The sequence below is a fragment of the Tautonia sp. JC769 genome (genome assembly GCF_040717455.1).
Taxonomy (GTDB): Bacteria; Planctomycetota; Planctomycetia; order Isosphaerales; family Isosphaeraceae; genus Tautonia.
In genome coordinates this window covers 57,672-112,174 of sequence record NZ_JBFEFH010000017.1, presented here as the reverse complement: position 1 = coordinate 112,174, position 54,503 = coordinate 57,672, and the positions used below count along the sequence as shown (strand labels likewise).

Sequence of the window (54,503 nt, the reverse complement as noted above, 5' to 3'; positions counted from 1 at the left end):
GGACACCGGCGAAGGAGGGGCGGGGCGATGATCGGCGGCGAGCGGCGAGGTCCTGCCCCGGCCGCGACCGAGGGGGTCGGGATCTGCCCGGTGGGATTGCCCGACGCCCGGGGGAGGCGGCGCGGCGGGGCCTTGCGGTCGGCGAGATGCGGCGCTAGATTGGCCTGTTCGCGGGGGCCAGTCGCCACGAGACGGTCTTCGCCTCGGGCGATTGCGCTCATGTCTTCGTGACCGTTCGGAGCGACGGCGTGGGACGGGGGCCGGTCAGCTCGCGGCCCTGGGCCGAGTCGGCACGCCCCCCGATCCGGCAGGCCGAGAGGTCGCGCCGGACGGGCGCAACCCGCCCGGGTCCGGGTGCGGGCGATGGGGGCCGGGCTCGCATCGCGGCACCCGCCGGGCGACGGGCGGGCCGCTGGGAAGGGCGGGCGCCGCCGGGCCGTCCGTCTCCCGTCGCGACGACCGGAGTGCTCCGAACCGATTTGATCCGACGACCGACCGACCGACCGACCGAAGAAAGGGTGCCGAACATGGGTCGCAAGCTGCGCGTGGGGATGGTGGGGGGCGGTGGCCCGGCGAACTTCTTCGGGGGGCCGCACCGCCGAGGGATCCTGATCGACAACTCGGCCGAGCTGACGGCCGGCGCCCTGCGGTCGAACCCGGAGGAGGCGATCGCCTCGGCCAAGGAGCTGCACTTCGCCCGGGGCTACGGCGACTGGCAGACGATGATCGATGAAGAGTCGAAGCGAGACGACGGCATCGACTACGTGACGATCGTCACGCCGAACGATGCGCACTTCGGCCCGGCCGAGGCCGCGGCGAAGGCCGGCATGGGAGTCCTCTGCGAGAAGCCGCTGGTGATGAACCTCGACGAGGCGAGGCGGTTGCAGCAGGCGGTCAACGCCAGTGGCGTGCCCTTCGTGGTGGCCTACACGTACACGGCCTTCCCGATGGTGATGATGGCCCGGGCGATGGTCGCCGACGGCAAGGTGGGCGAGGTCCGGAAGGTGGAAGCCTGGTATCCGCAGGGGTGGCTGGCGAGCAATCGCGAGGCGACGGCCGACGCCGCCGGGCAGAAGCAGGCGTCGTGGCGGGTCGACCCGAAGAAGTCGGGGGCCTCGGGCTGCGGCGGCGACATCGGCACCCATGCGTATGAGTTCGTCCGATACGTGGCGGGCCTGACCGCCACGAAGGTGCAGGCGAGGCTCAAGACGTTCGTGCCCGGCCGGGCGCTCGACGACGACTTCACGGTGCTGGCCGAGCTGGACAACGGCGGGATCGCCACGATCACCGCCAGCCAGGTGACGATCGGGGCGCAGAACGACAACGGCTTCCGGATCGTCGGCACCGAGGGGACGCTCGAATGGTCGATCACCGATCACAATAACCTGAAGTACCTCCGGGGGGGCGAGCCGGTGCAGGTGTATCGGCTCGGGGGCATGTACACGTATTTCCCCTCGACGATCACGCCGTTCATCCGGGTCCCCGAGGGGCATCCCGAGGGCTTCCACGAGGCGATGGCCAACCTGCACCGCTGCCTGGAGTGGCAGATCCGGGCGAAGCTGGGCGAGGACGCCCCGGAACACATGCACCTGCCGGGCATCGCCGACGGCGTGGCGGGGATGGCCTTCATCGAGGCGGCGGTCAGGAGCGCCCAGCAAGAGGGGGCGTGGGTGGACGTCGAATCGGTGGGCTGATGGTCCGGTTCGACCCGGAGTCGGGCGGCCTGCCCGCGATGGACGTGGATGAGGGCGCGTCGGACGGGGATCGCCTGGTCTTCGTCCGACCGGCCCGGCGATCGTGCGGACTGACGCTCGGAGTCCTCGGTACGGCGCTGCTGATTGCGAGCGGTCTCACGGCCTTCGGTCGGGGGAGGTCGGAGGCGATGGCGGTGCTGGCCCTGGGCGGCTTCGGGGCGGTCGCGTTCCTTGGCCTGGGCGCGGTCATGGCGACGATCCGCGGTCGGTTGATCGTTGACAGGGGGCGGGGCGTTCTGATCGGATCGTGGTGGTTCCTGGGGATCGAGAACCCGACGAAGGTCGCCTTCGGCGAGCCGCTCCGGGTCGGCTGGTCGCGCGAGGTGCACACGACCACAGACGGGGGCGTGTCGCGAGAGCGGATCTCGTTCCCCGTCTGGCTGGGCTCGGACGTCGGTGGGACCGCGCGGCTCTGGCGGGTCTTCGATGCCGCCGAGGAGGAGGACGCCCGTCGCCTGACCCGTGTCCTGGGCGAATTCCTCGGGGTCGGTGCCCCGTCCGGACCGGGGGCGTGACGGCCTGAATCGACGGGTTGGTCGGCGCGGGATGCCGCGGGGCCGATCTCGGGACACGGTGTTCCAGGGATGTCCGATGAAAGAACCGCTCGTGCGCTTCAGCGTCGCCATCGGGGGCGACCTGCTGGAGAAATTCGATCGCTACCGGGAAGAGCACCGCTATCCGAACCGATCGGAGGCGGTGCGAGGCTTGATGCGAGCGGCCCTGATCCAGGACGTCGTGGCGCAGGACGATGCCGAGACGATGGGGGTCCTGACCCTCGTCTACGACCACCACAAGAGCGGGATCGCCGACCGCTTGAACGACCTGCAGCACCAGCACTTCGACCACGTCGTGACCACGACCCATGTCCATCTCGACCATCACCGATGCCTGGAGGTGATCCTGCTGCGGGGGACGGTCCGCCTGGTCCGGGACATGGCCGACGCCTTGATCGGGACGAAGGGGGTCGAGACGGGCCGCCTGGTGCTCGCCCCGGCCTCGGCGATTGTCGATCCGGAGCACGGGCACGGGCACGCGCATGAGCATGGCCATGAGCATGGAGCGGACGCCACGGGGGCGGGATGACCGGACGGGGAGCGTTCCCGCGCGTTCCGGCGGCCGGGAATCACGGTCGGGGCCGTTGCGGTTGACGTCGCCGTCGCAGGGTGGTTGTGGAACATCGTTTGAATTCCGCGACGAACGAGGCGGGGCCTAGGCGGGGGCCGGATGGTCGGCTATGGTGTCTGGGAATCGGGAAAGGCGGCGCGACGCCGCTTGAATGTGCCCCCGAGGCGGCGGCCGGAGGCCCCGTGCGAGCCGAGTGGGGCGGTGAAGTCGGGATCGAATCGACTCGGGCCGGGGGCCATCGAGCCGCGTCCGGGGTCCGAAGTTTCTGGAGCCAGTTCTCATGGGTGCCCCCATTTACTTGAAGGATGCGCCGAAGGTTGCCCTTATCGGCGGCGGGTTCATCGGGCCGGTCCACTGCGAGGCGCTCCGCCGGATCGGCGTCCCGGTGGCCGGGGTGCTGGAGATCAACCCCGAGCTGGGGAGGCGGACGGCCGACCGGCTAGGCATCCCGAAGGTCTTCACGGATCTGGATGAGCTGATGGCCGATCCGGAGATCGGGTCGGTGCACATCGCCTCGCCGAACTTCGTGCATTACGAGCAGGCGATGGCGGCGCTCGAGGCGGGCAAGCACGTGCTCTGCGAGAAGCCGCTCGCGCTGACCTCGGCCGAGACGGGGGAGCTGGCGAAGGCCGCCGCCGACCGGCCGAAGCAGGCCGCCGGGGTGAACTACAACGTGCGGTTCTACCCGCTCTGCCACGAGATCAAGGCCCGGATCGCCCGGGGCGACCTGGGTCAGATCCTCTCGATCACCGGGTCGTACTCGCAGGACTGGCTCCTGCAGCCGACCGACTACAACTGGCGGGTCGAGCCGGACGGCGCGACCAACCTGCGGGCGGTCTCGGACATCGGCACCCACTGGATGGACCTGGCCCAGTTCGTCAGCGGCCTGAAGATCGAGCGGGTCATGGCCGACCTGGCCATCTTCCACCCCGAGCGCCGCAAGCCGGTCGGGGGGTCGGAGACGTTCACCGGGTCGGCCGCGGCCGAGCGCGCCACCGAGCCGGTGACGATCCTCACCGAGGACTACGGGGCGGTGGTGATGCACTGGACCGGCGGGGTTCGGGGCGTCTATCACGTGACGCAGTGCCAGGCGGGCCGGAAGAATCGCCTGTCGCTGGAGATCTCGGGGACCGAGGGCTCGATCGTCTGGGACAGCGAGACGCCGAACCGGATGTGGATGGGGCGTCGGGGCCGCCCGAGCGAGCTGTTCGAGCGCGACCCGTCGATCATGGACGCCTCGGCCGAGGCCATCTCGCACTATCCCGGGGGCCACGCGGAAGGCTTCCCCGATGCCTTCAAGCAGCTCGCCCTGTCGTTCTACGGCTGGATCGCCGGCGGCTCGGCCGGCCCGGCCCCGTTCCCGACCTTCGCCGACGGTCATTACGAGGTGCAGCTCTGCGAGGCGATCGCCCGGAGCGCCAGGGCCGGGAGCTGGGAACCCGTGATCGCGTAAGAAGACGCCGCCGCACCGCCCCCGAAACCCTCGAAGGACAGGCTCTCCGACCGCTCGGGGCCTGTCCTTTCGTATTGGGTGCCGGCCGCGATCGGACGCCAGGGGCGGGCAGCGAGTCTCGATCCGGGACGGTCATGCATCTGGCGAGTTTAGCGAATTTAGGACATTTGACGAGCAGAGGGGTTGATATTCTCCCCATTTTACGGATATTAGGCATTCTTCCCAAAGCAAGCGATTCCTGAAATCCGATCGTCGGAGCCGGAAATCGGGAAACTCGCGACTGGTTCGATTGCATCGCTCGAAAGCGCGACCTATTGTTGGACGGACCCGCGGAGACCCCAGGGGGGCCCTGGGACGACCCGGGGGAGCCACCAGGTCCGATCCGTCCCTCGTGGTCGTTTCCGCTTCAAGGAGTCCGCGAATCAACCTGGGGTGGAGGATTCGTTCCTTCGCGAATTCGCCTTCCCGGATCTCCAGCCCTGGGACGCGTCAAGGACGCCGCGATTCCAACGCGACAGCACCATTGATTGCACACCTGGGATTGAACAGTCATGCCACGAACGGCTTCTCGCTCGCGATGCGCGCCGAGGGTTGAGGCGCTGGAAGCTCGAGCACTCCTCAGCACCCTGGATTGGTCGACCCCGGCGGCGGGTCCGCCGGTGGAATCGGCCTCGGCGGAAGCGTCTCGGTCCATGCTGGTGCGGGTCGTCGACGGGGTGAACCCGGCGGCGGTCCAGCGGGTCTACCGGTCGCTCGGTGCCCGGGTGGTGCAGACGTTCCCGGATGGCCCGTCGCTGGTCCGGTTGCCGACCCAGGTGGCGCGCGATGCCGCGGTCGGTCGGCTCAACGGCCGTCCGTGGGTCGTCTACGCCGAGCCCGACGAGCTGATACTCCGGCCATCGGTAGCCCGGGTGACGCCGAACGACCCGTCGTTCGGCCAATTGTGGGGGCTGAGCAACGGCTCGGGCTCCGGCATCCAGGCGCCGGAGGCCTGGGCGGCGGCCGGCGGGGGGAGCTCGGTGGTGGTGGCGGTGCTGGACACGGGCATCGACCTGAGTCACCCGGATCTGGCCGGCCGGTTGTGGGTCAATCCCGGCGAGCGGGCCGACGGGGTGGACAACGACGGCAACGGCCTGGTCGACGACATTCACGGCTGGAACTTCATCAGCAACACGGCGGACGTGGGGGACGACAACGGCCACGGGACGCACGTCTCGGGGACCATCGCCGCGAATTTCAACAACGGGATCGGCGTGGCCGGGGTCGCCTGGGACGCGAAGATCATGCCCCTGAAGGTGCTCGACGCGGACGGGAGCGGCCGGACCTCCGAGGCGATCAAGGCGATCTACTACGCCGCGGAGCAGGGCGCCCGGATCATCAATGCGAGCTGGGGAGGCCCCAGCTACACTCAGGCATTGAACGACGCGATTCGGAGCGTCGGCCAGGCCGACCCGGCGACGGGGCGGCTCGGCACGGTGTTCGTCACGGCGGCGGGCAATGAAAGCGTGAACAACGACGTCCGCCCGAGCTATCCGGCGAACATGAGGGCGTCGCATACCATCACCGTCGCGGCGACCGACCAGTCGGGGGGCCTGGCGTCGTTCTCGAACTTCGGCAGCCAGACGGTCGATGTGGCCGCCCCGGGGGATCGGATCTACAGCACGGTGCCGGGCGGCTACGCGCTGTATTCGGGCACCTCGATGGCGGCGCCGCATGTGAGCGGGACGGTGGCCCTGGCGGCCTCGATGTATCCGAACCTGACGGCCTCGCAGCTCGCCCAGCATGTGATCGCCTCGGCCCGTCCCGTGTCCGGCCTGGCAGGCAAGGTCGTCTCGGGGGGGCTGGTTGATGCGTACGCGGCGGTGACGACGCGGCCGGCAAGCCCGGCACCGACCCCGACGCCCACGCCGACACCGACCCCGACTCCAACCCCCACCCCGACACCCACCCCCACCCCGACCCCGGCGCCGACTCCCACGCCGTCACTGCCCGAATCGACGGTCATCGATCCGTTGCCGCTCTATCCGGTGCCGATCGCGGGGCCGGCGAGTGATGCGTTGGTGCGGGCGACCTTGATTTCGTCGGACGAGTTTTACCTGAATGCCGGGGCCACGCCGGAATCGTACCTGACGCGGCTGTATCAGCTCGTCCTCGGGCGGCAGCCGGAGGCGAACGGGCTGGAGCACTGGGCGGCTCGGCTTCGATCGGGTGTCTCGCGGATCGACGTGGCGCTGGGGATCACCTCGTCGTACGAGGCGAATCTCGTGCTGGTGGCGGGCTGGTATCGATCGGACCTGGGGAGGTCGGCGTCGATCACGTCCTTGATGTCCGACCCCGGCGTGGTGAGCTGGGCAAAGATGCTCAGCGGGGGGACCCGCCCCGACGTCGTCCGGGCGACCATCCTGAGTGCTCCCGAGTTCGTGAGTCGTCACGGAGGATCGCCCGAGGCGGTGATTACCGCGGTCTATCGGGCCTTGCTGGGCCGCGACCCCAACACGGCGACCCGCCAGGAAGCGGCCCTGGAGATGCAATCCGGGTCCTGGGACGTTCGGACCTTCGTGCAGTCGGTCCAGTCGATCGAGGAAGCCGCCCTGACCAAGGTGGCCGCCTGGTACCGCTCGGATCTGGGCAGGACCGCGTCGATCCCCGCCCTGAAGTCGGATTTCGGCGTGGTCCACTGGTCGCGATTGCTCGGCCGAGGTTGAGCAGAAAGGCCAGGGACGGCGTCTCCTCGATCGATTCATTTCATGTCTCTGGGAGGTTTCGGCGCGCATCTTGCCGTCAGAGAAGAGTACCGATTGCGGTCCGAGTCGCCCTCGAGGCCCGAGCGCCCGGAGGGCGAGGGCCGCGCCCCTCGCCGGTCCATTCAGCCGGATCTGTCCCTCAGAATCGGCCGATCGGGGCCGGCGAATCGGGACATCCCGTCCCGGTCTCTTTGATGAACCCCCAGGAGCATGATGATGCAACGACGAGACTTGCTCAGCACCGTCGGACTCGGAGCCGCCGCCGCCATGACGATGGGTCCCCGGTCGGCTCGGGCAGACGAACACGAAGGTCAGCAGCACGACCACGGCGATTCCGTCGCCATCATGGAGGTCTGCGCTCGGGCCTGTAACGACGCCGCCCGGCATTGCCTGGATCAACTCCGCAAGGGTGCCGAGAAGGCGGACTACCACGCGACCTCGGTCGATGTGACCACTGCCTGCCAGGAGTTCTGCCTGCTGTCGGCGCAGTTGATGGCCCGCCACAGCGAGCTGCAGACGATCGCCCACGAGGCGAACGCCAGGGCCTGCGACGCCTGCGCCGAGGTCTGTGAGCAGTCGGACGCCCAGGTCATGAAGGACTGCGCCGAGAAGTGCCGCGAGTGCGCCGAGCACTGCCGCAAGATGGCCCGCGAAGGACATCACCACGGATGATCCCCCGCCCGCCCAATGCGATCGCGCCGAGTCGCACGAATCGGCCGGCGATGGCTCTGCCCGAGAGCCGTCGCCGGCCGATTTTTTTTCGTGGCGTCGGGGCCTCGGATCGATCATGCTGGGCGACCACCCGGCGAAATCAACGCACGTGATCGGAGTCGATCGGAGGAGCCAGGGACGATGCAACGTCAGAGTCGGTCAGCGATTGTCATGGGGACCCTGGCCCTCAGCGGGCTATTGATGGGCGGCGTTGCGAGCCAGGCGGCGGAGGTCCGATCGGGGTGGTCGGCCGGCGTGGCGACGGCCGAGATCACCCCCGACGGCCCCGTCTGGCTCGCCGGATACGCGGCGCGGAAGGAGCCGTCGAACGGCGTGCTCGCGCCGATCTTCGCCAAGGCGCTGGCCTTGCGAGACGCCGAGGGGGAGACGGTCGTCATCGTCTCGCTCGACCTCGTGGGGGTGAAGCGCCCGCTGACCCACCGCGTGGCCAGCCTGGTTTCCGAGGCGTACGGCCTGCCGCCGGAGGCCTTGACCCTCGTCTCGTCGCACACGCACTGCGCCCCGCTGCCGAGCGACACCGACGGCCGGGCGCGGGCCTATGGCATCGATGACGAGGCGATGGAGCCGAACCGGGCCTGGACGAAGCGGCTGGAGGGGACGATCGTCGAGATCGTCGGCAAGGCCCTGGAATCGCTGCGGCCGGCCAGCGCGGGCTTCGGCGTGGGGTCGTGCGAGTTCGCCATGAACCCCCGCGAGCCGACCGAGACCGGCTTCAAGATCGGCTCCAACCCCGACGGCCCGGTCGATCATTCGGTGCCGGTCCTGGACGTGACGGGGGAGGACGGCGAGCCGATCGCCGTCGTCTTCGGTTATGCCTGCCACTGCACGACCCTCGGCGGCGACATGCTCCAGGTCTGCGGCGATTACGCAGGCTTCGCCCAGGAAGGGATCGAGGCCGACCGCCCCGGGGCGGTCGCCCTGTTCCTGACGGGGTGCGGGGCCGACTCCAATCCGGCTCCGCGAGGGACCGTCGAACTCGTCCGACAGCACGGCCGGCGCCTGGCCGATGCGGTGGGCGCGGTGCTGGATTCCGAACTGCGGCCCCTCTCGGGACCGATCGGGGCGGCGCTGGTCGAGCCGAAGCTCCGGTTCGCCGGGCCGACCGACCGCGCCTCGTATGAGGATCGCCTCGACGACGGCGGGCCCCGGGCCGCCCATGCGAGGCGGATGATCGAGGACCTCGACGCCGGGAAATCGATCGCGTCCGAGCATCCGTACCCGATCCACGCCTTCGCCCTGGGAGACCTGACGATGGTGACCCTCGGCGGCGAGGTGGTGGTCGATTACGCGATCCGCCTGCAGGAGGAGCTGGCCGAGGCGGATCGGCCGCTCTGGGTCGTCGGTTACGCGGACGATGTCTTCGGCTACATTCCCTCGCTACGCGTGCTGCGAGAGGGTGGCTATGAGGGGGGGGATGCGTTCTACTATTCGACGTTCCCGACCCCCTTCGCCGAGGACGTCGAGCCGCTCATCGTCGACGGCGTGCGCGAGGCGGTGGCAAGGGCTCGGGGCCGGTGATGGACGATCGAGCCGCCTCCCCGGATCGGACGACCCCGCGAGTGATCGAGAGTTTCTCATGAGACGAATCCTCCCCTGCTCCGCCCTGGCATGTCTGCTGACGATCTCCGCGACCGGTACGGCCGATGAGCCGTTCCCCCGGTTCGACATGCAGGAGATCGATCCGCATGCCGGCAACGTCGTCTATTCGCTGACCGTGGCCGACGTGAACGGTGACGGCAAGGGGGACGTGTGTGCCCTGACCGAGGACGCGATCGTTTGGTACGAGAACCCGACCTGGGAGCGGCACGACATCCTCAAGGGGGCCAGCCAGGCGGCCGCGGGGACGAGGAGGGACAACGTCTGCTTCGCGGCGCTCGACATCGACGGCGACGGGGATCTTGATTTCGCCCTCGGGGCCGACTGGAGGCCGACCGACACCGCGGAGGGCGGCACGCTCTACTGGGCGCGTCAGGATTCACTGGAGGACTGGACCCTCATCCCGATCGGCCAGGAGCCGACCGTCCACCGGATGCGATGGGCGAACGTGGACGGCGAGGGGAAGCCGGAACTGATCGTCGTGCCCCTCCAGGGGCGAGGGACCTCCGGCCCTGACTGGGGAGAAGGCAACGGCGTCCGCATCCTGGTGTACTCGATCCCCGAGGACCCGGCCAACGACCCGTGGCCGGTCGAGGTGGCCGACGAGTCGTTGCACACGACGCACGGCTTCGTCGGGCTCGACTGGGACGGAGACGGACGCGAAGAGCTGGTGGTGGCGGCCTGGGAAGGGGTCTTCCGGCTCGACCGCGAAGGGGAGGAATGGAGCAGGGTGAAGCTCGGGTCGGGGAATCAGGAGTCGGCCCCGCACAAAGGGGCGAGCGAGGTGAAGGCGGGCAGGCTGGCCGACGGTCGCGAGTTCATCGCGACGGTCGAGCCGTGGCACGGATTCCAGGCGGCCGTCTATGCGAAACCCGAACGCGACGGCGAGTTGTGGCGCCGGACCGTGATCGACGAGCCCTTGGCATGGGGGCACGCGGTCTGGACGATCGACCTGGACGGCGACGGCGACCAGGAGTTGATCATCGGCCACCGCGACCCGAACCCGGAAGGGGCGGCCAACCCGGCGGCCCCCGGGCTGTACGTGTATGATCCGGTGCCGGGATCGGAGCCGATCGAGTTCAATCGGCACGCGATCGACGTGGGTGGCGTGGCGGTCGAAGACGCGATCGCCGCCGATCTGGACGGCGACGGCCGACCCGAGCTGATCGCCGGGGGCCGGGCCACGCACAACGTCCGCATCTACTGGAATCGCCCGGCAGACGGCTCGGGGGACGATCGCTGAGATGATCGACCCGATCGAAGCCTTCGGGGCGCTCGACCTGCGCGTCGGCCGGGTCGTCCGGGCCGAGCCGAACCCGAAGGCCCGGACGCCGGCCTTTTGCCTCTGGATCGATTTCGGGCCGCTCGGCGAGCTGGCGACGAGCGCCCAGTTGACGGCCCGATACCGGCCCGGAACCCTGGTCGGCCGCCTCGTGGTCGCGGCGGTCAACCTGGGGTCGAAGCGGGTCGCCGGGTTTCGGTCCGACGTTTTGGTGCTCGGCGTCGCGGACGCCGAAGGGAAGACGGTGTTGCTCGGCGTCGATGACGACGTCCCGCCGGGCGGGAGGATCCACTGATGGCGACGGCGAAGGTCCAGGTCGGCACCGAACCGCCCGCGAAACGCATCGTCTCGCTCGACCAGTACCGCGGCTACACCGTGGCCGGGATGCTCGTGGTCAACTTCCTCGGGAGTTATGCCTGGATCGCGGACAACCTGCCCGTGGTCAAGCACCACAACACGTATTGCAGCTACGCCGACACGATCATGCCGCAGTTCTTCTTCGCGGTCGGCTACGCCTACCGGCTGACGCTCTTGAAGCGTCTCCGACGCGAGGGAAAGGGTGCGGCGTATGGGCATGTGTTCGCTCGCTGCCTGGGCCTGATGCTCATCGGCTTCCTGGTCTACACGCTCGATGGGAGCGTGAAGTCGTGGGAGGAGCTGAAGGAGCTGGGGTTCTCCGGCTTCTTCGCGACGGCGTTCCAGCGGAGCTGGTTCCAGACGTTGACCCATATCGCCCTCACGTCCATCTGGATCATGCCGGTGATCGCGGCCGGGACGGGGGTTCGGCTGGCATACGCGGCGGGATCGGCGGCCTTGCACCTCTGGCTCTCGCACCTGTTTTTCTTCGAGTGGGCGATGGAGCGGCCGGTGATCGACGGCGGGCAGCTCGGGTTTTTGAGCTGGACGGCGCCGATGATCATGGGGTCGATCGCGTACGACCTGATGGCGGCCCGGGGCCCTCGGGGGGCGCTTCGGCCGCTCGTCGCGTGGGGGATCGCCTTGATGGCGATCGGCTATGGCCTGTCGAGCCTGGGGGGTGTCGAGGGGACGGATGGCGAGCCGGCGATCGGCTGGGCGGCGCCGCCGTTCTTCCCGCCCGAGATCGAGACGAACCTGTGGACGATGAGCCAGCGGAGCGGGAGCGTCAGTTACCTGGTCTTCGCGGCCGGGTTCTCGATGGCGGTGTTCGCGCTGTTCGTGGTGCTGTGCGACCTGGGGACGATGAACGTGCCGCTGTTTCGGACGTTCGGTCGCAATGCGCTGGCGGTCTACATCCTGCACGGGATCGTGTTCGCCGCAGTCAAGCCGTATGTGCCGCGTGACGCGCCGGGGTGGTACGCGGCAGCGGGGTTCGGCGTCGCCTTTGCAATCACGTACGTGCTGGTCCGTCACCTGGAAAAGAACGAGATCTACCTGAAACTGTGAGGATCTCCATGCGAGCCGTCGTCATCGCCCGGGCCGGAGGCCCCGAAGCGCTGGAGGTCCGGGACGTGCCGCGCCCCGAGGTCCGGGGGGACCGGATCCTGGTCCGCGTCCGGGCCTCGGGATTGAACCGCGCCGACACGATGCAGAGCCGGGGGCTGTACCCCCCTCCCCCGGGCGAGCCGACGGAGATTCCCGGCCTGGAGTTCGCGGGGGAGGTCGAGGCCAAGGGGCCGGACGCGATCGGCCCGTTGAAGCCGGGGGACCGCGTGTTCGGGATCGTCGGGGGCGGCGGGCTTGCGGAGTACGTCTGCCTCCCCGAGCGGATGGCGGTGCCGATCCCGGCGGGGCTCGATTGGGCGGACGCCGCGGCCGTGCCCGAGGTCTTCCTGACGGCGTTCGATGCGCTCGATCAGCAGGCGGGATTATGCTCGGGCGAAGCCGTCTTGATTCATGCGGTCGGGGGTGGGGTCGGGTCGGCCGCGGTCCAGCTGGCCCATGCGATGGGCTGCCCGACGTTCGGAACGGCCCGGACCGCGAGCAAGCTGGAGCGGGCGAAGGAGTATGGGCTTGATGTGGGGATCGACACGTCGAGCAAGGATTTCGCGGAGGTGATTCGCGATCGGACGGGAGGTCAGGGTGTTCCCGTCATCATTGATCATATCGGCGCGGCGTATCTCGGGAAGAACCTGGATGCGTTGGCGCGACGAGGGCGCTTGGTGGTGGTGGGCCTCCTCGGGGGGAGGAAGGCGGAGGTTGACTTGCTCGCGCTGCTGAACAAGCGGGCCCGGATCGTGGGGACGACGCTGCGGGCGCGGCCCATCGAGGAGAAGATCGCCGCCACGAGGCGGTTTGCCGATCGGGTGGTCCCCTGGCTCGATCGGGGCCTGGTCCGGCCGATCGTGGACGCCGTCTTCCCGGTCGATCGGATTCGGGAGGCCGCCGATCGCATGGAGTCGAACCAGGGTTTCGGGAAAATCGTGATCACGATGGACTAAGGTTGGAGCAGCAAGACATCACCTTTCCTCCCAAAGGCGACGACCGATGAAGGATGCGACATACTGGATTGATCGGCTCGGCCTGCAACCGCACCCGGAGGGGGGGTATTTCCGGGAGACGTATCGAGCCCAGGACACCATCGAGGCCGGGGCGGTCGGGGGGCGGTTCGCGGGGCCGCGATCGACGTCCACGTCCATCTACTTCCTGCTCACCGCGGAATCGTTTTCATCGCTGCACCGCATGAAGTCGGACGAGGTCTGGAATTTCCACGCGGGGTCGTCGTTGACGGTGCATGTGATCGACCCCGGGGGGGCGTATCAATCGCACCGGGTCGGGCTCGACCTGGAGGCCGGGCAGGAGCCGCAGGCGGTGGTGTCTGCGGGTGCCTGGTTCGGGGCCTCGGTGGACGAACCGGGGGGATATGCCCTGGTCGGCTGCACCGTGGCGCCGGGGTTCGACTTCGCCGATTTCGAACTGGCCGATCGGGAAATGCTGGCGCGCGAGTTCCCCCAGCACGAAAAATTGATCCGCCGACTCACGCGCTGAACGGCCTTGGCCGAGGAACGGGGGGCCGGCGGGTGAGGCTGATCAGTGGGCCTGGGCGAGGGAGTCGGCCTTCGGCTGGTCGTCGGTGAGGAGCAGGCCGTCCTGGATCTCGAGGACGATGTCGTCGGGCCGGATGAACCGGCGGTCGTGGGTGACGACGACGAGGGTGGTGTCCTGCTCGGCCTGGAGACGGCGGAGGATGCGGTAGATCTCGTCGCCGGTCTTGGAGTCGAGCTCGCCCGTCGGCTCGTCGGCGAGGACGAGGACGGGGTTCTTGATGAGGGCCCGGGCGATCGCCACTCGCTGCTGCTCGCCGCCGGAGAGCTGCCGGGGACGATGGTGCATGCGGTCGCCGAGGCCGACATCGGCGAGCAAGGCCTCGGCCCGGGAGCGTTGTTCGGCCGTGATGCCGCGGGGGAGGAAGGGGATGAGGACGTTTTCCAGGGCCGTGAGGTTATTGATCAGGTTGAACGACTGGAAGATGAAGCCGATATGGTCGCGGCGGTAGAGGTTCAACTCGGGTTCGGACATCGCCGTCAGGTCGGCCCCTTCGATCTGGATCGCCCCGGAGCCGGGGCGATCGAGTGCGCCGAGCAGGTAGAGCAAGGTGCTCTTGCCCGAGCCCGACGGCCCGACGATGAAGGCGCAGGAGCCTCGCGGGATGTGGCAGGTCACGCCTCGGAGGGCGTCGACGCGTTGATCGCCGCGGCGGTAGGTTTTCGTGACGTCGATCACGTCGATCATCGCGGGGGCCTCGGTCGGAGCAAAAAGCGGGAGGCGGGATCGCGGCGCAAGGGGCGAGAGAGGGGCGAACTGCCGGGCCGGCGGCTCGGGAAAGCCGTCCGGCCGAGGGGCCGACGGATCAATGCCCGCCCAGTCGAATGGCATCCATGGGGACGAGCCGGGAGGCCCTCCAGGCGGGATAGAGGCCGCCGAGGACCCCCATGACCACCGAGAGGCCCAGGCCGAAGGCGATCAGGCCGGGGCCGATGATCAGTTGCAAACCGCCGCCGATGAACTGGTTGCCGATGGCGACGAGGCCGAGCGTCAGTCCGCAACCGATCAGGCCGGCCCAGAGGCCGAGGTAGGCACTCTCGGCAGTGACGAGCAGGAGCACGTCGCCCCGGGACCAGCCGTTGGTGCGGAGGACGCCGAACTCGGCGAAGCGCTCGGTGGTGCTCATGAGCATGGTGTTGACGATGCCGACGACACCCACGAGCAGCGCGAGGCTGACGATCATGAGCAGGAAGGTATCGAGGTCGCCGAGCAATCGGGTGAAATTCTGGGAGAATTCATCCATGTTGCGGGCATCGATATTGGGGATCTCGGCCTCGATGGCCTCGGAGACCTCATCCATCCGACGGGGGTCGTCGGCCTCCACATAGATGCAGGAGATCTTGGATTCGGGCTCCTTGAGGATGCGTCGGGCGACGTTGATGTCGGTGATGATGACCACGTCGAGGAACATCGAGCCGGTGTCGTAGATGCCGATGATCTCGAAGGCTTCGGCCTCGTCTCCGGAGCCGATGGTCAGCGTCTGGCCGACCTGCTTGGGGGTGCCGTCGGGGTTGGACAGGTCCCTGGCGATCTTGCGGCTGATGACGACGCGGTTCTCGTCGATGTCCCCGCGATTGAGGAAGCGGCCGCCGCCTTCCTCGGGCGGGAGCATGGCCTTGGCGAAGACGGCCGTGTTGAGCCCCTCGTGGCTGGGGATGTCCTGGCCGGAGAGGACGATGGCGTCGAACATGCCTTGCATGCGCTGTTCGCGAGACTCGCCGCGGATGCGCCCGACCAGTTCGCTGGCGGCGGCCTTGGCGATGAGGCTCGAGCCTTCCACCGAGGGGGGGATGCCCCAGACCTCGGGCGCGACGCTGCGGACGTGGGGGAGCTGCGCGATCCGCTCGACGTAGTCCGCTTCGAGGCTGCTGAAGACCGGGCTGGGGGAGTTCTCCCGCAGGACGATGACCCCCTGGATCTGCTTGAGGGTGTCGTCCACCAGATTTTTCAAGCCCCCGGAGACGCTGTAGAGTCCCAGGACGCCGACGATGGGGATCGAGAGCCCGATGAGGGCCAGGATCGTCCGCAGGGGGCGGGTGAGCAGGTTTTTCCAGGCGAATCGCCACATGGTGGGGACCGGTCGCTCTGCAGGATGCGAGTCACAAGGGGGACCGACCGTTTGAAGCGTCTCGTCAGACGATTCGGCCCATGGATTTGAAGTATTTTATGCGCGGGGCGAGATCGGCCAAGGGCGACCTGTCGGGCCGGCCCGGAAGATCGCCCGGAACACCCGCGAGGAGGACGGGAGGCGATCGTCCGGTCTGGCCCGCCGAGGAGGGCGATGGTCGCACTCACTCGGCCGGTTTGGGATCCTCGGCCTGTTGGTCCGAGGGGGGGGGAGCCGGCGTACCCTGGTCGGGGGATGGGGTCGACTCGCCTTGAGGGGCCGAGGGGTTGGGCTGGGCCTCTCCCCCCTGCTGCTCGGAAGGTTCGTCTTCGACCCGGGCCTTCCAGAGCTGGGCGAGCTGGCCGAACGATCGGAGGGGTACAGATCCCTTGATCGCATCCTGCGAGAGCGGCTCGGGAGGGGGGGCAGGCTTGCGTGGGGTGGTCGGGCGAGGGGGAGGCGGCGATCCTCCTTGATCCGACCGACCGCCACCGGGGCCACCCCGACCGCCACCGGGGCCACCGCGACCGAAGCGGCCGGCCCCGCCACCGGGGCCACCGCGACCGCCGGGGCCGCCTCGCCCGCGCTGACCTTGCTGGGCTCGCATCGGAGGGCCAGGCACGCGGCCGGAGCCGGGACGGCGTTCGCCGGCGTCCGAGGAGGGGCCGGCACCCTCGGGACCAGGCCCCTGGGCGTCCTGAGAGCGGCCGGGGCCTCGGCCTCGGCCTCGGCCGCGAGGGGGACGCCCTTCACCCTCGGCGCCGTCGCCGTGGCCGCGGCCCTTCGGGCGTTCGGTGCCGGGGGGCACCATCGTGAGCGAGACCTTCTTGCGATCCTGGTCGACGCTGAGGACCCAGACGGTGACCACGTCCCCGACGCTGACCACGTCGTGCGGGCTCTTGACGTAGCGGTTGGCGAGCTGGCTGATGTGGACGAGGCCGGAGTCCTTGAGGCCGATGTCGACGAAGGCGCCGAAGTCCACGACATTCAGGACGGTGCCGCGAAGCTCCATGCCGGGCTGGAGGTCTTCGAGCTTCAGGAAGCCCTTCTTGAAGACGGGCTTGGGCAGGTCTTCGCGGGGGTCGCGGCCGGGTCGGGCGAGGGCTTCGAGGATATCGAGGAGGGTCGGCTCGCCGAGTTCGAGCTCCTGGGCGATGGCGGCGAATTCCTCGGGCTTGTCCTTCAGTTCGAGCAACCGAGCCTGGAGGGCGGCGAGCCGTTCCTTGTCGAGCAGGGCAGACAGCTCGAAGCCGAGGCGGGCCAGGAGCTTCTCGGCCGCCGGATAGCTTTCGGGGTGGACCCAGGTCCGGTCGAGCGGATGTTCCCCTTCGAGGATTTTGAGGAAGCCGGCGGCCTGGGTGAAGGTGGCATCGCCGATGCCCTCGACCTGCAAGATCTGGTCGCGTCGAGCGAACGGGCCGTGCTGGCTCCGAAACTCGACGAGCCGGCGAGCGGTCAGCGAATTGAGCCCCGAGACGTGCCGGAGCAAGGGGATGCTGGCCGAATTGAGATCGACGCCGACGTAATTCACGCAGCTCTCGATGACCGATTCGAGCGATTCCTTGAGCTGCTTCGTGCCGACGTCGTGCTGGTAGAGGCCGACGCCGATGTTCTGGGGCTCGATCTTGACCAGCTCGGACAGGGGGTCCTGGAGCCGCCGGCCGATGGAGACGGTGCCCCGGGTGGTGGCGTCGTAGTTCGGGAACTCTTCCTTCCCGACGGGGCTGGCCGAGTACACGCTGGCCCCGGCCTCGTTCACGATGACGTACGAGAGGCGGGCGAGGATCGGGTCGGCCGCGTGGGGCATCGGCGGCGGCGGCGGCCCCTTCGGCTTGGGACGCTGGTCGCGGTCGCGCTGCTTCTTGCCGGAAGCCTGCTGTCCCTTGGGCTTGCCGGTGCTGCCGACGGGGGGCTTCGTCAGGTCGACCACGGCCGAGGCCGCGGCCCCCTCGGCCCCCTGCCCTTCGGCCGCCTCGGCGGAGGGGATGGCCGAAGGATCAGGCGCCTCGGGCGACAATGGTGCCGCCTCGATCTCGCCCGCGCCGAGTTCGGCCTGGGCGATCTCGGCCTCGGGTTGCGGGGCGTGATCGAGGGCCGGTCGATCGGCGTCGGACGCCTCGGCGACCGGGGCGGCGACCGGTTCAGTGCTGGAGGTCACTTGGGCGGGGGCGCCGGCGGGGGCCTCGGTCATCGCCCCGACGTCAGCGGAGCCCTGACCATCGAGGACCGGGGCAGATGCCCCAGGACCTGCAGTCGGTGCCTCGGTGCCGGAGAAGTTCGAGAACGACTGCGAAGACTCCGGCCCTTCCGGCGGGGGGACGCGATCGTTGGTTGCCTGGTCGGGCTGCTCGGCCTCATGCTCGACCGAGGAGTGCTCCCCTCCCGATTCCGGTTGAGCGGGGGGGGCGCCGGGGTCCGGCTCGGCAGGGAGGTCGGGCTTCGGCCCGGCGGGAGGGGGATCCTGCGGGTCGGGCTCGGGCCGGGGCTCGTCGTCGGTCGGGGCACCGCCGCGGATGGGTGGGACGGCTTCGGCGGCGGAGTCGCCGGACTGCGACTCGGCGTTGCCATTGGCGTTCGAGCCATCGGTCGGCGTGGCGTCCGCATTCTCGGAATTCGTGCCGGCGGGCCCGACAGGCGAAGCCTCGGAGACCGCGGGGTGCGGGAGTTCGGGAGCCGGCCCGGGGGCGGTGGGATCAGGACTCTCGGGCACGTCGCCGGCGATGGGGGCGGCGGGGCGTTCCTCGGAGGGGAGCTCTGACGCGGCGGCCGGTTCGGGCGACGCCCCGGCGGGAGCCGGAGGGGCCTCGGCATCGGGGCTAGGGGTCGGGCGGGCGGCGTCGGCGTCGGCCGCCGCTTGCTCGACGAGGCCCGAGCCGAAGGTCTCCGGGGCTTGAAGCGGGGGGAGGTCCTGCACGTCGGGCGGCGGGGGGATGTACTCCTCGCCTCGCAGGGCCATCTCGTGGAATCGGGTCCCCTCTTCGAGGACCTCGACGATGAGTTCCTCGGTCTCTCGGCTGGCGGTGCCGTTGCCGATGGCGATGACCTCGACCTCGTGGCGGGCGACGAGATCCTTGAGGTAACGCTTGCCTTCGGCCCGGCGGTGCGCGGGCATGAGGAAGATGACGCCGTGCTCCTTGACCGTGCCCAGCGGGTCGAGCACGACGACCTTGCATCCGGTACGGAAGCCGGGGTCGAGGGCCAGGACCGTCTGCTTGGGGATCGGCGGCTGGAGCAAAAGGCTGCGCAGGTTGCGGGCGAAGACCTCGACGGCGTGCTGCTCGGCCCGCTCGGTCAGCTCGCGGCGGACTTCCCGCTCCAGGCTCGGCATGAGCAGGCGATCGAGCGCGTCGATCGCGGCGTTGGTGAACGCGTCGGACTGGGGGTGGTCCTCGAGCGGGAGCTGGGCGCGGATGGTCCGCTCCAGATCCTCGCGGGGGACCTCGATCTTGACCTTGAGCGGGCCTTCCTTGTCACCGCGATTGATGGCCAGGACGCGGTGAGGGGGGACCTGGCCGACCGGCTCGGAATATTCGAAGTAATCGGCGTACTTGGTGCCCTGCCCGTCGGGCAGGTTGTCGGCCTTGCGGGTGACGACCCGGCCGAGACGCCAGACGACGCGGCGGACGGCGTCGCGGACGTTGGCCAGCTCGCTAATGGATTCGGCCAGGATGTGCCCGACCCCTTCGATGACCTGCTCGACCGAATCGACCCCCTTGGAGGGGTCGACGTAGGCCTCGGCGGCGGATCGGAGGTCGGTCAGGGTCTCGTCGCGGTTCCAGATGCGCAACGCCAAGGGTTCCAGCCCCTTCTCCCGGGCGTCGCCGGCCTTCGTGCGCTTCTTGGGCTTGAAGGGGAGGTAGAGGTCTTCGAGGCGCTGCGGGGTGTCGGCGCGCTTGATGGCCTCGGCCAGTTCCTCGGTGAGGCGCCCCTGGGCCTCGATCGAGCGCAGCACCGTCTGCTTGCGTTCGGCCAATTCCCGGAGTCGCGCGACCCGACGCTGGATCTCGCGAATGGCCGTCTCCTCCAGGTTCCCGGTTTTCTCCTTGCGGTACCGGGTGATGAAGGGGACGGTGTTGCCCTCGTCGAGCAACTGAACGACGCTTTCGACCTGAAGTCGTCGGATTTGCAGATCTTGTGCAATCCGGCCCAGATCGACGGGAATCGGGGTGTCCATGGGAGCGACCACCTGGCAAGCACGCGGGGACGGCGGAGACCCTCGGGCGCGGGGCCGATCGACAGGGTCGGCGCGCCCGGGTCGAACGTGAACATGCGGCGCGCAACCTGGCCTGTGCGCGGCGATGGAGGCTGCACCTTAGAGGAAGAGACTGTCGAATGTCAAGCGACCGCAACGGGTTCCCGCACATTTAGCGCTTCAGCGGATCGTGGCCCCAGTTCATGAGCGAATGGCGCCAGCGGGTCTCCGTCACGTCGCCGTCGGGTCGTTGACTCAGATGCCGTTTGATGTAGCCGACCACTTTTCGCATGTGAGCGAGGTCGTCCTCATCATATTCGCCCGACTTTTTGCGGAGCAAGTCGACGATCTTCCGGCCCGACTCGTGGCCGACGGATTCGGACGCACCGGACCGACGGCGGCCGGCGGATCGGGAGGGGTCGGTCTGGAGCCACCGTTCGAGCTGCCGGGCGGTCAGGTTGACGTGCTTCTTGAAATTCCGGAGCGTTTCGGCTCGACGCGAGTCGCGTTTCTGCTCGGCTCGGGTGGCGGTCGAATTCGCCATGGTGGTCACACTCCCGGATCGCGTGGTGGGCGGCGAGACGCTGAGGGGCGCTTGAGCGGCGTTGCGGGGGGCACGCCCGCCGTCCCCCCCGGTGCGCCCGGGGGTCACGGCGGGCGAGGCGCGGACATGGGGATCGGGTCAGCCCGCCTGGGTCGTCCCGCCGTAGAGCGAGAGGACCTCGCCGGTGATGTAACTGCTGTCGGGGTTCGAGGCGAAGTAGACGTAAGCGGGGGCCATTTCCTCGGGCTGGCCGGGGCGCCCCATCGGCACGTTGCCGCCGTACTCGGCCATCTCGTCGGCGTCGCGGGCCGAGGCGTTCAAGGGAGTCCAGACCGGCCCGGGTGCCACGCAATTCACGCGGATGTTGCGGTCGACGAGCATCTGGGCCAGCGCCTTGGTGAAGGCGTGGATGGCGGACTTGCTGGCCGAGTAATCGAGGATTGCCTTCGAACCCTCCATGCCGGCGACCGACCCGGTGTTGATGATCGCCGCGCCTGGTTTCAAGTGTTCGAGGGCGGCCCGGGCCATGTAGAAGTACGAGTAGACGTTGGTCCGGAAGACCTTGTCGAGGTCGTCGTCGGTGATGTCGGCGATCGACGCCCGCTTGGGCATGTAGGCGGCATTGTTGACGAGGATGTCGAGCTTGCCGAATTCGCGGACGGTCTGCTCCACGGCGTCCTTGCACGTGGAGGAGTCTTTCAGGTCGCCGGGGATGCAGAGGCATCGACGGCCGACTTCTTCGACATGCTGGCGGACGTGGTCGGCGTCTCGTTGTTCCTCCGGCAGGTAGACGATCGCCACGTCGGCCCCTTCGCGAGCGAAGAGGATGGCCACGGCGGCCCCGATGCCGGAATCGCCGCCGGTGATCAGGGCCACCTGATCGGTCAGCTTCCCGGCGGGCTTGTACGCCTCGGCCGAATGTCTGGGGCGCGGGCTCATCTCGGCATCCAGGCCGGGAGCGTCCTGCGTTTGGGGCTTGAAGGGCGGGGTCGGCTCGTTCAGCGGGGTCTTGGATGCCATCAGACGGTCGCTCCCTGGGTGGTACTGCTCTGTCGGTCGTAACGGGTGGAAATGATGGAAATTGATCGGCTCGCCCCCGGAGACGGCCTCAGCATTGAGATCGCGTGAGACGGCCCGACGGAGTTTCGATCGCTCAATCGGGGTCCGATCGGGAAAGCCCCGTTCCCGCGATCGCTCCCCGTGCCGGATTGCGGCTGCCCCGAGCGGCGCTCGATGACGACGCATCCTCGGCCTGACTTCGACTGATCGATTCGCCCGGGGACGAGCGCCATCGGGTGCGGCGAAATGCCGGGACCCGTCGCGTGCTGCTCGCACCCGGACCGGTGGCGACCGGAATCGGCCGGAACCGATCGCCCCGTCGAGGTTACTTGACGCCACCCAGGCGGCCGGCCGTGTGATGGCCTCGGCCCGCGGTGACGAGGCGGTCGTCACGAGTCCGGGTCTCGCCGTCGGCGCCCTTCTCATCGCGACGTTGCTGCTCGGCCAGCTCGGCGGCCGAAGGCTGATGCTCGCCCTGGGCCTCGGGGGTCCCGTGTTGCTGGCCCTCCTGGGAGAGCTTCGAGGGATCGAAATCCCCCTTGGCCTTGCGCAAGGCTTCGGGAGTCATGTCGGTGTTCGGGGTCGGGGTCGGCTCGCCTGCCATGGTTGATGTCCTCCTGGACGCTCCAGACCGACGACGCAAGCGTCGGGTGTTGCGGTCGGGTGATCCGACCGCGTTCCGAGGGGTCAGGGCAGTGCAAGCCGCGTTCCGGAATCCGAAGGGGGTGGGCGTCCTTCGTGAGAGGAGCGTAGCGGGCCAGTCGGGCACATCCATGCGAAACGGGCGTGGGGCACGCTCTCCGTTGATCCGGAGAACGCGCCCCACGCCCGCACGAGACAAGGCAGGGTGCTCAGGTCAAGACCGTCGGCCCGGGATCGTCAGCCGCCGATGTGCTTGTTCGCGAAGTCGGGGACCCACCAGGGGAACCATCCCGGCCCGGGGACCATCGGGTCGAGGTCGTAGACCGGCACGTAGCAGCCGCCCGAGTAATAGACGTCGACCGGCTTGAACGGTTTGATGAAATTGCCGAAGACCCGTTCCACGTGGTTGAACGGCTCGCAGGTCGCGTCGACCGTCTGGTCGCCAGGCACCCCCCGGAAGTACGGGGTGCGGCAGGACGTGCACCCGGCGGGCAAGACCCGGCCATAGAGGCCGCCGTCTTTCCAGGAGTTGGGGCCGCGGCCCCAGAAGGCCGGGTTGCGGGGCATCCACTTCGAGTTGAAGAAGGTGTCACGCTTCCGGTCGACCGGGAGATTCGGCTCGATGGGGACGATGCGGGTGAACAGGCCGCTCCGTTCCCGGACATCGGGGACGGCCGGGCCGTCCGCCTGAGCATGTGCCAGGGACGTCAGCAAACTGAACGCCGCCAGGACCGCCAGCGGTATCGTGGCGTACGATTTCATCTGTGTTCGCCTCCGTGCGAAGGGTTCGCCCGCGATCGTCCTTGGATTCCGGCCGACGGCAAGGCCGCCCGGCCCGATCAGGGGCCGGGCGGTTCTTGATCCGTTCAATCCCGGAAGGCGGGCTTAGTAGTCAAGCGCCCGGTTCAGGTAAGGCGGGAACGCGAAGAAGTCTCGCGGAGATCGGGTCACGTTGATGTAAGGCACGTATCCCGGGGTCAGGGGGACCGGCCCTCCCGCTCCGACAAAATATCGAACCTTGTTGCTCGGATGCATCCCGTTCAGGTGACCGAGGGCACCGTGGCCGAGGCCCTTCAGGCCGCCCAGCTTGTCGTGCAAGCCACCATGACCGAGACCGTGGCCGCCATGACCGTGGCCGTCACCAAGTCCGTGACCGCCATGACCCAGCCCGAAGCCGTCGCCGTGACCGAGGCCGCCGCCGTGGCCGAGGCCGAGGCCACCACCATGGCCGAGGCCGTTCCCGGCCCCATGACCGAGGCCGAGGCCGCCGAGCAACCCGCCACCGTGCTTGCCGGCCCCGTGGCCGCCGGCCAGCGACGGGTCAAACTGGGGAGAGCTGAGGGGGGCGTGGTGGTCGTGCCCTCCATGCCCCCCCTTCCCGAGACCCAGACCCTTGCCGAGTCCGAGGCCAGAACCGAGGCCACCGTGTCCCAGCCCTGAACCGAGGCCGTGGCCTCCGTTGCCGTGACCGTGACCCACGCCGTGACCAAGGCCGGAACCGTGCCCCATCCCGTGATCATGGCCGCCGTGGCCGAGCCCATGACCCGAGCCGTTCAGATGACCACCGGCGCCGTGAAGGGCACCCTTGAGCTGGCCGGCCGCCCCGTGTAGGTGGCCGGCGGCACCGGCGAGTCCCGCGCCGTGATCCTTGGCATAGTGGCCGTAAGGAATCGCCGGGGCGTAGTAGAGGTCGCCGGTCTGAAGATTACGGGCGTAGGTCACACGGGGAATCGTGTGGACCCAGGGGGCGATGTCCGAAATGAACCCACCCGCCGAGGCATTGCCGGCCAGGGCGCCAAACAGCGCGACAGCCAGTCCCAGTCCTCGCCGATGTCCGATACGCATGGTCAATCCCTTGTGAACATGGCCAGTCTCCCTCCTGGAGTGGTTCGGAACCGAGCGAGGCGAGCAAGTCCGCGCCGTCCTGTGCGGGGCCGTCGCCATCCTCCGACGAAGCCGCTCGAAACCAGGGCAACGATGCAAGCCGATTGGCCCTCCCCCCGCGATTCCTACGGATCGGGAGAGGCCGAGAGCATCGGCGCCGAGTCGAGCGTCTTACCCATTTGAATCGGCCCGAGTGACTCCCCCGCTGGAATCGAACCGTGCGATCGACCCGAGAGGCCGTTCCGCTCGCAACGCCTGGGCAAACTGAGAGCATCGGGCGACGTTTCCGGCGCGGACACCCGAGCAACTCGACGGCGGAACCGTCAACGCACGATGCCCCTGGCACCGGGGGATCGCCGCGTGGCGAGCCCACTGGGCCAGGGGCATTTCGGAGCGTCTGTACCGGTCGGGTCCGCAGCCGAACGCTCAGCGAGGGGCGACGGCCCAGCCCGGCATCTCGTGCATGGAAGGGGCGTAGGCCCCCTGCCTCGCCGAGGCCCGCATGGCGCGAAGGGTCTTGCGCTTCTCGACCCAGTTCATCAAGGTGCTGGTGCCCAGCATGGTCTCCAACGGCCCGGACCGCCGGGGCGCCACGCGACCCGACATCTGGTTCTGATGCCATGCCTCGATCGCGGGATTGGGCGGGATGACCGGAACGCCCGAGAAGCCGTTGTTCATGCTCGCCCCGTTCGGCATGATCGCAGGAGGAGGCGGCGCGGCATGGGGCTTGGGCGTGACATAGCTGGTACGCATCTCGCCGATCGGCATCGGCTCGCCCGAAGCGACTGCGCCGTAAGGGGCCGGTATCGCGTGCTGCCCGGGACCGAGATTGGCGTAGCCGGTGTCGGCGTCGTGCCCGTAGTCGTAGGCGAGATTCGGCGAGGCGTGGCCCCAGGACGGATCGGAGGCGGGGGCGGGAGCATGGCCCTGCGGTTGGGTGTGCATCGGTTGGCCACGCCGATCGACATGGTGACCGGTGGGAATGGAGACGCGATCTCCGCCCCGGAGGCGGCCGAGGATTCCCGAGCGTTCCTCGACGACCGGGCTCGCGTGGCGAGCAGCCATGCAGGCCTCGCAATCGGGCGCGGCATGGGAGTGCGACTGGGCTCGGGCCGTCGCGGGAGCGACCAGGGCCAGGCCGATCAGGGCCGGGGCATAGTGGGCAAGGCGGAGCATCGGGTTGATTCCTCCGGGACAGGTCCTCTTCCCTCGCGGTGCCGGTGGATCGGGAGCCGGGATCCGGCTCCTCCCGGGGCGGGGTATCCTCCTGACACCCCTCGGTCGGCTCGACTCCGATGGCCGGGTCGCCATCGAACAGGCCAGACAACCGCCGCGACTCAACGTTTCAGATCGGCCGCGAAGGCTCGACACCTTGCGTAAAATCGGCACGATCGGGCCGTTCGAGGCAATCCGGCGAGCGAGACCGTCCGTCGCACTCCCCTCGGCCCGAAAGTCTGGAGCATCCGCGATGAAGCTTTACCTTGCCGGCCCGCTCTTCACCCAGGCTGAGCGGTCCTGGAATGCAGCCCTGGCGACAGCATTGACCGAGGCCGGGCACACCGTCTTCCTGCCGCAAACCGCGATCGAACAGCTCGAGACGCTGGAGGCCGAGGCCGTGTTTCGGCTCGATGTCGAGGGGGTCCGGTCGGCCGACGTTGTGGTCGCCGTGCTCGACGGTGCCGACCCGGACAGCGGGACGAGTTTCGAGTGCGGCCTGGCGTTCGCGATTGGCATCCCGATCGTCGCGGTCCGGTCCGACTTCCGGGCCGGAGGCGACGCCCTCCCCGGTCAGCGCGTGCCCACGATTAACCTGATGCTCTCGCAGGCGGTTTCGGCCGAGGTGCTGCTGGCATCGCCCACGACCTCGCTGGAGGACGTCTCGCGAGAAGTCCTCCGGTCGATCGCGAGCCTTCGGGATCGCATCGGGTGACGTCTGAACTTCTTCAGAGGTCAACCCTTGACGGAGGAGAATCGACTCTCAACACTAGGGTCATCTGAGGGGCGTCCCACCTTTTTCCACCCGATCGTCATGTCATTGACCCACGCCGAGCCCGGAGATCGAATCCCGATCCGATCGGCGTGGGCCGTCCTGGTGGTGATCGTCCTGTGCCTGCTCGGTGGTCCCTGGACCAGGGTGTCGAGCGCATCGGCTCCCTCCGCGAGCCCGACGCCGAGACACGCGTGCTGCTGCGGCCCGACCTGCGGCTCGGCATCGTGCTGCTGCACGCCGATGTCACGGCCTGGAAACCCCTCGGCGGCGCATTCGGGCGTTGCTTCCGCCGAATCGCAATCACGATCGCTCGTCCATGGTCAGTTGCTGCCCGTCGATTCCTCGCCGTGCTTTCGTCCGGTGCCCTGCGGTGACGACCAGGAAGCCACTCCTTCGCTCGCGTCTCCCAGGGAGCGTCCTGCGCATCTGGCGGTGCTCGATCGTCGAGCCGTGAAGAAGTCGCGGCCTGCCCTGCCCTGGTTCATCGATCGCTTCACGTCTGCATTGCCCGGCGACCTGCCGGACGAACCTCCCGAGTCCTCCCGGATCGGCGTGCGTTCCTGAGCGGGATTGCCTTGATGTCTTGATGTCGCCCCTGCTGCTCGTCACGAGCCTTCAACCCCGGGACCCATGTCCCTCGAAGGTGTGTGGCAGCCGGCTAGGTACGACCATCATGACATGATGGAGGTCCCCCGGGGTTTGCGCGACGCCAGGAGCCTGGGATGCCCCGTCGCTCGGAGGACGTGCCTCTCGAAGGCTGTCGTCGGATCGCGTTTCCCGTCTTCCCATGGAACCAGCGTGCCCGATCGTGCAACGGGCACGCGTGGAGGGGTTCGGGATCGGTCCGAAGGCGATCGAATGGTCCGTCCTCTGGGCGATTGCCGACACCGCCGCCTCGTGATCGGAACCACTCGGGGACCGCAGAGCCGGGGCCCGAGGCTCACGACACGGCCCGGTTGACGAGCCGGATCCTGCCCCCGCGCCCGGGGTCGACCGCCGATGACATTGCTCGCCCCGCGAGGTGAGCCGGGTCGGACCTCGTCCGTCGGTCGATCCCGATCGGGGAGATCGATCGCCGTACGCGCCGGGCCATCATCTTCAAAACTTTTCGATTCGTGGATCAATTTCCCATACAAGGTTCGTTTCTTGAGATTCAGGAAGGACATTGCGTAATGATTCGCGCCCATCGTCGCCCGGGATTCACCCTCATCGAGCTGCTGGTCGTCATTGCGATCATCGGCGTCCTGATCGCCCTGCTCCTGCCGGCCGTGCAGTCGGCCCGAGAGGCGGCAAGGCGGGCGCAATGCGTGAACAATCTGAAACAAATCGGGATCGCGATGCACAATTATCACGCCACGGTGAATGCGTTTCCCGTGGGGTATCTGTACCCGGCACCCGGTTCCCATGACCCGCAAATCCCGGCGCTGCATTACCGATGGTCGGCGCTGGCGCAACTCTCGCCGTACCTGGAACAGTCGCAGGTGTTCAACGCATTGAACATGGATTGGCCGATTGCCACGGGCGCGTCGGGCAGTTATGGAGTTTCGGGCTCGTTCACGTTTTTTCCGGCCAATCAGACGGTCCGACAAACGGTCGACGCCTTGTTCCTCTGTCCGAGCGATTCGGGGACGCGAGTCGACCCGGTGTCCGGCCCCACGAATTACGTCTTCTCCTCGGGCGACGGCCTGAACGGGGGCCGGACGGCGCCGGGCGACGTGATCAACGCCAACGGGGCATTCTCGACCGTGGTGGTCAGCCTTTCCGCGATTCGAGACGGATCGAGCCAGACGGCGGCGGTGTCCGAGCAATTGCTGGGGCCCGGTGGCCCCCCCTTCGACACGACCTCGCCGTCGCCGATCCCCGATGAACCTGGCCGGTTGTTCGCCCGGTCCGCCAGCCTCCCCTTGACCGAGGCCTCGTGTGCCGCGGCCGGCCGCGGCTGGCGGTTCGACAAGGGGGCGGGCTGGTGGGACGGGGACTTCCGCAACACCATGTATAACCATTTCCTCACTCCCAATTCCCGACAATTCGATTGTCTCGGGCCGTTCGTGCCCCACAATCCCGCCTGGAAAGCCGCCCGGAGCAATCACCCTGGTGGCGTGAACGTCCTCTTCTGCGACGGGCACGTCGGCTTCCTCAAAGACACGGTTGATCCGATCGCCTGGAGGGCCCTCTCGACACGGAACGGCGGAGAGGTCATCTCGGACGACGCCTATTGAGCCGTCGCCTACAATTGACGTGGCACAGGAACCGGCGTGCCGGAAGCCATCCGATCACGCCGGTTCGATCCTTGCGGATCGGGGGCTGGTATGTCGACGAGAGAGTGGGGTTTCGCGATCACCATCTGGGCGTTCTTGCTCGCAGGCGCGTTCGCTTGGTGGCGCTGGGAGGCCAAGGCACCGGACCGCCGGGGACCTCTCGTGATCACGGGCGTCCTCGCCGATGAGGAGCATCTCGTGACTCCCGAGATGCAGGCGGCGAGCGAGGCCATGGCCGACCGGCCCGCGCCGGGGTTCGTGGCGACCAGTCATGAGGGCAGGACGATCGATTCCGCAAGCCTGGTCGGCGATCGACCCGTATTTCTCATCTTCATCAAGGACGGCTGCCCATGCAGCACCTCGGCCGAGCCGTTCTTCGCGCGACTGCACGCGCGCTACGGCGATCGGGCGTCGTTCCTCGGGGTCATCGACGGTGACCCCGAGGTCGCCGATCGCTGGGTGGCCACCCACGGGACACCCTATCCGGTGCTCGCCGATGCGGAGCTGGAGATCGTCCGGGCCTTCGAGGTCCGGAACTCGGCCTATGTCGTCCTCATCGATCGGGAGGGGCAGATCACCGCCCATTGGCCGGGTTACTCCGAGGCCATCCTCCGCGAGATGTCGGCCAGGCTCGCAGGCTTGACCGGCCGGTCCGAGGCGGAGGTCGGTGCCGAGGACGCCCCCGAACTCCCCTACTCCGGATGCCCCTTCCCGCCGGACGACCCGGAAGACCGCGCCGAGTCGTGATCATCGAGGAGGAGGCGGCGGATCATTCCAGGGGGTTGTCGTCGCCTGGAACATGGCTCCCGTCGCCTCGTCCTGGAGGAAGGCGACGACCTGAACGCGGGCGGGGTCGACCCCCTCGGCCAACGTCACGGGAATGGTGACCTCGGTCGGCCTGTCTCGCTGGAGCGTCACGGTTTCGTACTGCAGCGATCGGACGACGTTGTGTTCGATCAAGGTCTCGCCGGCATTCTCACCGGACGGGACGGCGGTGGTCAACGGCCCCTCGGTGATCGCGACGCACGCGAGCAGCTCTTTGCCGGAGAGACGGGCCGTCTTCGCCTGGGCTCGGATCGTCATCGAGCAATGGGCGGGACGATCGGGCGTGGATTCCAAGCGAAGGGTCAGACTTGCCTCGCGACGTGCGCGGGACGCCCGATCAAGCCGGGCTTTCAATAAGGGCCAGAGCGGCCCGGTCCCCTTGGAATGATAGCCGCTCATCGGATAGCGGCCATCGACCATGATCATCGGGGTGAAGTAGAGATCCGGGGTGTTCGCATCGCGCGATTTGAACGCCTCGTGATAGGCCCACTGCCGACCGCTGTTGAACCGATTCGAGAAGGGATCGGGCCAGGGCGTGTTGAAGTAATCAACGTGAAAGGCGAGGGGAATCACCCGATTTCGTCCGTGGCCCTTCTGGATCATCTCCTGGAGCAATCGCTCGGCATTCGGGCAGTAATTGCAGCCCTGGGAGGTGTAGAGTTCGACCACGATCTGGGAACCCGTCGCCTGAACCTCTCGGACCTGCGCCGGCTCTCCCGGCGTCGTTGTCGTCGGCGTCGAGGGTTCATCGGCCGAGCAGAGGCTCGGGGAGGCCAGGCACAAGAGGGTCGCGATCGCCAGGCGATGATCCATTGAGAATGCTCCTCGTTGCTTGGCCCACCGGAACGAGTCCGTCGTTCCGCCGCCTTGACAACGGCCGATTGGGGCTGCGACTCGGAGGGACTGACGCCCGGCGATCGACGCCTATTCGGAGGAATCGGGCAACATCCAGGTCAGCGAGGTTCCTCGACCTCGAAGCCAGGGTCGGGCATCGGGTTATTGGGCGACCCCCGGAGCACGATCACGACGACCAGGACGAGGACGATGAGGCTCAGGACCGCCGTCATTCCCGCGGGCATGAACTTCTTCGTTTCCATGAACCGCTGCGCCATCGATCCCATCACCAGCAAGGCGACGATCCCCCCGAGGATCAGACCGGCACGACTCGCGCCATACGCGGTGATTGCCGCGGCGACGACCGCGAGGACTCCGAACGCTCCGCCGGCAATCAGGGACACCTTGCTCCCGGCCGAGGCCCCCATCACTCCCCCGAGGATGAGCAGCACTCCGTAGATCAACAACACAATGGAACCAGTCGTCGGCGTCATCGAGTCCCTTTCCGAGGTGAGTCACTTGGGGTCGGGCGGCATGACCGAGACGCTCCCATGCTGCCGGGGTGGCCGTGATCCGCCGTTCGCCGGCAGAACCACTCGCCGCTCCGGAGGCCGGACTTCCCGGGGGAATCGGGCCACTTCGAGAGGGAGTGCCACCGTTTCTCGGTTCCCCTGAGAGTGATCCAACATCGCGCCCCGGTCGAAGACCAGTGTATCCCCAACGGCCAGGCTTGTCCCCCTGCCCTCCCGAACCCGGCGAGCCCGACGGGGACGATGCGTGCGAGGGCAGCGTGCTGCGGTGGCTCCTCGCCACGCGGACACACCGAAGGCTTGCCGATCGTGCCGAGGGAGGCCCGGATCGCTCCTTGATCGGAGTCGTCCCGAACCCCGTGATCGAGTCATGGTGGTCAGGACGTCGCCGCCAGTTCCGGAATCGGGCGGCCGTCGGGCGCGATGGGGATGGGCCGTCCGAAGCGGTCGGGGATGGTGGCTTCGGGGTCGATGCCAAGGTGTCGGTAGATGGTGGCGAGGAAGTCGTGAGGTCCGACCCGGCGATCGGCCACGTCTTCGCCGTAGCGGTCGGTGCTGCCGATGACCTGACCGGTTCGGATCCCGCCCCCCGCCCAGATCATCGAGTTGGCGCGGGGCCAGTGGTCGCGTCCCGGCTGGACGGTGCCCGCCTCGCCGCTGGCAACCCCGCCTCCGCTGCTGGCCACGTAAGAAATGCGAGGTGTCCGGCCGAATTCACCCGTCACGATGACCATGACGCGGCGATCAAGCCCTCGAGCGTACACATCCTCGATCAAGGCCGAAACGGCCTGGTCGAAGGCGGGGGCGCGGTGTTCAAGGGCGTCGAAGACGTGGTGATTCACGGCGTGATCGTCCCAGTTCGCCACTCGGCCGCAAAGCGGCCCGTCGAAAGTCGTCGTCACGAGGTCGACGCCGGCCTCGACCAGGCGGCGGGCCATCAGGCATTGTTGCCCCCAGGCGTGCCGACCATAACGGTCCCGGACGCGGGGGTCCTCGCGGCCGAGGTCGAACGCCACGGCGGCCTCGGGGCTGGTCAGGAGGTCGATGGCGCGCTCCTGGAACGTGTCCATCGATTGGACGGAACGAGACGCGTCGATGGCTCGGCGCACGTCGTCCATCCGCCTCCGGAGGCCGAGACGCGTCTGGAGCCGGTGTGCCTCGGCCTCGGGGAGTCCGATGTTCGGCACCCGGAAATCGGGGGCGCTGGGGTCGCCGGTCACGGCGAAGGGCTCGTGCGAGGGGCCAAGGAAGGCGGGACCGGCGATCACGAACCCGTCGTATCGCACGATCGGATTCACCCCGATGTAGTTCGGGAGCGCCCGGGGAGGCCCGCCGGAGCGGAAGTAGTCGGCCACGGCCATGACGTCGGGGAAGACCGGCTCGGGCTTGTCCTGCATGTCGGGATCGCCCGAGAGCAACTGGAGCGACCCCGAAGGGTGGCCGGCACCGGTGTGGGCCATCGAGCGGAGGACGGTGAATTTGTCGGAGATCCGGGCCTGGAGCGGGATCAATTCCGTGAGCTGGAGGCCGGGGGTCCGGGTGTCGATCGGCTTGAACGGCCCGCGATACTCGGAGGGGGCGTCGGGCTTCGGGTCGTACGTATCGAGGTGGCTGCAGCCGCCGCGAAGCCAGACGAGGATCACCGCGGTGCGCTCCGATCGCTCGGCCCCTGCCGCCGCGGCCTCGGCCCGGAGTCGAAACAGGCCGGGCAGGCTGAGCGACCCCATCCCTGCCAAACCGGCACGAAGCAATTCCCGGCGCGTAGGGTTCGGGCGACGATGGGGAGCGGTCAGCGGGTTCATGATCTCGTCCCGAGCGACTGGAGACGGGGAGACCGGACCGACCCCGATCCGCGGGCCGGAATCCGTCGATTTATTGAACCAATGTTACACGATCCGGCTCGCCAGCGGTAGCGAGGTTGAGCCGCTCGTGCGAATCGATTGGGTTACGCCGGGCGTCTCCGCTCCCGATCGACGCCGCCGAGGGAATCATCGCCCGACGGCGTCGATCGCGAGCGGGAGGACGCCGATCGACCGGCAGGCTTACTCGTCGGCGGCCACGTGATGGAGGGGGCGGGGAGCCACGAGCGCCTCGATCTGAGGGAGGTCGAACGCCTCGAGGAGGCCGAAGGTGAACAGTTCCGGAGACTGCTCGTAGGTCCGGCCCTCTTCGAGAATCTCCTTGAGGCTGGCCAGGGGTCGATCGAGCGTGAGCTCCGCGATCAGGTCGGGGCCCAGTGCCGCCGCGACGACCGACACGGCGCTCGCCCGGGGCCCGATGGCCATCATCGAGGGGGGTTCGCCATCGGTCGCGGAGCGAATGGCCTGGGCAGCGGCCAGGATCTGCCCGACCTGCACCCCGAGCGGACGCTCTCCGGTCGTGGCGATCATCAGGGCCCAGAGGTAATCACGCTGAGCCGGGCGAGACTCCCCGAAGAAGAAGGGGTCGATGGCAACGACTCGCTTGTTCTCGGCGAGCAATGCGAGCGCCGCGTCCACAGCTTCGGTCCGGCCGCCGTCGGCGAGCAGGAGCACCGTGCCGGCGAGGTCCTCGACACCTGCCGGTTCCAGGCGGACGGCGGGGAGCGTCCAGGAATCGGCGAGCCGGAGCCGGTAGGTGGTCGCCACGAGCGCCTCTCGCGACCCGTCGCTGACCCGATCGACAGCGATTTCCCCTTCGATCGGCCGAACGAGGGCCCGGAGGGCGGCTCGACGCTCCTCACGCCGGGTCGCGGCGGTGTCGGGATCGTCCGGGAGATCCGGCTCCTGGGGCAACGATTCCGCGAGCTTCAGCGCCAGGAGACGAAGGTCGAGCGAGTCGTCAGGCAGCGGCACATTCAGTTCGTCGGCGGTCTTGACCTCATCGGCGCTGGGAATCTCGTCGGCATCGTAGTCGGGATCGTCCGGGAACCAGTGGTCGCCGATCATCCGATAAAGCGCCTGGCGGTTATCGACTTCATAGTTATGCGTGCCGGGCGAAACGTTGACCTGAAGCCGTAGGTTCGCCTCGCGGTCGAAGAGGGAGTAAATGGGGGCGACCGCCTGGACCAACGGGGGCAAGGCGTGAGGGGCGGCAAAGCAGCAATTGTCTTTCTGATTGAACGTCAGGAGCGTGGGCCGAGGGGCGAGCAAGGCGGTCAGGTGCGTATAGTCGGCCACGGTGGCGAGATCGCAGGGGGTTTGCTCGGAGTCTCCCAGATCGGACAGGTAATCGATCCGGGTCAGGAAGCTCGAATACCCGGCGACCGGGTTCGACAGGGTGATCCGGGGGTCGAGTGCGCTGTAGAAGATCGTCTGCCACCCCCCTCCGGAGAGGCCGGTCAGGCCAACCCGCTCGGGATCGGCGTTGGGATGATCGAGCAAGAGGTCGAGCGCACGGCTCATGGCGAGATAATGCGTCGCGATGCCCCCAGAGCCGCAGAGGTCGATCGCGTTGATCAGGCCGTGTTTATTGCCATCGGTGCGGAGCTGGCCCATGCCGATCCATTCGACGTTCAGGGCGAGCATCCCACGCTTGACCAGATTGATGCAGCGCTCTTGCTTGTAGTCGGCGGCCTTGCCCGCGGCGTCGTGGCCGTTGACGTTCAGCACGACCGGGACGAGGCCCTCGCACTGCTCGGGTTCGTAGAGCAAGGCGGGGATCCAGAAACCGGGCAAGGCTTCGTAACGGAGCTTCCGGATGCGATAGCCGGGGCCGCCCTCGATCGTGTCGAGCCATTCGACCTTGCATTCCGCATCGCGCCAGGCCGCGGCTTCACCGCGGAAAACAACCTGGTCGAGCACCTCGGCTCGGATCTGATCCGCCGTCGCTCGCCACTCCTCCTCGGTCCCGACGTCCGGCATGCGTGGGATGCGAGACTCGACGAAGTCTCGAACCTCGGCCATCGTCGTGTCCCGCTCCAGGACCATACGACCGAGGGCCTCGGCCACCACGTCTCGACTCGGTTCGTCCGCGAGCGACGGGGCGATCGAGCCCGAGAGGATCACGGCGGCGCAACACAGAGACAGCGGAACGTTTGGCATGACGGCCCCTCGCAGAGATCCTGTACCTGGTCGGAACTCCGACCCGTCCACCGATGTTGGCGTCGAGCCGGGTTTCTCGACATCACACCCGAACGGGGACGGCTTCGCCAGCACGTACCGCCCGAAGCCAGATCGAGGGTAAGGTGATACGGCTCGATCAGGATTCGTGCCGATGGCCGAGCTCGATGAGCTGGGGGACTGCAATGATGCCCAAACGTTTCACACAGATACTCGTGGTCCTCGTCGCCGCGACCACACCCACCGTGCACGCGGAGGAACCGTCAGGATCCACCCCCGAGACGCTCCGCGTGGCCGCCGTACAATTGAGATCGACTCGAGGGATCGAGTCGAATGTGGATCGCATCGTCGCACAACTTCGGGAACTTGGGGCGGAAGGGGTTCAGGTCGCCGTCTTCCCGGAGTGCGCGGTCACGGGATACTTCGAGGACGAGGCGACCGCGGCAACGGCCGAGCAACTTCGCTCGGCCGAGCGTCGGATTGCCCGGGCCTGTCAGGAGGCCGGAATCACGGCCATCGTGGGGACCCCGTACCGAGACGGCGAAGCGTTGTACAACTCGGCAATCGTCATCGGCCCGAGGGGAACGGTGATCGAGCGCTATCACAAGGTGCAGCTCGCCGAGCCGTGGCCCACCCCGGGAGATCACCTCTCGGTCTTCCCGGTCGAAGGGGTCCCCTGCTCGATCATCATCTGTCACGACGAGCGGTATCCGGAACTGGTCCGATTGCCGGTCCTGGCCGGCGCTCGGGTCATCTTCTACCTCTCGCACGAGTCGGGCATTCGGCAGGAGCGGAAGGTCGGCCCGTACCGGGCGCAAATCCAGGCAAGGGCGGTCGAGAACTCGGTGTTCGTCGTCCACGCCAATGCCCCGGCGAACGACGACCTGAGCGGCTCGCACGGACAAAGCCGGATCATCGACCCCGACGGCACGATCATGGTCGAGGCGTCGATGTTCGAGGAGGAGGCGGTTCGGGCGAACCTCGAACTTCCTCGAGCCTCGGCCGCCAATGCCATGCGAAGCCTCTCGCGAGGCCCCTTGAGGGACTGGTGGCGTGAGGGAATCGATCGGGTGAGGATCGTGGCGGATCCGACGAACCAATCCGCCGAGGGCCACTCATCTGAGAATCCGTGAGGGCCGGTCACGGCGATGGACCGGCTCCCCCTCAGGTCAGGAGTCGACGGCCCGCGATCAGGCCGCCTCAGACTCGGTCTCGCCGTCTTCGGCCTGATAGACGAGCAGGTCGAGGCGATGGAACGTCTCGTGGGTGACTTCGAACGGGGCGCCATTGATGGCCCAGAGACGCTCGACCACCTCGTCGAGGTCCGAGCCCGGCTCGTCCCAGAGGACCCAGAACTGGGCGTCGCTCCGGGAGACGAGGTCGGCTCCCAGGTCGTTCAAGTAGGCCACCATCTCGTCGCCTCGGTCCGGATTCGCCGTGAAGGTCCAGCGGATCATGTCGATCGAGGGGTCGACCTGCGTCTGGCTCATCGATCACCTCCTGCTCGGTTCGCTCGACCAACAATCTGATCGCTTGCGGTCAGGTCGATCGGCAAAACCACGTCGAGCGTCGTCGCGGACAAGGGTCTCGCGGACGACGCGTGGGGCGTTTGCGAAATCGCCAAAGATTGATCGGCACTCGCCATGCTCAGGCTGGAACGAATCCGCGATCGGCCCCGCCGCCAACGGAACCGACGACCGTCCCTGGTACGATCGACCCGCTTGACGCATCACCTCCTCGGCAATCAAGCTTCGGACATCATGGATTTGAACCAAGATCACTCAGCTCGAATCGCCTGAAGCGCCTGCTCCAGCCGGCCGTAATCGGTGTCGCCCGTCATCCCTTGCAAATCGCCTCGCAAGAGCAGCAGGGCGTGGCGTTCCTGCTCGATCTCGTGGGCGGTTCGTACGCCCATCCGACGGAACAACGGCAAGGGAGGGCACCAACCCTGGATCGCGTGCTGGAGCAAGAACCCTGCCACCACGGTGGGCAACAGGTAATAGCGGCGATCGACGAAAGATCCCAGCGCCATGCCCGCCAGGATGAGACTCGAGGCGTTGGCTTCCAGCACGCGCTCAATATCCCACTCCTGGTCGAGCTGCCGGAGCCGACGGTCGATCGCCAGCGGACCGGCCGAGGCAAAATGACGGATCCGTGCCTCTGTCTGCTGCTGGATCGCCCGGTTGGCGAAATCGGGGGAGTTCTCGGTGATGCGGCCGACCGTGGAGGGGATCATGGCAAGGGCTCCGTGGACCTCTCTGGTGGAGAATCGCCGGATCGACGCCCTGAATTGCACGCGACCCGGCAGTCGCTTGCCCGATTGAACCATGCGATTCGTATGCCGTGATCCACCGGTCGGCCGTCCCGCTCGACGGGGCACCGGCTCACCGATACGCCTCAGGCAGTCGTGTTTCACCCAAGAGGGGTGAGCAGCACGGTCAGGATCGCCCCGTCAAGCCCACCCGCGGGCGTGATCGGGCTTCTCTCAGGTTTGGGTCGGCAGCGTCCATGGCAAGGGCCGCCGAAGGCTCGGGCCGGGGAGGGATGGTCCGTCCGGTCCAGAAAGCGCCCGCCCCATGCGAATACCGCTCCTGGGAACCATGCGACCGCTTCGATTCGTCCCGATTCGGTGAATACGATCAAGCCCCGCCGTCGCCGCCCCAGCCCGACAGCAGTGACTTCTGGCGTTCGACGGCCTGCTGCGCATCCTGAACGATCGTCTCGCACACAAGCTTGCAGAGCCGATCGACCAGCGGATCGTCAAGCCGGTAGAAAACCTGCAAACCCTGCTTCCGACGGCTGACCAGGCCGGCGTCCGCGAGCAGCTTCAGGTGCTTCGACACGTTCGCTTGATTCCTCCCGGTCTCCTCGACCACCTGGGTCACGTTCCGCTCCCCTTGCATCAAGGCGCGGAGGATCGCCAGGCGGGTCGGGTCCGCGAGCATTCGGAACTTCTCGGCCATCACGTCGAGGAACGCGTCGGGAATCGTGGCAGGCATGGGCTTGACTATTCAACTGAATTGGAATACAGTCATCTTGTCGCGTAGAGACATTGTAGCACGGCGATCGGTCCGGGAAAGGTGATGAAGTCGGTCGGCCTCGTCAGAACAGGAGCCTTGAGCGATGAGCCCCCTTGCGATCGCGGTCGCGGCGTTCTTGATCGGGCCTCCGGGAGTGCCGTCGCGGCACGACCATGGCCCGGAATCCCAGCCGGCGGGACACGCCGGCCAGGTCCGCCCGGGCCGAGGCGGCCATGGGCCGGGCCACGGGGCGGGTCGAGGGCCGAGGCATGGCCTGGGTCCCGGTGCCGGTCCGAACGTGGCCCGACGCCCCGGAATGTCCGGCGAGGATACTCCCGGGATGTCTGTCGCCGAGCACGGCAACATCAGGGCACTCCTCGGCGATCATCGATCGATCACGCGGACCGTGAACGAGATTGAGGGCGGGGTCCGGACCAGGACGGTCACGGATCGTCCCGAGCTGGTCGCTTCACTCCGTGAGCACGTGCGGCAGATGGCGAAACGGCTGGAATCCGGCCGGCAGGTCCGGGCCTGGGATCCCCTGTTCCGGGAGATCTTCGCCCATGCCGATGAAATCACCATCACCTGGACGGACATCGGGGGAGGGATTGAGGTGGTCGAAACCAGTGAGAACCCCGAAGTCGTGACCTTGATCCGGTCCCATGCGAGGCAGGTCAGCCGCTTCGTCGAGGGAGGGCACCAGGCCGCTCGGCCTCCCTGGGCGGGCGGCCGAGGTCGAGGGCAGCGACCGTAAGCCCCCTTTGCATGTCGGGATGCCGGCCGATCGAGCCTGTACGATCGGCCAACGAGATCGGCTTGAACGAGGAGACCGTTTCATGACCTCCAGAATTGCCTGGGCCGCCCTGGCTCTGATCGGTGTCGGCGTCGCGCTCAGCCAGTCCGGCTCCCGCGCCGACGATCGAGAGCAGGAGGAATCGCTCCGCGTCCTGGTGCACCTGAATTTCGCCGATACCGGGCGTCAGGGCCAGGGGATGAAGAACATCTCGAGAATCCTGGAGGCCGATCCCGGGGCCCAGGTCGTGGTCGTTTGTCATAGCGGGGGGATCAACGTGGTGGAATCGAGTCGCACAGACCATGCCGATGCGATCACCTCGCTGATCGACCGTGGCGTGCGCTTTGTCGCCTGCGAAAACACGATGCGACGCAACGGGATCACCCGTGACGACCTGGTGCCGGGGGTCGGCACCGTCCCGTCGGGGGCGGTCGAGGTGGTCCGTCGTCAGCAATATGATGGGTTTGCGTATTTCAGGCCTTGATCGGGAGAGTGTTCGACAACGCTTCCCGCAATTGATCGGAGAAGGGAGACATTCTGATGGGCATTGCCACCATTTCACCCCAAGCCCTGGAAGAGCGACGCAAGCAGGGCAAGCCGGTCGACCTGATCGACGTGCGGACCCCGGTCGAATTCCGCGAGGTCCACGCCGAGCCGGCCCGGCTGGTGCCGCTCGATCAGCTCGAGCCGAGGTCGGTGATGGACGGCCGCAACGGCTCCAGAGAGGAGCCGCTGTACTTGATCTGCCGGAGCGGCGGACGTGCTCAGAAAGCCGCCGAAACGTTCGTCGCGGCCGGTTTCGAAAACGTTGTCAATGTGGAAGGCGGCACCCAGGCCTGGGAAGCGGCCGGATTGCCGGTAGTACGGGGAAAAAAGGCCATCTCGCTTGAACGCCAGGTCCGCATCGCCGCCGGGACGCTGGTGGCCATCGGCACCGCGCTGGGGGCCTTTGTGACTCCCTGGTTCCTGGTCATCCCGGGGTTCGTCGGGGCTGGCCTGGTCTTCGCCGGGATCACCAACACCTGCGGCATGGGGATGATGCTCGCCAGGATGCCCTGGAACCGCGTCGGCTGCGACACCTCGTGTGCGAAGTGATCCGTCGAACGGGGCCGGCCGACCGCCAGGAGGCACCGGCTGGCCCCTACGGCTTCTGATTCCTCTCAGATCGTCCAACCCCGATCGAGGCCACCTCCAGCGTGAATCCTCCCGGTTGCTTGTCGCTCAGGGTGATTCCGATCGACGTCACCTGATCCGGATCGACCGGCCCCGCGCCTTCGACGGGACGGCCGAAGGAATTGGCAACGAACTCGCGAATCGGCACGCGAACCTCCGTCCATTCGTTCGCGACCGTCGGCATCGGTGCCCGGTAGGAATACGCGATCCGCGTGGTCGGCACGTAGAGGTTCAGCAGGTAATCGCGGCCGTCCCCTCGAACGCGGACGACGAGCACATCATCCGACTCGAGGCCGAGTTGTTTCGGAACGGACCGGATCGAGGCAAATCCGCCATTATTCTCCAGAGACAGTGTCCCATCGAAGCGAAGAACCCCTTCGTCATCGATCCGGAATGCCCCCTCGGAGACTCCCCCCATTACACCATCGTTCACGCTCCGCCACGCAGCCGAGGCATCCGCGTGGGAGAAATCGAACAGTGGGCGAATCGGCTCGCCTTCATCCGAATTGGCTGCACCCTGAATCCCAAGGTTCATTGCACCGAGAAGGATCGCAAAGAGGCCCAGGCGGTCCGTCCGAATCATGACACTCCTGCCCTTCAGAACTTGGTTCTGGGTTCGAATGAGAGCACCGAAGCGATGGCGAAACTCCTCGCTCGCGCTCAAAACGAACTCGGCCGCTTGAGAATCATGATCGCGGCGTTGAGATCACCGAGGACGCAAACCAACTCCCAGCCTTCCTGACCGAGCGTCTGGAGATTTGCCTCGATGTCACTGGCTTCCGAGGCAAGATCGCCCGGGGTGTCTTCACTCCAGCCGCGTTCGTGACGAACGGTGCGGTATTCCCACTGATGCTGAATTCCGGCCATGGTCGGCTCCTGAGGTCACCGAGGAAGTCGATCCGCAGGTCCACGCCACCTCCCGCTGAGGGTACTGGCCCAGCAGAGGAATCGGCAACAGTCCGGCGACCGGGTGATTGCAAGACGCGCCGGGGTGAAGCATCCTGGAATCGAGGACGATCTTCGCCAGTCGACCGGCAGGCGATTCGCCCCGCTCCCGGTGTAGAGGCGAAGGCGATGGACGAGCGAAACCACCGCGTTCGCCCTGCCGTCGCCTCCCTGGCTGTTTCGGTCCAATCTCGACCTTGCTCGGCGCCCGTGCCGACCGGAGGCATCTCCCGTGGAACCGAACATGATCGGGGCTTATGGTCCCTGGGCCGCGTCACTCGTCGGTGAAGGTCCCGCTCGGCTCTCGTTCCGCCATCCTCGGTTTGCTCCCGAAGATCTCGATACCTGGCGTCGACAGGCCCTTGGCCGCGTGGCCGATCTGATGATCGAACCCGAAGCCGGGGGCACCCCTCGGGCTGAGGTGCAGCACCGCTTCGATTACGACGGTTTGGTCGTCGAACACCTCAACTGGCAACTCCCTTACGGGCCACCGACCGAAGCCGTCTTACTGAAGCCCGCCGACGCCTCGGGTCCCCTGCCGGCCGTGCTTGCCCTGCACGACCACGGGGGTAACAAGGCGTTCGGCTGGCGAAAGATCGCGCAGATCGGCGACGACCTGCACCCGATCATGGTCGAACACCGCGACCAGTATTATGGCGGCGTGAGCTGGGCCAATGAGCTTGCCAAACGTGGCTACGCGGTCCTCATCCACGATACCTTTGCGTTCGCCAGCCGTCGCATCCGACTGGCCGACGTCCCTCGGGTCCTCAAGGGAGATCTCGAAGAGGTCCACCCCGAGTCGGTCGAGGAGATCGAGGCGTACAACCGCTTCGCCTCGCAGCACGAGAGCGTCATGGCCAAGAGCCTCTTCTGCGCCGGCACCACCTGGCCGGGCGTCTTCCTGGCCGAAGATCGCCGCGCGCTCGACTACCTCTGCTCCCGTCCCGACGTCGACGCCGATCGAGTCGGCTGCGCCGGCCTCTCCGGGGGCGGCCTCCGCACGGTCTTCCTCGCCGGAACCGACGACCGCATCGCCGCGGCGTGCTGCGTCGGCATGATGAGCACCTGGCGCGACTACCTCCTCCACAAAAGCCATACTCACACGTGGATGATTTACGTCCCCGGACTACCGCGAGACCTCGACTACCCGGAGATCCTCGGCCTTCGCGTCCCACGCCCGACGCTCGTCCAGTACGACGAGGAAGACTCCCTCTTCACCCTCCCCGAAATGCGCCGCTCCGATCAGATGCTCTCCGACCTGTTCACCAAGGCCGGCTCCCCCGATCGCTATCGCGGCACCTTCTACCCCGGCCGCCACAGGTTCGACCTCCCCATGCAAGCCGAAGCCTTCGCCTGGTTCGACCAATTTCTCACCCGCTGACCCTCGATTTCGAACCAAATCTCCCCCTCTCCCCGACCGCAGTTGACAGCCGCTCTTTAACCCTTATAATCACCCTCGTCATTCGTGACACCAACGGGGCGTAGCTCAGCTTGGCTAGAGCGCACGGTTCGGGTCCGTGAGGTCGGAGGTTCAAATCCTCTCGCCCCGACTAAGACTGGCAAACGACTTGCGACGATCCTAGAATTCCCCCGGCAACCCTGTGCAGAGTTCCTGTGCAGAGTTCCGGGGGATTTCTCATGCCCAGGAAGCGTCCGCAGCCCTTCTACCGCCGGCAGACCCGCTGCTGGTACGTCCAGCTGGGCGCGAAGCAGCACCGCCTCGCGCCCGACGAGGCCGAGGCCTGGCGGCTCTACCACGAGCTGATGGCCCGCCCCCCCGAGGAGCGGGCCGCGCCGCCGGCCCCCGCGGCCGACGCCCCGCCGACGCTGGCCGTCGCGATCCTCGACGCCTTCCTCGAATGGTGCAAGCAGCACAAGGCGCCCCGCACCTATGCGTGGTACCGCGAGAACATCCAGCGGTTCGTCGACCGCATCCCGGCCACGCTCGCCGTGGCCGAGCTGAAGCCCTACCACGTCACCCGGGCGATGGCCGACTTCCCCCACTGGGCCAACAACACCAAGAACGACTTCATCGGCGCCATCAAGCGCGCCTTCAACTGGGCGGCCGACGAGGAGCTGATCGAACGCTCGCCCCTGGCCCGGATGAAGAAGCCGGCCCGCGAGGCGCGCGAGATGGCGGTCTCGCCGAAGCAGTACGCCGCGGTCGTCGAGGCCGTCCGCGAGCCGAACTTCCGCGACCTGATCGAGCTGTCCTGGGAGACCGGCGCCCGGCCGCAGGAGCTGCGGCGGCTGGAGGCCCGGTTCTACGACCCCGAGGCCGGCCGGGTCGTCTTCCCGCCCACGCAGGCCAAGGGGAAGAAGTACCACCGGGTCATCTACCTGACCCCCAGGGCGCGCGAGGTCGTCGAGCGGCTCGCAGCCAAGCGGCCGCACGGCCCCCTGCTGGTCAACAGCGAGGGGAACCCCTGGACCAAGGACGCGATCAACTGCGCCTTCTGCCGGCTGGAGAAGAAGATCGGCACGAAGTACCACCTCGGGGCGTTCCGCAAGGGGTTCGCCACCGAGGCGCTGAAGGCCGGGGTGGACACCGTGACCGTCGCCCACCTGATGGGCCACCGCGACCCGGGCATGGTCAGCCGCGTCTACGGCCACGTCCAGCAGGACCCCGAGCACATGGCCGCCGCCGCCCGCCGGGCGCGGCCCGGCGGGGAGCGTGAGGGGGAGGGATCATGAGCCGCCGGATGTCGACCCCGGCCGTGTCGGTGACCTCGACGCGATACCTCATCCTCTCGCGGGCAGGTCGAGGTCGCGGCGGATCTCGGCGAAGGCCTCCGCGATGGGCTGCGCCCGGCCGGCGGCCACGTCCTCCAGGCCACGCCGAATTCCCTCGACCACCCGGGACTCCTCTGCCAGGTCGAGCAAGCGCTGGTAGGACGCGGCATCCTGCACGACCAGTTCGGCCTTGCCGTTGACCGTCAGCACGACCGGCTCGCCCGTCTCCCTCAGCTGCCTGAGGAACTCGGGGGTATTCTTCTTGAAGTCGGTCAGGGAGTGGATGTCGCGACTCAGGTTCATGGGCTCGCTCCTCGCAATTCGAAAAAGAATCGAATTCGATTCTGGCATGGATGGCCCGGCAAGCCCAGCGAAAAGGATCACCCTGCACCTCGGTCGCCCCGGCGCACGCGCAGGTGCTTCAGCCGGGGATGGGGGGGGGCCGGGGCCTCGGCCCCGCGGCCCTGCCCGGGGGGCGGGGAGGGCTCGGAGGCGCGGAGGTACTCGGCCAGGTGCTCCTCGGAGATGCGGATCGAGCCCCGCCCCATGCCGACGCGGTAGCAGCGCAACCGGCCCGAGGCGACCAGGGCGTAGACCGTGCCGGGGCTGACGTCCAGCCGCTGTGCCGCCTCGCGGACACGCATCTCAGGTGTCCTCCCCGGCCGTCGAGGGCTTCTCCAGCTCCTCGCGGCAGATCCGGTAGAATTCCCGCAGGGCCTCGCCCCGCTCTTCCTCCCGCAGGACGGCCTGGATGATGTGGACGCACCGCCGCGCGATGGCGACGCTCAGGCGATGCACGGCGGGGTCGCAAGGGGCATTTTGCCGGATCATGATTCCTCCCGGAGTTCGGCGTGATCGATGACGAATCCGGTCGCGTCGTCACGCCCGCCGACGCCGCGGGCGATCAACCCGACGACGCACGGCGAGGGGTCGAGGAACCTCAGGTCGTCCTCGTCGCCGTCGATGACGGGATAGCCGAGAAAGGTGGCCGGGAACGGCGCACGCCGGAAGACCGCCGTCACGTTGCGCCCTGCGGCGAGGATCCGTCGGCAGTCGTCCTCGTTCCTCTCGCTGCGCGAGAAGGTGAGGTGATAATTGGGCGGCGAATCCAGCATTCGGCTCGCGTTCTTGGTGTAATCCATGAACTGGATGTCGGGGAACGTCGAGAAGAGCGCCGGAAGCTCGCGTTCCCACGCCACGTCGCTCACCACGTTGAGGCGGCAGACCAGGGGCAGCCCCTTACGCCCGGCGAGCTCCCGCTCGCGTTCCAGGTCGGCGATGAGTATCTTGGCGAAGAGGTCGGGATTCTCGGCCAGCAGGCGGGTGCGGGCGACAGCCGCCCGCTTGTTCTGCGGCCATGCCATGCGGTCGTGGTCCGCGAAGCAGGAGGCGGAGCACCCCCTGGTGGCGAAAGGGCAGAGGTTGCGGCCGCCGCCCCCGGTGGCGCGAGGGGTGAGCGTCAGCCCCACTGAGATGTATCCTCTGCCCGCCCTCTGGCGGCAATTCGCGGCGGAGAGCAGCTTCTTGATGATGAACGGGCCGTCGGGCAGGAGGACCATGCCCGGGCCGGGACGGGAACGTACGCGCATACCTTCCTCCTGGGGCCAGCGGAGGCCCCCATGTCGATGGTTCGGATCGATGGCCCGGGGCTCGGGCAACTCCCCCGTCGGGGTTGCCGCCGGGCGGTCACGCCTGCGTTTTCGTGCGGCCCGGGCGTCCGTTCCCGGGCCGTTTGGGCTAGAGGCCGCTCCTGGCTCGGATGACCCCGATTGCCGCCTTGCCGATGCCGGAGGCGGCACGCGGATGCCTGAGTGCGACGTAGACGCCCCCGGCCGCGAGGCCCAGGAGCAGCAGTTGCAGCGTCCGCAGCAGGCCCGACGCGGCCTTCGCCGTCTCCTGCACGACCGGCCGCACGACGGACGTGGCAGCCGTGTCGACGAGCTGCGTCGTGCCGTCGATGAACGGCTCCGGGTTGGCGAGGAAGGCGGTGAGGGTCACGCCCACGGCCAGCGCCCCCTTGTTCCGCCAGATGAAATCCATCGCGGAGTCGCCGTGCCGCGCCACCACGGCCATCAGCTCCGGCGTGCGGCCGATGGCGGCCAGATCCCCGGCGTCGGCCATCATGGCCATGCGCCGCCCGGCCTGCGGCCCGACGGCGCCGAGCGCCCGGATCGCCCCGGGGCCGGCACTGCCGATGACGGGCTCGGCGATCCCCTTGTGCTTGAGCAGCGCCTCGGCCGCGTCGTCCCCGTAGCGGGTGAACAGCGCCATGGCCGAAGGACGCTCGACGATGAAGGTGGCCGCGTCATCCCCGTGGCGGGCGAGCAGCCGGTAGACCTGAGGCGCGTGCTCCCCGGCGTCGTCGGCCAGCCTGAGCGCCCTGGGTCCGACGCGCCGCACCGCCAGGATCGCGTCGTCCCCGTGGCGTGCGGCGGCGGATGCGATCCGCGAGGCGAGGGCCTCGGAACCCTCCTTCGCGGCCGACTTGCCGAATTTCCTCAGGGCGTACTCCGCCGCCTCGCGGGCGGCCCGGGTCATCGCGTCGGCCTCGGCCGGGGCGGCCAGCAGGCCGACGATCAGAAGGCCGACGGGGACGGTCATCGTCTTCATGATTCATCCTCCTCGAAGACCAGCCGGTGCAGGGTCCGGATGCTGATCCGGAATCGTTCTTCCGCGTAGGCCTCCATCTGTTCGAGCAGGCCGGGATCCTCGTCTCCCAGGAGGATCAACGACGAGAGCCGCTCGACGAACCCCCCGACCTCGGCGGTGATCTTCTCCGAGGGGTTGTATCCGGCCTCGCTCAGCGCCCAGCTGAGCACCTCATCCAGGGCGAGCGACACCAGCACGTTGATCCCGAGCCGGATCCCCCATTCGACGTCCTCCATGCCCAGATCGGCCGGCGAGACGCCCATGCCCTCGGCCAGTTCCATCAGCGCGCCGGTGATGATCGAGCTGACGATCTCGTCGACCAGGAACTTCCCGAGCAGGACGCCCGCGTCCTGCACCATCAACGCCTCGATCTCGGCGGCCAGCGCCCCATAGTGGACCCGGAAGGCCGCGTCGCCCCGCACGGAGTCGATGCGGAGCGAGTCCCCGGCGCCGATGCCGTCCAGATCCGCACGGATATCGATCAGGAGCCGGTTCTCGGCCTCCTCAACACGCCCGAGGAACCGGGTGATCGTCGCCTCGACGACGCGGGTCAGCTCGTCGACGTCGAGGACGTGCCGCTCGAAGGCGGAGCGGACGAACTGGTCGTAGGCGCCCTGGTCGAAGACGCCCGCCAGCATGGCGACCTTGCCCTCGATCGAGAGGATCTCCTCGGCGAAGGGAACGCCGCCGAGCCAGGTCTGGACCATGAAATCCTCCAGCTCCTCGAGGTCTTCCTCCCGGCCGGAGAAGATCTCCTCGGCGAAGGCGAACAGGCGCGGCTCGATGCGATCCCAGGCCTCCTGCCGGGCTGCCTCCAGGCGGGCGGCACGCGCGGCCTCGTCCTCGAGAGGCTCGGGATCGGCCGTTGCCGCGGCCGGGACGGGAGGGAGCGTCGGCATCGCGGCCGGGGCGGGGGCGGGGTCCGGCCCGCCGCCGGAGGACGCGAGGTCCCAGACCACCAGGCCGATCACGCCCCACAGCAGCGAGCCGACGGCCAGCCTCGGGACGCGGGAAATCCATCGAAATTTCATGAACATCGGTCAACTCCTGAGATCGAAGGGTGAAACGCGCTGGACTCGGTCTGCGGCGGCCGCCGCGCGTACCTCCCACGCCTCCCCGATCGGGGTACGCGTCGTCGGCCGGGGATGGCGGGGCGACGGCCTGGGGGGCGTCGCGGGTCAATCAGCGGGGCGAGGAGGGGAGGCGAGAGGAGGGGTCAACAATCCCGATCCCGCTCGGCGGGGCGATCCGGCTCGGTGCGGTCGGCCCGGGCCTCGGCCTGCATGGCACGCTGCTCGAGCGCCGAGGCCTGGGCGGATCCGGCATCGTGCTCGATGTCCCGGGCGTCGGCCCGCCGATCCTGGGCCACCTCGCCGGGGGTCTTGGTGCCGAACGTCCCGTACTCGGCGGGCTGCGCCACGTTGGACTCGGGGTAGACCGCCGCCCGCAGCTCGCGCACCCCCTGCCGGAACATCGCCGAGGCGTGCCCGGCGCCGAGTTTGGCCTTCTGTGCATCCTGGGACATGGTATTGCTCCTTTCGGGGAGACTCAGGAATCGTCGCCGCGCATCGCGCGGAACCGCTCCGCGCGCTCCTGCTGCTCGATGACCAGGTCGTTGAGGTCGAGCAGCTGCTGGCGCTCGATGTGCAGCGACGAGGACACCGACACGAAGAGGCCGACGCCCGCGAGCATCATGTAGATGCCCAGCGGCGGGTAGAAGGTCGCCGTGGCCGCGCCGAAGAGCAGCAGCAACGACGGCTCGTAGTCCTGCTTGAACTTCACCTCCGGGACCTTCGGGGCATACTTCAGCCAGCGTGGCCGTCCCGTGTATCGCGAATGCGCCCGCGGCGCCGAGCCGCTCCGCAGCAGGATCTCGACGCGGTTGCGCAGGCACATGAGGACGTAGAGGGCGAGGAAGACCAGCATCGGCCGCGGGTCGTGACCCTCCCAGATGAGCGTATAGATGAAGATCAGGGGCAACCCGAGCACCGCCTGGACGCCGGCATACCGCTCCCCCATCCGCGTGTGCAGGAAGACCTCGGCCGTGAAGGCCAGGACTTTGGGGATCGCGAGCAGCATCCCGGCCGTGTCCTGGACGCTTCGCATCGGGTGCTGCGGGGGCTGTTCGTTCAATGGGATACCTCCGCCTCGAAGAGGGAAACGGGCCACGAGTCACGAGGGCGAGCCGATCACCCCCGCTGCCGGAACGTCCGGCGGAGCCACGACCGGCCGTTGTCACGGAACCGGCGGCCGCCCTGGAAGACGATCCCGTCGACCAGGCCGCCCGAGGCGTGCCCCCCCCGGCGCAGCGCCGTGAAGGCATTCGGCTGCACCTCGTACTCGTACGCCTCGGAGACCCCGGCGCTGATCGAGGGCGGCGACCGCACCCCGCCGAGGTCGAGCAGGGCGGCCGACTGGTAGCTGCTACCGCCGTTGATCAGGAACTGCCGGGTGCGGCCGATCAGCGTGGCCGCCCACTCGTTGGTGACCGGGTCGCCGTTGGCGTGGAAGATCTTGGTGTTGAGGTTCGCCGTCAGCGAGTCCGCCTCCGCCCGGCCGCGCTCCCCGCCCCCCAGGGCGGCGTAGAAGTTCGACAGGTTCTGCGAGAGCAGCACGGTCGCCACCCGCGAGCTGCGCGCGGTGGTCTGGAACTGCATGTCGTAGGAGGTCACGAAGTTCTGCGCCTCGTCGGCCCAGAAGAAGGCCGGGCGGGGGTTGGCGGCCGCGTCCCGCCGCTCGATGGAACGCTGGAAGGCGTACTTCCAGAGCACCTGGGCGAAGACCCCGATCTCGGCGAACTCCTTGACCGGCAGGTCGATGACCAGCACCTTGCCCGACTCGACCACCTGCGGGGTCACATTGGTCTCGCCGCAGAACAAATCCCGCAGGATGCCCCGGTTGAGCACGTCGACCATGCTGGTGAACGTCGAGACCACGACGGATCGCGTCTTCTCGGAGAGGGCCGGGAATTCGAGCATGAAGTAATCGGCCACGATCCCGTAGTCCGCCGCCTGGCGCGGCGTCTTGTCCCGCTCGTCGGCCTCCTTCAGGCAGGCCCAGCAGAACGAGCCCCGCCTCCACTCCGGCGATCGCGTCTCCTCGAGAGAGGTCGGCGCCGAGACCACCAGGCGGTAGAGGTCGGGGATCGAGAGGCTGCCCCGCGCCATGACGAGCAGGTCGACCAGGTTGCGCATCAGCTGGCGCATCGCCCGCCGCCAGTAGCCCTCGTCCTCGCGCCCGCCCGAGCCGCTGCCCTGGCCGCGTTCGGCCACCTCGAGCACCGTCGAGAGCAGGTTCACGATGTTCTCGGTCAGGCCCGCCCCCACCCCGGGGCGATTCAGCTCGTGGTCGATGAAGTTGAACCGCAGCGGCCGGTCCGGCCCGAAGACCAGCAGGTCCCCTTCACGGCCGGCTTCCCGCGCGTATTCCTCCCAGACGGCGCGCTCGTCGGGCTTGGCCGTCAGCACCATCCCGCCGAAGCCGGCCCGGAGGAAGGCCAGGGCGAGCGTCCGGCCGCTGCCGGAGGACTTACCGCTGCCGGTGGCCCCCAGCACGAGCGTCCCCTCGCACGCGTCGGCGATCGTCCAGGGATCCTGCTCGGAGAGCGCCATCAGCGGCTCCGACAGGGCCCAGGGCGAGGCGACGACGGCCCGATCCGCCGATCTTGTCCGATTCCAGATCATCGCGCACCTCCCCTCAGCCCGCCTGGTCGCGGAGCATCTTGACGAACGTCGCCACCTCGATCCCCTGGTTGCGCGCCTTCCTCGCCCTGGCCAGCACCTCCTCCAGCGTGGTGATGAAGGCCTCGAGGTCCAGCTCCTCGCCCGAGACCGAGACCGCGCGGCCGTCGCCGAGCTTCGCCGTGACGCGCGCCGGGCGCTTTGCCGTGGCGGCGCCCGCCGGGCACGGCCTATTGAGCGCACGCACCTCGCCCCCGAGGGCGTCCCGCGTGAGCCGCCCGCCCGCGACATCGGCGGCCAGGGCCGCCTGCCGCTCGCCGTCGCCGACCCGGGCCAGCTCGCAGGCGGCGCTCAGGGTGATGTCACCCCGGTGCACCTGCTCGCGGATCGGCTCGGGCAGCTCCAGGAGCGAGAGCAGCCGCGACACGGTGGCGTTGGAGTAGCCGAGCTTCTCGGCGATCGTCGAGGCGCTCCAGCCGGTCAGCTCCTTCAGGCGGGCGATCCCCTCGGCCCGCTCCAGGGGCGTGTTCTCGACCCGGTGGGTGTTGGCGATCAGTGCCTGCTGGAGCATCTGCCCCTCGCCAAGGGGATTCTCCTCGACATAGGCCGTGATCGACTTCCATCCAAGCTTCATGCCTGCGAGAATGCGGTGAAACCCGTCGGCGGGGAGGTAGCGATCGCCGTGTCGGGTGAGGCGAGGCGGATAGAGCAACCCGACCTCCAGGATCGACTGGACGAGGCCGGCCAGCCGCTCCTCGTCGACCGACCTGCGGAGCATCGGGGTGAGCTCGATCTCGTTGAAGAAGACCTCGATCAGCTGTTCGCGTTTCATTGGGACATCTCCATATGAATCAGGAGGGTCGGGGCGCTGTCCGTCCTGGCCACCCGGCATGTCTCTCAAATCCTAGGAACACAGGAGCTTACGCTCGATCAACGCTGCGTATAATCTGGGCGCAGTCTGGTCGTATTCTCCGCGAAAGGAGAGGAAATTCCGGATGTCCGGGGATCAGAAGGAACCGAAAATCGGCGGGCGCACCCTCCGCGCCAGGCCGGGGGTGATCACATCGCTTCGCGTCGAGAAGGGATGGTCCATCGAGCAATTGGCAAAAGAATCGCGCCGCAGCACGCAGACGATCGGGAATGTCGAGAATGGCAAGCCAGCCTACCTAGCCACGTTGAGGGCAATCGCCGAGGCTCTGGACGTCAAGGTCGGTGAACTCTTGGTTGATGGCGAGATGACGCTCGCTAGCCCGCCCCCGGAGGGATTCTCACTCAGGGTGGAACTCTTCTTGAGCTTGCCCTGGGAACACTTCGATGAGACGAGCGACCTCACGCAGTTCCTCAAGCAGTTGTTCGTCTTGACGCAGACGCATGGAAGCGTCGTCGTGGAGAGCGTACAGAGGGGTTCGGTGGCCATCACGCTCGGATTCGATGAGATCGCCGACGTACGATCCCTGATCCAAATCTCGTGCGAGCTCAACCTCGACAAACTCCACGTTCACGTGATTGCAATTCAAAGTTATGAAGGGATAGAGTCCGACCTTGCCCGATACCTCTGGCGATCCACTCCTGGGACAATTCTCCCATTCCCACCGTTCGGAATTCATGGCCCAGACACGTGGTACGGGCCGGCCGGGTATTATTCAACCGAGTTGGCGTTTCGAGAGGGTATCCGGTCGCTCAAGATGAACCCCGCCAGGGACAATCGCATCCTCACGAAATACCCCGAGCGCGGAGGAGGGGTGATCCGTGAGATCGCCTACCTGCCGGACCGGGACCGCTGGCTGCTGCGGAACCAACGGCAATCATCCCCACACGCCAACCTCCGCGACGACCTGGAACGTTGGTGGAAGCGGTCGGACGGCGAGGATTCGGGTAGCGGGAAGAGCGGCGGTGCGGGCCAATGATAGCAAAGGATTGTTCGGAAACGACTTACGGGTCATCTTGGGACTGAACCATTGGCATCTGCCGCCAATCCGTCGTGAAGTTCTGGCTCTTCATGTTGGCGAACGCCTTCCAATCGCGCCGAATGCCCGCCGCTGCATAGAAGAGGGTATCCCGGCCCATGCGGCGATTGACCGCATCCATGGCGGCCATGAGCCTGCGTCGGCGGTCCTTGTCGCGGGTATCGAACATATCCCGCTGCTCCTGCCCTTCGGGGACAAGCTCGGTCAGCATCACGCCGCACTTGGCATAGTGGAAGCCCGGCCGAAAGATCGGCCTCAGGGCGTTGCACGCATGGGTGATAAGCTCGGCCGTGTCGCTCGTGGCGTGCGGAAGCTGGAAGCTGGCCGAATTCCCGTAAAACGGCTCGGCGGCGGCGAAGGGGCTGTTATGCAGGAACACGACCATGTGCCGGGCAAGCAGGCGGTCGCGGCGTAGCTTCTCGGCCGCACGGGTCACATAGGCCACAAGGGCTTCCTGCACCGGCTGGAATTCGGTCAGCTTGCGGCCGAACATCCGGGAAACGACCAATCCCTTTTTCGGGGGCGGGGCGAGTTCCAGGGGGAGACAGGGGGTGCCTCGTAACTCGCTGGCGGTCCTCAAGGCCACCACGTTCAGGTGCGTGCGTATCCAGCGATCCGGCTGCTGGGCGAAGGCGGCGGCCGTGTCGATGCCCTGGCCCTCAAGGAGCTTAGCCCACCTGTGGCCGATGCCCCAGACCTCGCCCACGGGAAGGCGGGCAAGGGCGTCGTGGCGGGCCTGGTCGGTGGTGAGCAACCATACCCCTCCGGCGCCCGGGTTCTTCTTGGCGATGTGGTTTGCCGCCTTGGCCAGCGTCTTCGTGGGACCGATGCCGACGCTCACCGGAATGCCGGTCCATTGCTTCACCGTGCGGCGTATCGACTGGGCCATGTCGGCAAGCTGTTCGGCCTCGAATCCTGCCAGGTTCAGAAACGCCTCGTCGATGGAGTAGATTTCCACCTCCGGGGCGAATTGCTGAAGCGTCTGCATGACGCGGCTGCTCATGTCTCCATAGAGCGTGTAATTGCTCGAAAACACGGCGACGTTGTGCCGCTCGATCAGGTGCCGGATCTGGAACAGTGGATCGCCCATCTTGAAGCCAATGGCCTTCGCCTCGTTGCTGCGGGCGATGACGCAGCCGTCGTTGTTCGACAGGACGATAACAGGCCGGTGGGTGACGGCCGGGTTGAAAACCCGCTCGCATGACGCATAGAAATTATTGCAATCGACTAACGCGAGCATGGCCGGTCAGAATTGCCGCACCGATCCGGTTACGCGCCCCCAAATCTCGAAGTCGCTGCCCTCGGTGATTTCGATGGGCTGATACAGGTGGTTTTCCGGCATGAGGTATACGCGGTCGCCCTCCTTGCGAAACCGCTTCAGCGTAAATTCATCGTGGATGCGGGCAACGACAATGCAATTGTTTACGCATTCGGCGGCCCGGTCCACGATCAGCACATCTCCATCCTGAATACCGGCTCCAATCATGGAATCACCGGAGACGCGGACGAAGAAGGTTGCGGCCGGGTGCTTGATAAGGTGCTCGTTCAGGTCAATCCGGCCTTCCAGGTAATCATCGGCGGGCGAAGGAAAACCAGCGGACACCGGGAAGGCGAGCAAAGGACGTGCAAGCGGCGTGGCAAAGCTCGGCGTGATGAAGGTCAGAGATAAATGCATGGGGCAATGCTGCACCCTGTTCGCTCAAGAATCAACGAAAATTGCGTCCGCTGATTCATTGGGCGGCCTTCACCCAAAAGGGGACCTGCTCTCAGGACAAGTGCTCCGGCCAATCGGTAGCGGTATGGATCACGCGCAGAATCTCGACCCGGCCTGCATTCAGCCGATAGATCAGCAGATAGGGGAGCCCGGGAACGACGAGCTCCCGCGTACCCTCGACCTGACCGACGCGCCCGGCCTGGGGGAAATCGCCCAGATGTCTCACCGCCGCGACCAGCCTCGAGTAGACCCTACGCGCGGCCGACCTGTTCTTCGCCGAGAGATAGTCGTACTCGCGATCCAGAGCCGATGCGGCAGAGGGCAGCCAGACGACCTTCACTGCGACCACTTGGCGTAGAGCTTCTCCATCTCGTCATCGGGGACGAAATCCCCGGCGTCGGCCTCGGCGACCGCATGCTTGATGTCGTCGATCTGCCACTTCCGCATGCGGATGTAGCTATCGACAGCCTGCTTGATCAGATAGCTGCGGTCCCGGTCGTCGGACTTCGCCAGCTCGTCCAGCATGTCGACCTTCTCCTTGTCCATGCGGACGGTGACGTTAACTTTATCCATAATGCCTCACAATAGAAGGTGTTGCATTAAACTACAATAAATTGCCTTTCAATGCAATGCAGTAACGCGTATTGCAGAGCAGTATAGTCATCCAGTGGCGTTTCAGCATGAAAGATAAAGGAAGTTATCATTCATACAAATGATTTGATATTAAAATAATGTTGCATTACAACTGTGGGGATCCCATGGACAAATGGGGCATGGTTTCGAGACAACAGTTTGTTGAATGGATTGCATTGGATGGATTCAGCGATTTCCGTATTTTCGATTGTGACGCTGCTTGTCATCGTGGCATTGATCCTTCGGAAAGTCCCCGTCAAAGAGCCTTGCCAGCATGATCGCTGGGACGGCGATCTGAACAAGCCCTGCCCAGACTGCGGTGACCCGAATCCCATGGATAATATGTTTTGAAATCCAACGTACGAATCGGACCCTCGGGACAGGATCCGGCGCTCGCCCGCGGATCATCCCGGCGATCTCGTCGGAAAATTGAGGGCGCAACTGACGTCATGGCTCTATGGAACATTTAACTGGATTGGTGCTGCGGCAGGAAGGATGTCGCCTGCACGAGGGTAGCAGACTGAATCTGGCCGCCCCCCCCCGAATCCTGGCGTCGCAGGGCGAGCGGGCGACCACCCGGT

At 67.3% G+C, this 54,503-nt stretch carries 60 protein-coding genes and 1 tRNA gene (2 of these 61 cut by a window edge); 29 read left to right on the top strand and 32 right to left on the bottom strand.

Annotated elements, in window-relative coordinates; all coding sequences use genetic code 11:
• From AB1L88_RS17145 to AB1L88_RS17085, 13 genes are all read left to right on the top strand, one after another.
• Positions 1-31, top strand: partial view of a hemolysin family protein gene (locus AB1L88_RS17145; RefSeq protein ID WP_367097900.1) — the final stretch only. The gene continues 1,229 nt to the left of window position 1, outside the view; only the last 31 of its 1,260 coding nucleotides appear in the window; the start codon falls outside the window, past its left edge; its stop codon occupies positions 29-31.
• A 496-nt stretch (positions 32-527) separates the two neighbouring features.
• Positions 528-1,694: a Gfo/Idh/MocA family oxidoreductase gene (locus AB1L88_RS17140; protein ID WP_367097899.1), complete on the top strand. Its 1,167-nt coding sequence runs from the start codon at positions 528-530 to the stop codon at positions 1,692-1,694.
• On the top strand, positions 1,694-2,269 hold the full coding sequence (locus AB1L88_RS17135) for a hypothetical protein (RefSeq protein ID WP_367097898.1): 576 nt from the start codon (positions 1,694-1,696) through the stop codon (positions 2,267-2,269). Before AB1L88_RS17140 ends, AB1L88_RS17135 begins: the two co-directional genes overlap by 1 nt.
• A 76-nt stretch (positions 2,270-2,345) precedes the next feature.
• Complete coding sequence (gene nikR, locus AB1L88_RS17130; protein WP_367097897.1) at positions 2,346-2,837, top strand: nickel-responsive transcriptional regulator NikR; 492 nt, start codon at positions 2,346-2,348, stop codon at positions 2,835-2,837.
• Positions 2,838-3,159: 322 nt separating this feature from the next.
• A complete protein-coding gene (locus tag AB1L88_RS17125) occupies positions 3,160-4,332 on the top strand; it encodes a Gfo/Idh/MocA family oxidoreductase (protein ID WP_367097896.1) in 1,173 nt (390 codons plus the stop codon).
• Between the two features lie 692 nt (positions 4,333-5,024).
• Positions 5,025-7,037 carry a S8 family serine peptidase gene (locus AB1L88_RS17120; protein ID WP_367097895.1) on the top strand — a complete coding sequence of 671 codons (2,013 nt, stop codon included), beginning with the start codon at positions 5,025-5,027 and terminating at the stop codon, positions 7,035-7,037.
• Positions 7,038-7,292: 255 nt separating this feature from the next.
• Complete coding sequence (locus AB1L88_RS17115; RefSeq protein WP_367097894.1) at positions 7,293-7,748, top strand: hypothetical protein; 456 nt, start codon at positions 7,293-7,295, stop codon at positions 7,746-7,748.
• Between the two features lie 180 nt (positions 7,749-7,928).
• The gene (locus AB1L88_RS17110) at positions 7,929-9,326 is read left to right on the top strand and encodes a neutral/alkaline non-lysosomal ceramidase N-terminal domain-containing protein (protein WP_367097893.1); all 1,398 of its coding nucleotides are present in this window, start codon (positions 7,929-7,931) and stop codon (positions 9,324-9,326) included.
• Positions 9,327-9,384: 58 nt separating this feature from the next.
• A complete protein-coding gene (locus tag AB1L88_RS17105) occupies positions 9,385-10,647 on the top strand; it encodes a VCBS repeat-containing protein (RefSeq protein ID WP_367097892.1) in 1,263 nt (420 codons plus the stop codon).
• Positions 10,648-10,651: 4 nt separating this feature from the next.
• Positions 10,652-10,981, top strand: coding sequence for a tRNA-binding protein (locus tag AB1L88_RS17100; RefSeq protein ID WP_367097935.1), 330 nt, complete (start codon positions 10,652-10,654; stop codon positions 10,979-10,981).
• Positions 10,981-12,111, top strand: coding sequence for an acyltransferase family protein (locus AB1L88_RS17095; RefSeq protein ID WP_367097891.1), 1,131 nt, complete (start codon positions 10,981-10,983; stop codon positions 12,109-12,111). Before AB1L88_RS17100 ends, AB1L88_RS17095 begins: the two co-directional genes overlap by 1 nt.
• An 8-nt stretch (positions 12,112-12,119) precedes the next feature.
• Positions 12,120-13,106: an NAD(P)H-quinone oxidoreductase gene (locus AB1L88_RS17090; RefSeq protein WP_367097890.1), complete on the top strand. Its 987-nt coding sequence runs from the start codon at positions 12,120-12,122 to the stop codon at positions 13,104-13,106.
• 46 nt (positions 13,107-13,152) lie between these two features.
• Positions 13,153-13,653, top strand: a complete 501-nt coding sequence (locus tag AB1L88_RS17085; protein WP_367097889.1) for a cupin domain-containing protein — start codon at positions 13,153-13,155, stop codon at positions 13,651-13,653.
• Positions 13,654-13,695: 42 nt separating this feature from the next.
• On the opposite strand, the gene AB1L88_RS17080 is transcribed toward AB1L88_RS17085, so the two are convergent.
• The 7 genes from AB1L88_RS17080 to AB1L88_RS17050 all read right to left on the bottom strand — a co-directional run bounded on the left by AB1L88_RS17080 (position 13,696) and on the right by AB1L88_RS17050 (position 23,016).
• Positions 13,696-14,397 carry an ABC transporter ATP-binding protein gene (locus AB1L88_RS17080; RefSeq protein WP_367097888.1) on the bottom strand — a complete coding sequence of 234 codons (702 nt, stop codon included), beginning with the start codon at positions 14,395-14,397 and terminating at the stop codon, positions 13,696-13,698.
• Between the two features lie 118 nt (positions 14,398-14,515).
• On the bottom strand, positions 14,516-15,778 hold the full coding sequence (locus tag AB1L88_RS17075; RefSeq protein ID WP_367097887.1) for an ABC transporter permease: 1,263 nt from the start codon (positions 15,776-15,778) through the stop codon (positions 14,516-14,518).
• Positions 15,779-16,001: 223 nt separating this feature from the next.
• Positions 16,002-19,991, bottom strand: a complete 3,990-nt coding sequence (locus AB1L88_RS17070; RefSeq protein ID WP_367097886.1) for a Tex-like N-terminal domain-containing protein — start codon at positions 19,989-19,991, stop codon at positions 16,002-16,004.
• Positions 19,992-20,181: 190 nt separating this feature from the next.
• The gene (locus AB1L88_RS17065; protein WP_367097885.1) at positions 20,182-20,553 is read right to left on the bottom strand and encodes a DUF3140 domain-containing protein; all 372 of its coding nucleotides are present in this window, start codon (positions 20,551-20,553) and stop codon (positions 20,182-20,184) included.
• A 138-nt stretch (positions 20,554-20,691) separates the two neighbouring features.
• Entirely contained in the window at positions 20,692-21,573 is an 882-nt protein-coding gene (locus AB1L88_RS17060; protein WP_367097884.1) for an SDR family oxidoreductase, read from the bottom strand.
• A gap of 364 nt (positions 21,574-21,937) precedes the next feature.
• Positions 21,938-22,216, bottom strand: coding sequence for a hypothetical protein (locus tag AB1L88_RS17055; protein WP_367097883.1), 279 nt, complete (start codon positions 22,214-22,216; stop codon positions 21,938-21,940).
• A 275-nt stretch (positions 22,217-22,491) separates the two neighbouring features.
• Positions 22,492-23,016 (bottom strand): hypothetical protein, encoded by a 525-nt coding sequence (locus AB1L88_RS17050; protein WP_367097882.1) that lies wholly within the window; start codon positions 23,014-23,016, stop codon positions 22,492-22,494.
• A gap of 267 nt (positions 23,017-23,283) precedes the next feature.
• On the opposite strand from AB1L88_RS17050, the gene AB1L88_RS17045 reads away from it, so the two are divergent.
• The gene (locus AB1L88_RS17045; protein WP_367097881.1) at positions 23,284-23,694 is read left to right on the top strand and encodes a hypothetical protein; all 411 of its coding nucleotides are present in this window, start codon (positions 23,284-23,286) and stop codon (positions 23,692-23,694) included.
• A 9-nt stretch (positions 23,695-23,703) separates the two neighbouring features.
• On the top strand, positions 23,704-23,865 hold the full coding sequence (locus AB1L88_RS17040) for a hypothetical protein (protein WP_367097880.1): 162 nt from the start codon (positions 23,704-23,706) through the stop codon (positions 23,863-23,865).
• A gap of 699 nt (positions 23,866-24,564) precedes the next feature.
• On the opposite strand, the gene AB1L88_RS17035 is transcribed toward AB1L88_RS17040, so the two are convergent.
• Positions 24,565-25,314 carry a hypothetical protein gene (locus AB1L88_RS17035; protein WP_367097879.1) on the bottom strand — a complete coding sequence of 250 codons (750 nt, stop codon included), beginning with the start codon at positions 25,312-25,314 and terminating at the stop codon, positions 24,565-24,567.
• A gap of 292 nt (positions 25,315-25,606) precedes the next feature.
• Here AB1L88_RS17035 and AB1L88_RS17030 point away from each other — a divergent pair, with 292 nt between their 5' ends.
• From AB1L88_RS17030 to AB1L88_RS17010, 5 genes are all read left to right on the top strand, one after another.
• Positions 25,607-26,068, top strand: coding sequence for a nucleoside 2-deoxyribosyltransferase (locus tag AB1L88_RS17030; protein WP_367097878.1), 462 nt, complete (start codon positions 25,607-25,609; stop codon positions 26,066-26,068).
• Positions 26,069-26,319: 251 nt separating this feature from the next.
• The gene (locus tag AB1L88_RS17025) at positions 26,320-26,502 is read left to right on the top strand and encodes a hypothetical protein (protein ID WP_367097877.1); all 183 of its coding nucleotides are present in this window, start codon (positions 26,320-26,322) and stop codon (positions 26,500-26,502) included.
• Positions 26,489-26,692, top strand: coding sequence for a hypothetical protein (locus AB1L88_RS17020; protein WP_367097876.1), 204 nt, complete (start codon positions 26,489-26,491; stop codon positions 26,690-26,692). Before AB1L88_RS17025 ends, AB1L88_RS17020 begins: the two co-directional genes overlap by 14 nt.
• 608 nt (positions 26,693-27,300) lie before the next feature.
• Positions 27,301-28,347, top strand: a complete 1,047-nt coding sequence (locus AB1L88_RS17015) for a DUF1559 domain-containing protein (RefSeq protein WP_367097875.1) — start codon at positions 27,301-27,303, stop codon at positions 28,345-28,347.
• A gap of 90 nt (positions 28,348-28,437) precedes the next feature.
• Positions 28,438-29,133, top strand: a complete 696-nt coding sequence (locus AB1L88_RS17010; protein WP_367097874.1) for a redoxin domain-containing protein — start codon at positions 28,438-28,440, stop codon at positions 29,131-29,133.
• On the opposite strand, the gene AB1L88_RS17005 is transcribed toward AB1L88_RS17010, so the two are convergent.
• From AB1L88_RS17005 to AB1L88_RS16990, 4 genes are all read right to left on the bottom strand, one after another.
• Positions 29,134-30,024 carry a DUF1223 domain-containing protein gene (locus AB1L88_RS17005; RefSeq protein ID WP_367097873.1) on the bottom strand — a complete coding sequence of 297 codons (891 nt, stop codon included), beginning with the start codon at positions 30,022-30,024 and terminating at the stop codon, positions 29,134-29,136. It abuts the gene before it with no gap.
• A 140-nt stretch (positions 30,025-30,164) separates the two neighbouring features.
• Complete coding sequence (locus AB1L88_RS17000; protein WP_367097872.1) at positions 30,165-30,539, bottom strand: TMEM14 family protein; 375 nt, start codon at positions 30,537-30,539, stop codon at positions 30,165-30,167.
• Positions 30,540-30,952: 413 nt separating this feature from the next.
• A complete protein-coding gene (locus AB1L88_RS16995) occupies positions 30,953-32,302 on the bottom strand; it encodes a DUF1501 domain-containing protein (protein ID WP_367097871.1) in 1,350 nt (449 codons plus the stop codon).
• A 315-nt stretch (positions 32,303-32,617) separates the two neighbouring features.
• Positions 32,618-34,597, bottom strand: coding sequence for an acetylxylan esterase (locus AB1L88_RS16990; protein WP_367097870.1), 1,980 nt, complete (start codon positions 34,595-34,597; stop codon positions 32,618-32,620).
• Between the two features lie 53 nt (positions 34,598-34,650).
• Here AB1L88_RS16990 and AB1L88_RS16985 point away from each other — a divergent pair, with 53 nt between their 5' ends.
• Positions 34,651-35,748 carry a carbon-nitrogen hydrolase family protein gene (locus AB1L88_RS16985; RefSeq protein WP_367097869.1) on the top strand — a complete coding sequence of 366 codons (1,098 nt, stop codon included), beginning with the start codon at positions 34,651-34,653 and terminating at the stop codon, positions 35,746-35,748.
• Positions 35,749-35,805: 57 nt separating this feature from the next.
• On the opposite strand, the gene AB1L88_RS16980 is transcribed toward AB1L88_RS16985, so the two are convergent.
• From AB1L88_RS16980 to AB1L88_RS16965, 4 genes are all read right to left on the bottom strand, one after another.
• Positions 35,806-36,105 carry a hypothetical protein gene (locus AB1L88_RS16980; RefSeq protein ID WP_367097868.1) on the bottom strand — a complete coding sequence of 100 codons (300 nt, stop codon included), beginning with the start codon at positions 36,103-36,105 and terminating at the stop codon, positions 35,806-35,808.
• Between the two features lie 287 nt (positions 36,106-36,392).
• Complete coding sequence (locus tag AB1L88_RS16975; RefSeq protein ID WP_367097867.1) at positions 36,393-36,851, bottom strand: hypothetical protein; 459 nt, start codon at positions 36,849-36,851, stop codon at positions 36,393-36,395.
• 403 nt (positions 36,852-37,254) lie between these two features.
• Complete coding sequence (locus AB1L88_RS16970; protein WP_367097866.1) at positions 37,255-37,614, bottom strand: metalloregulator ArsR/SmtB family transcription factor; 360 nt, start codon at positions 37,612-37,614, stop codon at positions 37,255-37,257.
• A gap of 103 nt (positions 37,615-37,717) precedes the next feature.
• Complete coding sequence (locus AB1L88_RS16965) at positions 37,718-37,906, bottom strand: hypothetical protein (protein WP_367097865.1); 189 nt, start codon at positions 37,904-37,906, stop codon at positions 37,718-37,720.
• Positions 37,907-37,975: 69 nt separating this feature from the next.
• Here AB1L88_RS16965 and AB1L88_RS16960 point away from each other — a divergent pair, with 69 nt between their 5' ends.
• From AB1L88_RS16960 to AB1L88_RS16950, 3 genes are all read left to right on the top strand, one after another.
• Complete coding sequence (locus AB1L88_RS16960) at positions 37,976-38,389, top strand: hypothetical protein (RefSeq protein WP_367097864.1); 414 nt, start codon at positions 37,976-37,978, stop codon at positions 38,387-38,389.
• 82 nt (positions 38,390-38,471) lie between these two features.
• Positions 38,472-38,912: a DsrE family protein gene (locus AB1L88_RS16955; RefSeq protein ID WP_367097863.1), complete on the top strand. Its 441-nt coding sequence runs from the start codon at positions 38,472-38,474 to the stop codon at positions 38,910-38,912.
• Positions 38,913-38,968: 56 nt separating this feature from the next.
• Positions 38,969-39,523, top strand: a complete 555-nt coding sequence (locus AB1L88_RS16950) for a rhodanese-like domain-containing protein (protein ID WP_367097862.1) — start codon at positions 38,969-38,971, stop codon at positions 39,521-39,523.
• Positions 39,524-39,569: 46 nt separating this feature from the next.
• Here the strand turns inward: AB1L88_RS16950 and AB1L88_RS16945 are convergent, their stop codons facing one another.
• Positions 39,570-40,184, bottom strand: coding sequence for a CIA30 family protein (locus AB1L88_RS16945; RefSeq protein ID WP_367097861.1), 615 nt, complete (start codon positions 40,182-40,184; stop codon positions 39,570-39,572).
• Positions 40,185-40,261: 77 nt separating this feature from the next.
• The gene (locus AB1L88_RS16940) at positions 40,262-40,468 is read right to left on the bottom strand and encodes a hypothetical protein (protein WP_367097860.1); all 207 of its coding nucleotides are present in this window, start codon (positions 40,466-40,468) and stop codon (positions 40,262-40,264) included.
• A gap of 460 nt (positions 40,469-40,928) precedes the next feature.
• Here AB1L88_RS16940 and AB1L88_RS16935 point away from each other — a divergent pair, with 460 nt between their 5' ends.
• The 3 genes from AB1L88_RS16935 to AB1L88_RS16925 all read left to right on the top strand — a co-directional run bounded on the left by AB1L88_RS16935 (position 40,929) and on the right by AB1L88_RS16925 (position 43,240).
• Entirely contained in the window at positions 40,929-41,927 is a 999-nt protein-coding gene (locus AB1L88_RS16935) for a hypothetical protein (protein ID WP_367097859.1), read from the top strand.
• 94 nt (positions 41,928-42,021) lie between these two features.
• A tRNA-Pro gene (locus AB1L88_RS16930) sits at positions 42,022-42,096 on the top strand.
• Positions 42,097-42,184: 88 nt separating this feature from the next.
• A complete protein-coding gene (locus AB1L88_RS16925) occupies positions 42,185-43,240 on the top strand; it encodes a tyrosine-type recombinase/integrase (protein WP_367097858.1) in 1,056 nt (351 codons plus the stop codon).
• A 48-nt stretch (positions 43,241-43,288) separates the two neighbouring features.
• On the opposite strand, the gene AB1L88_RS16920 is transcribed toward AB1L88_RS16925, so the two are convergent.
• The 10 genes from AB1L88_RS16920 to AB1L88_RS16875 all read right to left on the bottom strand — a co-directional run bounded on the left by AB1L88_RS16920 (position 43,289) and on the right by AB1L88_RS16875 (position 50,440).
• Positions 43,289-43,582 (bottom strand): type II toxin-antitoxin system Phd/YefM family antitoxin, encoded by a 294-nt coding sequence (locus AB1L88_RS16920; protein ID WP_367097857.1) that lies wholly within the window; start codon positions 43,580-43,582, stop codon positions 43,289-43,291.
• Between the two features lie 77 nt (positions 43,583-43,659).
• The gene (locus AB1L88_RS16915; protein WP_367097856.1) at positions 43,660-43,923 is read right to left on the bottom strand and encodes a helix-turn-helix domain-containing protein; all 264 of its coding nucleotides are present in this window, start codon (positions 43,921-43,923) and stop codon (positions 43,660-43,662) included.
• Between the two features lies 1 nt (position 43,924).
• Positions 43,925-44,110, bottom strand: coding sequence for a hypothetical protein (locus AB1L88_RS16910; RefSeq protein ID WP_367097855.1), 186 nt, complete (start codon positions 44,108-44,110; stop codon positions 43,925-43,927).
• Positions 44,107-44,868, bottom strand: coding sequence for a hypothetical protein (locus AB1L88_RS16905; RefSeq protein ID WP_367097854.1), 762 nt, complete (start codon positions 44,866-44,868; stop codon positions 44,107-44,109). The genes AB1L88_RS16910 and AB1L88_RS16905 overlap by 4 nt, the downstream gene beginning before the upstream one ends.
• A gap of 148 nt (positions 44,869-45,016) precedes the next feature.
• Positions 45,017-45,889, bottom strand: coding sequence for a hypothetical protein (locus tag AB1L88_RS16900; RefSeq protein ID WP_367097853.1), 873 nt, complete (start codon positions 45,887-45,889; stop codon positions 45,017-45,019).
• Positions 45,886-46,959, bottom strand: a complete 1,074-nt coding sequence (locus tag AB1L88_RS16895) for a hypothetical protein (protein WP_367097852.1) — start codon at positions 46,957-46,959, stop codon at positions 45,886-45,888. Before AB1L88_RS16895 ends, AB1L88_RS16900 begins: the two co-directional genes overlap by 4 nt.
• A 185-nt stretch (positions 46,960-47,144) precedes the next feature.
• Complete coding sequence (locus AB1L88_RS16890) at positions 47,145-47,453, bottom strand: hypothetical protein (RefSeq protein ID WP_367097851.1); 309 nt, start codon at positions 47,451-47,453, stop codon at positions 47,145-47,147.
• Between the two features lie 23 nt (positions 47,454-47,476).
• Entirely contained in the window at positions 47,477-48,061 is a 585-nt protein-coding gene (locus AB1L88_RS16885) for a hypothetical protein (RefSeq protein WP_367097850.1), read from the bottom strand.
• A gap of 56 nt (positions 48,062-48,117) precedes the next feature.
• Complete coding sequence (locus AB1L88_RS16880; RefSeq protein WP_367097849.1) at positions 48,118-49,611, bottom strand: type IV secretory system conjugative DNA transfer family protein; 1,494 nt, start codon at positions 49,609-49,611, stop codon at positions 48,118-48,120.
• Between the two features lie 13 nt (positions 49,612-49,624).
• Positions 49,625-50,440, bottom strand: coding sequence for a ParB/RepB/Spo0J family partition protein (locus tag AB1L88_RS16875; RefSeq protein ID WP_367097848.1), 816 nt, complete (start codon positions 50,438-50,440; stop codon positions 49,625-49,627).
• Between the two features lie 163 nt (positions 50,441-50,603).
• Between AB1L88_RS16875 and AB1L88_RS16870 the strand changes: the two genes are divergently transcribed.
• On the top strand, positions 50,604-51,515 hold the full coding sequence (locus AB1L88_RS16870; RefSeq protein WP_367097847.1) for a helix-turn-helix transcriptional regulator: 912 nt from the start codon (positions 50,604-50,606) through the stop codon (positions 51,513-51,515).
• 25 nt (positions 51,516-51,540) lie between these two features.
• Here AB1L88_RS16870 and AB1L88_RS16865 read toward each other — a convergent pair whose 3' ends face one another.
• From AB1L88_RS16865 to AB1L88_RS16850, 4 genes are all read right to left on the bottom strand, one after another.
• Positions 51,541-52,815 (bottom strand): Y-family DNA polymerase, encoded by a 1,275-nt coding sequence (locus AB1L88_RS16865; RefSeq protein ID WP_367097846.1) that lies wholly within the window; start codon positions 52,813-52,815, stop codon positions 51,541-51,543.
• 6 nt (positions 52,816-52,821) lie between these two features.
• Positions 52,822-53,250, bottom strand: a complete 429-nt coding sequence (gene umuD / locus AB1L88_RS16860; RefSeq protein ID WP_367097845.1) for a translesion error-prone DNA polymerase V autoproteolytic subunit — start codon at positions 53,248-53,250, stop codon at positions 52,822-52,824.
• Positions 53,251-53,341: 91 nt separating this feature from the next.
• Positions 53,342-53,638, bottom strand: a complete 297-nt coding sequence (locus tag AB1L88_RS16855; protein WP_367097844.1) for a type II toxin-antitoxin system RelE/ParE family toxin — start codon at positions 53,636-53,638, stop codon at positions 53,342-53,344.
• Entirely contained in the window at positions 53,626-53,862 is a 237-nt protein-coding gene (locus AB1L88_RS16850; RefSeq protein ID WP_367097843.1) for a ribbon-helix-helix protein, CopG family, read from the bottom strand. Before AB1L88_RS16850 ends, AB1L88_RS16855 begins: the two co-directional genes overlap by 13 nt.
• 517 nt (positions 53,863-54,379) lie before the next feature.
• On the opposite strand from AB1L88_RS16850, the gene AB1L88_RS16845 reads away from it, so the two are divergent.
• Positions 54,380-54,503 carry the start of a tyrosine-type recombinase/integrase gene (locus AB1L88_RS16845; protein ID WP_367097842.1) on the top strand. Its footprint extends 878 nt past the window's final position, so the window shows 124 of its 1,002 coding nt (coding positions 1-124); its start codon is at positions 54,380-54,382; its stop codon lies off the right edge, out of view.

Excerpts from the sequence above, each read along its gene's own strand:
- AB1L88_RS16865 (WP_367097846.1), bottom strand. The coding sequence starts at position 52,815 with ATGCTCGCGTTAGTCGATTGCAATAATTTCTATGCGTCATGCGAGCGG.
- AB1L88_RS16985 (WP_367097869.1), top strand. The coding sequence starts at position 34,651 with ATGTTGGCGTCGAGCCGGGTTTCTCGACATCACACCCGAACGGGGACG.
- AB1L88_RS16925 (WP_367097858.1), top strand. The coding sequence starts at position 42,185 with ATGCCCAGGAAGCGTCCGCAGCCCTTCTACCGCCGGCAGACCCGCTGC.
- AB1L88_RS16875 (WP_367097848.1), bottom strand. The coding sequence starts at position 50,440 with ATGAAACGCGAACAGCTGATCGAGGTCTTCTTCAACGAGATCGAGCTC.
- AB1L88_RS16935 (WP_367097859.1), top strand. The coding sequence starts at position 40,929 with ATGATCGAACCCGAAGCCGGGGGCACCCCTCGGGCTGAGGTGCAGCAC.
- AB1L88_RS17005 (WP_367097873.1), bottom strand. The coding sequence starts at position 30,024 with ATGGATCATCGCCTGGCGATCGCGACCCTCTTGTGCCTGGCCTCCCCG.
- AB1L88_RS16955 (WP_367097863.1), top strand. The coding sequence starts at position 38,472 with ATGACCTCCAGAATTGCCTGGGCCGCCCTGGCTCTGATCGGTGTCGGC.
- AB1L88_RS17030 (WP_367097878.1), top strand. The coding sequence starts at position 25,607 with ATGAAGCTTTACCTTGCCGGCCCGCTCTTCACCCAGGCTGAGCGGTCC.
- AB1L88_RS17050 (WP_367097882.1), bottom strand. The coding sequence starts at position 23,016 with ATGAAATCGTACGCCACGATACCGCTGGCGGTCCTGGCGGCGTTCAGT.
- AB1L88_RS16940 (WP_367097860.1), bottom strand. The coding sequence starts at position 40,468 with ATGGCCGGAATTCAGCATCAGTGGGAATACCGCACCGTTCGTCACGAA.
- AB1L88_RS17065 (WP_367097885.1), bottom strand. The coding sequence starts at position 20,553 with ATGGCGAATTCGACCGCCACCCGAGCCGAGCAGAAACGCGACTCGCGT.
- AB1L88_RS17105 (WP_367097892.1), top strand. The coding sequence starts at position 9,385 with ATGAGACGAATCCTCCCCTGCTCCGCCCTGGCATGTCTGCTGACGATC.
- AB1L88_RS17125 (WP_367097896.1), top strand. The coding sequence starts at position 3,160 with ATGGGTGCCCCCATTTACTTGAAGGATGCGCCGAAGGTTGCCCTTATC.
- AB1L88_RS16910 (WP_367097855.1), bottom strand. The coding sequence starts at position 44,110 with ATGATCCGGCAAAATGCCCCTTGCGACCCCGCCGTGCATCGCCTGAGC.
- AB1L88_RS17045 (WP_367097881.1), top strand. The coding sequence starts at position 23,284 with ATGCATCCCGTTCAGGTGACCGAGGGCACCGTGGCCGAGGCCCTTCAG.
- AB1L88_RS16975 (WP_367097867.1), bottom strand. The coding sequence starts at position 36,851 with ATGATCCCCTCCACGGTCGGCCGCATCACCGAGAACTCCCCCGATTTC.
- AB1L88_RS17035 (WP_367097879.1), bottom strand. The coding sequence starts at position 25,314 with ATGCTCCGCCTTGCCCACTATGCCCCGGCCCTGATCGGCCTGGCCCTG.
- AB1L88_RS17140 (WP_367097899.1), top strand. The coding sequence starts at position 528 with ATGGGTCGCAAGCTGCGCGTGGGGATGGTGGGGGGCGGTGGCCCGGCG.
- AB1L88_RS17000 (WP_367097872.1), bottom strand. The coding sequence starts at position 30,539 with ATGACGCCGACGACTGGTTCCATTGTGTTGTTGATCTACGGAGTGCTG.
- AB1L88_RS16850 (WP_367097843.1), bottom strand. The coding sequence starts at position 53,862 with ATGGATAAAGTTAACGTCACCGTCCGCATGGACAAGGAGAAGGTCGAC.
- AB1L88_RS16980 (WP_367097868.1), bottom strand. The coding sequence starts at position 36,105 with ATGAGCCAGACGCAGGTCGACCCCTCGATCGACATGATCCGCTGGACC.
- AB1L88_RS17095 (WP_367097891.1), top strand. The coding sequence starts at position 10,981 with ATGGCGACGGCGAAGGTCCAGGTCGGCACCGAACCGCCCGCGAAACGC.
- AB1L88_RS17135 (WP_367097898.1), top strand. The coding sequence starts at position 1,694 with ATGGTCCGGTTCGACCCGGAGTCGGGCGGCCTGCCCGCGATGGACGTG.
- AB1L88_RS16880 (WP_367097849.1), bottom strand. The coding sequence starts at position 49,611 with ATGATCTGGAATCGGACAAGATCGGCGGATCGGGCCGTCGTCGCCTCG.
- AB1L88_RS16995 (WP_367097871.1), bottom strand. The coding sequence starts at position 32,302 with ATGGGGTCGCTCAGCCTGCCCGGCCTGTTTCGACTCCGGGCCGAGGCC.
- AB1L88_RS17115 (WP_367097894.1), top strand. The coding sequence starts at position 7,293 with ATGCAACGACGAGACTTGCTCAGCACCGTCGGACTCGGAGCCGCCGCC.
- AB1L88_RS17120 (WP_367097895.1), top strand. The coding sequence starts at position 5,025 with ATGCTGGTGCGGGTCGTCGACGGGGTGAACCCGGCGGCGGTCCAGCGG.
- AB1L88_RS16970 (WP_367097866.1), bottom strand. The coding sequence starts at position 37,614 with ATGCCTGCCACGATTCCCGACGCGTTCCTCGACGTGATGGCCGAGAAG.
- AB1L88_RS16990 (WP_367097870.1), bottom strand. The coding sequence starts at position 34,597 with ATGCCAAACGTTCCGCTGTCTCTGTGTTGCGCCGCCGTGATCCTCTCG.
- AB1L88_RS17080 (WP_367097888.1), bottom strand. The coding sequence starts at position 14,397 with ATGATCGACGTGATCGACGTCACGAAAACCTACCGCCGCGGCGATCAA.
- AB1L88_RS16905 (WP_367097854.1), bottom strand. The coding sequence starts at position 44,868 with ATGCGCGTACGTTCCCGTCCCGGCCCGGGCATGGTCCTCCTGCCCGAC.
- AB1L88_RS16920 (WP_367097857.1), bottom strand. The coding sequence starts at position 43,582 with ATGAACCTGAGTCGCGACATCCACTCCCTGACCGACTTCAAGAAGAAT.
- AB1L88_RS17055 (WP_367097883.1), bottom strand. The coding sequence starts at position 22,216 with ATGGCAGGCGAGCCGACCCCGACCCCGAACACCGACATGACTCCCGAA.
- AB1L88_RS16960 (WP_367097864.1), top strand. The coding sequence starts at position 37,976 with ATGTCTGTCGCCGAGCACGGCAACATCAGGGCACTCCTCGGCGATCAT.
- AB1L88_RS17060 (WP_367097884.1), bottom strand. The coding sequence starts at position 21,573 with ATGGCATCCAAGACCCCGCTGAACGAGCCGACCCCGCCCTTCAAGCCC.
- AB1L88_RS17085 (WP_367097889.1), top strand. The coding sequence starts at position 13,153 with ATGAAGGATGCGACATACTGGATTGATCGGCTCGGCCTGCAACCGCAC.
- AB1L88_RS17090 (WP_367097890.1), top strand. The coding sequence starts at position 12,120 with ATGCGAGCCGTCGTCATCGCCCGGGCCGGAGGCCCCGAAGCGCTGGAG.
- AB1L88_RS16945 (WP_367097861.1), bottom strand. The coding sequence starts at position 40,184 with ATGATTCGGACGGACCGCCTGGGCCTCTTTGCGATCCTTCTCGGTGCA.
- AB1L88_RS17070 (WP_367097886.1), bottom strand. The coding sequence starts at position 19,991 with ATGGACACCCCGATTCCCGTCGATCTGGGCCGGATTGCACAAGATCTG.
- AB1L88_RS17015 (WP_367097875.1), top strand. The coding sequence starts at position 27,301 with ATGATTCGCGCCCATCGTCGCCCGGGATTCACCCTCATCGAGCTGCTG.
- AB1L88_RS16915 (WP_367097856.1), bottom strand. The coding sequence starts at position 43,923 with ATGCGTGTCCGCGAGGCGGCACAGCGGCTGGACGTCAGCCCCGGCACG.
- AB1L88_RS16965 (WP_367097865.1), bottom strand. The coding sequence starts at position 37,906 with ATGCCTCGGCCCTCGACCCGCCCCGTGGCCCGGCCCATGGCCGCCTCG.
- AB1L88_RS17075 (WP_367097887.1), bottom strand. The coding sequence starts at position 15,778 with ATGTGGCGATTCGCCTGGAAAAACCTGCTCACCCGCCCCCTGCGGACG.
- AB1L88_RS16950 (WP_367097862.1), top strand. The coding sequence starts at position 38,969 with ATGGGCATTGCCACCATTTCACCCCAAGCCCTGGAAGAGCGACGCAAG.
- nikR (WP_367097897.1), top strand. The coding sequence starts at position 2,346 with ATGAAAGAACCGCTCGTGCGCTTCAGCGTCGCCATCGGGGGCGACCTG.
- AB1L88_RS16895 (WP_367097852.1), bottom strand. The coding sequence starts at position 46,959 with ATGAAATTTCGATGGATTTCCCGCGTCCCGAGGCTGGCCGTCGGCTCG.
- AB1L88_RS17010 (WP_367097874.1), top strand. The coding sequence starts at position 28,438 with ATGTCGACGAGAGAGTGGGGTTTCGCGATCACCATCTGGGCGTTCTTG.
- AB1L88_RS16870 (WP_367097847.1), top strand. The coding sequence starts at position 50,604 with ATGTCCGGGGATCAGAAGGAACCGAAAATCGGCGGGCGCACCCTCCGC.
- AB1L88_RS17110 (WP_367097893.1), top strand. The coding sequence starts at position 7,929 with ATGCAACGTCAGAGTCGGTCAGCGATTGTCATGGGGACCCTGGCCCTC.
- AB1L88_RS16890 (WP_367097851.1), bottom strand. The coding sequence starts at position 47,453 with ATGTCCCAGGATGCACAGAAGGCCAAACTCGGCGCCGGGCACGCCTCG.
- umuD (WP_367097845.1), bottom strand. The coding sequence starts at position 53,250 with ATGCATTTATCTCTGACCTTCATCACGCCGAGCTTTGCCACGCCGCTT.
- AB1L88_RS16900 (WP_367097853.1), bottom strand. The coding sequence starts at position 45,889 with ATGAAGACGATGACCGTCCCCGTCGGCCTTCTGATCGTCGGCCTGCTG.